General features: G+C 35.4%; 66 protein-coding genes, 2 pseudogenes and 1 other annotated feature (1 of these 69 only partly in view). Of the genes and pseudogenes, 10 read left to right on the forward strand and 58 right to left on the reverse strand.

The genetic code is table 11. The annotated features are described in order from the left end of the window. The 8 genes from PQ478_RS10445 to PQ478_RS10480 form a co-directional block, all read right to left on the reverse strand. Positions 1–48: the beginning of a hypothetical protein gene (locus tag PQ478_RS10445; protein ID WP_289236821.1), read on the reverse strand. Its footprint begins 159 nt before the window's first position; only the first 48 of its 207 coding nucleotides appear in the window; it begins with the start codon at positions 46–48; its stop codon lies off the left edge, out of view. A gap of 509 nt (positions 49–557) precedes the next feature. Then, positions 558–1,010 carry a hypothetical protein gene (locus PQ478_RS10450; RefSeq protein WP_289236822.1) on the reverse strand — a complete coding sequence of 151 codons (453 nt, stop codon included), beginning with the start codon at positions 1,008–1,010 and terminating at the stop codon, positions 558–560. Positions 1,011–1,151: 141 nt separating this feature from the next. Then, positions 1,152–1,550 carry a GyrI-like domain-containing protein gene (locus PQ478_RS10455; RefSeq protein ID WP_289236823.1) on the reverse strand — a complete coding sequence of 133 codons (399 nt, stop codon included), beginning with the start codon at positions 1,548–1,550 and terminating at the stop codon, positions 1,152–1,154. A 583-nt stretch (positions 1,551–2,133) separates the two neighbouring features. Next, a complete protein-coding gene (locus PQ478_RS10460) occupies positions 2,134–2,709 on the reverse strand; it encodes a VanZ family protein (protein WP_289236824.1) in 576 nt (191 codons plus the stop codon). A 65-nt stretch (positions 2,710–2,774) separates the two neighbouring features. Next, positions 2,775–3,146 (reverse strand): hypothetical protein, encoded by a 372-nt coding sequence (locus tag PQ478_RS10465; protein WP_289236825.1) that lies wholly within the window; start codon positions 3,144–3,146, stop codon positions 2,775–2,777. 593 nt (positions 3,147–3,739) lie between these two features. Then, a complete protein-coding gene (locus PQ478_RS10470) occupies positions 3,740–4,027 on the reverse strand; it encodes a hypothetical protein (RefSeq protein ID WP_289236826.1) in 288 nt (95 codons plus the stop codon). A gap of 5 nt (positions 4,028–4,032) precedes the next feature. Then, positions 4,033–4,299 (reverse strand): hypothetical protein, encoded by a 267-nt coding sequence (locus tag PQ478_RS10475; protein ID WP_289236827.1) that lies wholly within the window; start codon positions 4,297–4,299, stop codon positions 4,033–4,035. Between the two features lie 23 nt (positions 4,300–4,322). Continuing rightward, positions 4,323–5,165: an alpha/beta fold hydrolase gene (locus PQ478_RS10480; RefSeq protein WP_289236828.1), complete on the reverse strand. Its 843-nt coding sequence runs from the start codon at positions 5,163–5,165 to the stop codon at positions 4,323–4,325. A gap of 206 nt (positions 5,166–5,371) precedes the next feature. On the opposite strand from PQ478_RS10480, the gene PQ478_RS10485 reads away from it, so the two are divergent. Next, positions 5,372–5,926, forward strand: coding sequence for a PadR family transcriptional regulator (locus PQ478_RS10485; protein ID WP_289236829.1), 555 nt, complete (start codon positions 5,372–5,374; stop codon positions 5,924–5,926). A gap of 4 nt (positions 5,927–5,930) precedes the next feature. Beyond that, positions 5,931–6,497: a rhomboid family intramembrane serine protease gene (locus PQ478_RS10490; protein ID WP_289236830.1), complete on the forward strand. Its 567-nt coding sequence runs from the start codon at positions 5,931–5,933 to the stop codon at positions 6,495–6,497. Positions 6,498–6,596: 99 nt separating this feature from the next. On the opposite strand, the gene PQ478_RS10495 is transcribed toward PQ478_RS10490, so the two are convergent. Then, positions 6,597–7,106: a GNAT family N-acetyltransferase gene (locus PQ478_RS10495; RefSeq protein WP_289236831.1), complete on the reverse strand. Its 510-nt coding sequence runs from the start codon at positions 7,104–7,106 to the stop codon at positions 6,597–6,599. Positions 7,107–7,111: 5 nt separating this feature from the next. After that, a complete protein-coding gene (locus PQ478_RS10500) occupies positions 7,112–7,870 on the reverse strand; it encodes a MerR family transcriptional regulator (protein WP_289236832.1) in 759 nt (252 codons plus the stop codon). A gap of 144 nt (positions 7,871–8,014) precedes the next feature. Between PQ478_RS10500 and PQ478_RS10505 the strand changes: the two genes are divergently transcribed. Then, positions 8,015–9,235, forward strand: coding sequence for an MFS transporter (locus tag PQ478_RS10505; protein WP_289236833.1), 1,221 nt, complete (start codon positions 8,015–8,017; stop codon positions 9,233–9,235). Positions 9,236–9,414: 179 nt separating this feature from the next. Beyond that, positions 9,415–9,861 (forward strand): DUF2383 domain-containing protein, encoded by a 447-nt coding sequence (locus PQ478_RS10510; protein WP_289236834.1) that lies wholly within the window; start codon positions 9,415–9,417, stop codon positions 9,859–9,861. Positions 9,862–10,188: 327 nt separating this feature from the next. On the opposite strand, the gene PQ478_RS10515 is transcribed toward PQ478_RS10510, so the two are convergent. The 13 genes and pseudogenes from PQ478_RS10515 to PQ478_RS10575 form a co-directional block, all read right to left on the reverse strand. Further along, a complete protein-coding gene (locus tag PQ478_RS10515; protein WP_289236835.1) occupies positions 10,189–10,377 on the reverse strand; it encodes a hypothetical protein in 189 nt (62 codons plus the stop codon). Between the two features lie 496 nt (positions 10,378–10,873). Continuing rightward, positions 10,874–11,341: pseudogene (locus PQ478_RS21935) on the reverse strand (SMI1/KNR4 family protein); the annotation flags it as partial. Between the two features lie 227 nt (positions 11,342–11,568). After that, positions 11,569–11,925 carry an immunity protein CdiI family protein gene (locus tag PQ478_RS10525; protein WP_289236837.1) on the reverse strand — a complete coding sequence of 119 codons (357 nt, stop codon included), beginning with the start codon at positions 11,923–11,925 and terminating at the stop codon, positions 11,569–11,571. Between the two features lie 301 nt (positions 11,926–12,226). Continuing rightward, on the reverse strand, positions 12,227–12,574 hold the full coding sequence (locus tag PQ478_RS10530) for a DUF3147 family protein (protein WP_289236838.1): 348 nt from the start codon (positions 12,572–12,574) through the stop codon (positions 12,227–12,229). After that, complete coding sequence (locus PQ478_RS10535) at positions 12,550–12,939, reverse strand: MarR family winged helix-turn-helix transcriptional regulator (protein ID WP_289236968.1); 390 nt, start codon at positions 12,937–12,939, stop codon at positions 12,550–12,552. Before PQ478_RS10535 ends, PQ478_RS10530 begins: the two co-directional genes overlap by 25 nt. A gap of 188 nt (positions 12,940–13,127) precedes the next feature. Continuing rightward, on the reverse strand, positions 13,128–13,568 hold the full coding sequence (locus tag PQ478_RS10540) for an NUDIX domain-containing protein (RefSeq protein WP_289236839.1): 441 nt from the start codon (positions 13,566–13,568) through the stop codon (positions 13,128–13,130). Between the two features lie 359 nt (positions 13,569–13,927). Then, positions 13,928–14,800 carry a GNAT family N-acetyltransferase gene (locus PQ478_RS10545; RefSeq protein WP_289236840.1) on the reverse strand — a complete coding sequence of 291 codons (873 nt, stop codon included), beginning with the start codon at positions 14,798–14,800 and terminating at the stop codon, positions 13,928–13,930. 136 nt (positions 14,801–14,936) lie between these two features. Further along, positions 14,937–15,407 (reverse strand): GNAT family N-acetyltransferase, encoded by a 471-nt coding sequence (locus PQ478_RS10550; RefSeq protein ID WP_435521079.1) that lies wholly within the window; start codon positions 15,405–15,407, stop codon positions 14,937–14,939. Positions 15,408–15,505: 98 nt separating this feature from the next. After that, positions 15,506–15,742: an ATP-dependent Lon protease gene (locus PQ478_RS10555; RefSeq protein ID WP_289236842.1), complete on the reverse strand. Its 237-nt coding sequence runs from the start codon at positions 15,740–15,742 to the stop codon at positions 15,506–15,508. Between the two features lie 216 nt (positions 15,743–15,958). After that, a complete protein-coding gene (locus PQ478_RS10560; RefSeq protein WP_289236843.1) occupies positions 15,959–17,338 on the reverse strand; it encodes a YjiH family protein in 1,380 nt (459 codons plus the stop codon). A 465-nt stretch (positions 17,339–17,803) separates the two neighbouring features. Then, positions 17,804–18,055: a biotin/lipoyl attachment domain-containing protein gene (locus tag PQ478_RS10565; RefSeq protein ID WP_289236844.1), complete on the reverse strand. Its 252-nt coding sequence runs from the start codon at positions 18,053–18,055 to the stop codon at positions 17,804–17,806. Between the two features lie 561 nt (positions 18,056–18,616). Then, positions 18,617–19,705, reverse strand: coding sequence for an AI-2E family transporter (locus tag PQ478_RS10570; protein WP_289236845.1), 1,089 nt, complete (start codon positions 19,703–19,705; stop codon positions 18,617–18,619). Between the two features lie 136 nt (positions 19,706–19,841). Then, a complete protein-coding gene (locus tag PQ478_RS10575; RefSeq protein ID WP_289236846.1) occupies positions 19,842–20,963 on the reverse strand; it encodes an FAD-dependent monooxygenase in 1,122 nt (373 codons plus the stop codon). Positions 20,964–21,164: 201 nt separating this feature from the next. On the opposite strand from PQ478_RS10575, the gene PQ478_RS10580 reads away from it, so the two are divergent. Further along, positions 21,165–21,764: a TetR/AcrR family transcriptional regulator gene (locus PQ478_RS10580; protein ID WP_289236847.1), complete on the forward strand. Its 600-nt coding sequence runs from the start codon at positions 21,165–21,167 to the stop codon at positions 21,762–21,764. Positions 21,765–22,007: 243 nt separating this feature from the next. Here PQ478_RS10580 and PQ478_RS10585 read toward each other — a convergent pair whose 3' ends face one another. The 11 genes and pseudogenes from PQ478_RS10585 to PQ478_RS10635 form a co-directional block, all read right to left on the reverse strand. Beyond that, entirely contained in the window at positions 22,008–22,472 is a 465-nt protein-coding gene (locus PQ478_RS10585; protein ID WP_289236848.1) for an AAA family ATPase, read from the reverse strand. 44 nt (positions 22,473–22,516) lie between these two features. Continuing rightward, entirely contained in the window at positions 22,517–22,975 is a 459-nt protein-coding gene (locus PQ478_RS10590) for an SAM-dependent methyltransferase (RefSeq protein WP_289236849.1), read from the reverse strand. Positions 22,976–23,100: 125 nt separating this feature from the next. Beyond that, complete coding sequence (locus PQ478_RS10595) at positions 23,101–23,499, reverse strand: hypothetical protein (protein ID WP_289236850.1); 399 nt, start codon at positions 23,497–23,499, stop codon at positions 23,101–23,103. A gap of 88 nt (positions 23,500–23,587) precedes the next feature. Continuing rightward, positions 23,588–23,752 carry a hypothetical protein gene (locus PQ478_RS10600; RefSeq protein WP_289236851.1) on the reverse strand — a complete coding sequence of 55 codons (165 nt, stop codon included), beginning with the start codon at positions 23,750–23,752 and terminating at the stop codon, positions 23,588–23,590. Positions 23,753–23,783: 31 nt separating this feature from the next. Continuing rightward, entirely contained in the window at positions 23,784–24,077 is a 294-nt protein-coding gene (locus PQ478_RS10605; protein ID WP_289236852.1) for a hypothetical protein, read from the reverse strand. 24 nt (positions 24,078–24,101) lie between these two features. Next, positions 24,102–24,662, reverse strand: a complete 561-nt coding sequence (locus PQ478_RS10610) for a nucleotidyltransferase family protein (protein ID WP_289236853.1) — start codon at positions 24,660–24,662, stop codon at positions 24,102–24,104. 10 nt (positions 24,663–24,672) lie between these two features. Then, a pseudogene (locus tag PQ478_RS10615) lies at positions 24,673–25,488 on the reverse strand (lipid II flippase Amj family protein). Between the two features lie 84 nt (positions 25,489–25,572). Further along, positions 25,573–26,247, reverse strand: a complete 675-nt coding sequence (locus tag PQ478_RS10620) for a DUF3885 domain-containing protein (protein WP_289236854.1) — start codon at positions 26,245–26,247, stop codon at positions 25,573–25,575. Further along, complete coding sequence (locus tag PQ478_RS10625; protein WP_289236855.1) at positions 26,238–26,693, reverse strand: hypothetical protein; 456 nt, start codon at positions 26,691–26,693, stop codon at positions 26,238–26,240. The genes PQ478_RS10620 and PQ478_RS10625 overlap by 10 nt, the downstream gene beginning before the upstream one ends. A 93-nt stretch (positions 26,694–26,786) precedes the next feature. Further along, on the reverse strand, positions 26,787–27,059 hold the full coding sequence (locus tag PQ478_RS10630) for a CPCC family cysteine-rich protein (RefSeq protein ID WP_289236856.1): 273 nt from the start codon (positions 27,057–27,059) through the stop codon (positions 26,787–26,789). 78 nt (positions 27,060–27,137) lie between these two features. Further along, positions 27,138–27,335, reverse strand: a complete 198-nt coding sequence (locus tag PQ478_RS10635; RefSeq protein WP_289236857.1) for a hypothetical protein — start codon at positions 27,333–27,335, stop codon at positions 27,138–27,140. Between the two features lie 243 nt (positions 27,336–27,578). On the opposite strand from PQ478_RS10635, the gene PQ478_RS10640 reads away from it, so the two are divergent. Next, positions 27,579–27,824, forward strand: a complete 246-nt coding sequence (locus PQ478_RS10640) for a hypothetical protein (protein ID WP_289236858.1) — start codon at positions 27,579–27,581, stop codon at positions 27,822–27,824. 113 nt (positions 27,825–27,937) lie between these two features. On the opposite strand, the gene PQ478_RS10645 is transcribed toward PQ478_RS10640, so the two are convergent. Then, on the reverse strand, positions 27,938–29,191 hold the full coding sequence (locus tag PQ478_RS10645) for an MFS transporter (RefSeq protein WP_435521080.1): 1,254 nt from the start codon (positions 29,189–29,191) through the stop codon (positions 27,938–27,940). A 57-nt stretch (positions 29,192–29,248) separates the two neighbouring features. After that, positions 29,249–29,511: a binding site (T-box leader), on the reverse strand. 224 nt (positions 29,512–29,735) lie between these two features. Here PQ478_RS10645 and PQ478_RS10650 point away from each other — a divergent pair. Continuing rightward, positions 29,736–30,554, forward strand: coding sequence for an STAS domain-containing protein (locus PQ478_RS10650; RefSeq protein WP_289236860.1), 819 nt, complete (start codon positions 29,736–29,738; stop codon positions 30,552–30,554). A 529-nt stretch (positions 30,555–31,083) separates the two neighbouring features. Here the strand turns inward: PQ478_RS10650 and PQ478_RS10655 are convergent. After that, entirely contained in the window at positions 31,084–31,437 is a 354-nt protein-coding gene (locus PQ478_RS10655; protein WP_289236861.1) for a DUF2200 domain-containing protein, read from the reverse strand. A gap of 167 nt (positions 31,438–31,604) precedes the next feature. Between PQ478_RS10655 and PQ478_RS10660 the strand changes: the two genes are divergently transcribed. Together PQ478_RS10660 and cspC are read left to right on the forward strand one after the other, a co-directional pair. Continuing rightward, positions 31,605–31,802, forward strand: coding sequence for a hypothetical protein (locus tag PQ478_RS10660; RefSeq protein ID WP_075682459.1), 198 nt, complete (start codon positions 31,605–31,607; stop codon positions 31,800–31,802). A gap of 225 nt (positions 31,803–32,027) precedes the next feature. Then, on the forward strand, positions 32,028–32,231 hold the full coding sequence (cspC, locus tag PQ478_RS10665) for a cold shock protein CspC (protein WP_075682460.1): 204 nt from the start codon (positions 32,028–32,030) through the stop codon (positions 32,229–32,231). A gap of 571 nt (positions 32,232–32,802) precedes the next feature. On the opposite strand, the gene PQ478_RS10670 is transcribed toward cspC, so the two are convergent. From PQ478_RS10670 to PQ478_RS10760, 19 genes are all read right to left on the reverse strand, one after another. Next, entirely contained in the window at positions 32,803–33,279 is a 477-nt protein-coding gene (locus tag PQ478_RS10670; RefSeq protein WP_075682461.1) for a CarD family transcriptional regulator, read from the reverse strand. 374 nt (positions 33,280–33,653) lie between these two features. Then, complete coding sequence (locus tag PQ478_RS10675; protein WP_289236862.1) at positions 33,654–33,767, reverse strand: DUF3221 domain-containing protein; 114 nt, start codon at positions 33,765–33,767, stop codon at positions 33,654–33,656. A gap of 304 nt (positions 33,768–34,071) precedes the next feature. Continuing rightward, positions 34,072–34,731, reverse strand: coding sequence for an SOS response-associated peptidase (locus tag PQ478_RS10680; protein WP_289236863.1), 660 nt, complete (start codon positions 34,729–34,731; stop codon positions 34,072–34,074). A gap of 47 nt (positions 34,732–34,778) precedes the next feature. After that, on the reverse strand, positions 34,779–35,258 hold the full coding sequence (locus PQ478_RS10685) for a hypothetical protein (RefSeq protein WP_289236864.1): 480 nt from the start codon (positions 35,256–35,258) through the stop codon (positions 34,779–34,781). A 127-nt stretch (positions 35,259–35,385) separates the two neighbouring features. Then, complete coding sequence (locus PQ478_RS10690; RefSeq protein ID WP_289236865.1) at positions 35,386–35,757, reverse strand: DUF3221 domain-containing protein; 372 nt, start codon at positions 35,755–35,757, stop codon at positions 35,386–35,388. Between the two features lie 42 nt (positions 35,758–35,799). Beyond that, positions 35,800–36,036, reverse strand: coding sequence for a helix-hairpin-helix domain-containing protein (locus PQ478_RS10695; RefSeq protein WP_289236969.1), 237 nt, complete (start codon positions 36,034–36,036; stop codon positions 35,800–35,802). 59 nt (positions 36,037–36,095) lie between these two features. Beyond that, a complete protein-coding gene (locus PQ478_RS10700; protein WP_289236866.1) occupies positions 36,096–36,938 on the reverse strand; it encodes an esterase/lipase family protein in 843 nt (280 codons plus the stop codon). A 207-nt stretch (positions 36,939–37,145) separates the two neighbouring features. Further along, a complete protein-coding gene (locus PQ478_RS10705) occupies positions 37,146–37,316 on the reverse strand; it encodes a hypothetical protein (RefSeq protein ID WP_289236867.1) in 171 nt (56 codons plus the stop codon). A gap of 11 nt (positions 37,317–37,327) precedes the next feature. Further along, positions 37,328–37,747: a YhfM domain-containing protein gene (locus tag PQ478_RS10710; RefSeq protein WP_289236868.1), complete on the reverse strand. Its 420-nt coding sequence runs from the start codon at positions 37,745–37,747 to the stop codon at positions 37,328–37,330. A gap of 31 nt (positions 37,748–37,778) precedes the next feature. Next, a complete protein-coding gene (locus PQ478_RS10715; RefSeq protein ID WP_289236869.1) occupies positions 37,779–38,102 on the reverse strand; it encodes a nucleoside triphosphate pyrophosphohydrolase in 324 nt (107 codons plus the stop codon). Positions 38,103–38,144: 42 nt separating this feature from the next. Further along, on the reverse strand, positions 38,145–39,128 hold the full coding sequence (locus PQ478_RS10720) for an HNH endonuclease (RefSeq protein ID WP_289236870.1): 984 nt from the start codon (positions 39,126–39,128) through the stop codon (positions 38,145–38,147). 274 nt (positions 39,129–39,402) lie between these two features. Beyond that, the gene (locus tag PQ478_RS10725; RefSeq protein ID WP_289236871.1) at positions 39,403–40,593 is read right to left on the reverse strand and encodes a type II restriction endonuclease; all 1,191 of its coding nucleotides are present in this window, start codon (positions 40,591–40,593) and stop codon (positions 39,403–39,405) included. Continuing rightward, the gene (gene dcm, locus PQ478_RS10730) at positions 40,580–41,572 is read right to left on the reverse strand and encodes a DNA (cytosine-5-)-methyltransferase (protein ID WP_289236872.1); all 993 of its coding nucleotides are present in this window, start codon (positions 41,570–41,572) and stop codon (positions 40,580–40,582) included. The genes PQ478_RS10725 and dcm overlap by 14 nt, the downstream gene beginning before the upstream one ends. A 363-nt stretch (positions 41,573–41,935) precedes the next feature. Continuing rightward, complete coding sequence (drmB, locus tag PQ478_RS10735) at positions 41,936–43,855, reverse strand: DUF1998 domain-containing protein (protein ID WP_289236873.1); 1,920 nt, start codon at positions 43,853–43,855, stop codon at positions 41,936–41,938. After that, positions 43,852–47,406: a helicase-related protein gene (locus PQ478_RS10740; RefSeq protein ID WP_289236874.1), complete on the reverse strand. Its 3,555-nt coding sequence runs from the start codon at positions 47,404–47,406 to the stop codon at positions 43,852–43,854. The genes drmB and PQ478_RS10740 overlap by 4 nt, the downstream gene beginning before the upstream one ends. Positions 47,407–47,420: 14 nt before the next feature. Next, a complete protein-coding gene (locus PQ478_RS10745; RefSeq protein ID WP_289236875.1) occupies positions 47,421–48,980 on the reverse strand; it encodes a DISARM anti-phage system protein DrmE domain-containing protein in 1,560 nt (519 codons plus the stop codon). Continuing rightward, a complete protein-coding gene (locus PQ478_RS10750) occupies positions 48,973–49,929 on the reverse strand; it encodes a hypothetical protein (RefSeq protein WP_289236876.1) in 957 nt (318 codons plus the stop codon). Before PQ478_RS10750 ends, PQ478_RS10745 begins: the two co-directional genes overlap by 8 nt. A gap of 714 nt (positions 49,930–50,643) precedes the next feature. Then, positions 50,644–51,780 (reverse strand): HNH endonuclease, encoded by a 1,137-nt coding sequence (locus PQ478_RS10755; protein WP_289236877.1) that lies wholly within the window; start codon positions 51,778–51,780, stop codon positions 50,644–50,646. Between the two features lie 213 nt (positions 51,781–51,993). Then, on the reverse strand, positions 51,994–52,983 hold the full coding sequence (locus tag PQ478_RS10760) for a winged helix-turn-helix domain-containing protein (RefSeq protein ID WP_289236878.1): 990 nt from the start codon (positions 52,981–52,983) through the stop codon (positions 51,994–51,996). A 134-nt stretch (positions 52,984–53,117) separates the two neighbouring features. Here PQ478_RS10760 and PQ478_RS10765 point away from each other — a divergent pair, with 134 nt between their 5' ends. Then, entirely contained in the window at positions 53,118–54,431 is a 1,314-nt protein-coding gene (locus PQ478_RS10765) for a M20/M25/M40 family metallo-hydrolase (RefSeq protein WP_289236879.1), read from the forward strand. Between the two features lie 835 nt (positions 54,432–55,266). Here PQ478_RS10765 and PQ478_RS10770 read toward each other — a convergent pair. The 3 genes from PQ478_RS10770 to PQ478_RS10780 form a co-directional block, all read right to left on the reverse strand. After that, a complete protein-coding gene (locus PQ478_RS10770; protein ID WP_289236880.1) occupies positions 55,267–55,788 on the reverse strand; it encodes a competence protein ComK in 522 nt (173 codons plus the stop codon). A 121-nt stretch (positions 55,789–55,909) separates the two neighbouring features. After that, entirely contained in the window at positions 55,910–56,203 is a 294-nt protein-coding gene (locus PQ478_RS10775; RefSeq protein WP_289236881.1) for a helix-turn-helix domain-containing protein, read from the reverse strand. 264 nt (positions 56,204–56,467) lie between these two features. Then, positions 56,468–56,920, reverse strand: a complete 453-nt coding sequence (locus tag PQ478_RS10780) for a DUF5946 family protein (RefSeq protein WP_289236882.1) — start codon at positions 56,918–56,920, stop codon at positions 56,468–56,470. Positions 56,921–57,118: the final 198 nt, after the last annotated feature.

The raw sequence follows: 57,118 nt of genomic DNA on the forward strand, positions 1-57,118 counted from the left end.
AAAAATATGAAAGCCGATTTTTAGTCTTCTAACTGATTGTTCACTCATGAGTAATACCTCCAAGTCATTAAATTTTAACATAAATATCCAAATTGCTTATTAAAGAAACCTGTTCCTTTACTCAATAAGAGTTGCCATACCCCCTTTTGGAAGATGGCACTTCTTTAGGGAAGAAAAAATCTACTTATAGGAGTTACTTATTTTTTCTAAACTTGCTTATAAAAATGGTTGTGTAGAAAACACAAATCATTAAAACAAAAGTTATAGTAAAAATAAATTTGTAATCAAGTTCTCGATTTAATAACATATCATTTAAAACCACGAAAAAGGCATAAGCAAGGAAAACCGTATGGAAAGAATTGCGATACGCTTTTAGATTTATGTTGTTTGATTGGGTGCTATTGGCTTGCAATCTATCTCACCTCCATAAGTAAACTTCAACTACTTCTCTAATTTCTTCTTGTATTAACCTGCCCCTTTAGTTTAACATTAATTTCCTTTTCTTTGACATAGAAAAAGCATTCCTTGGTGAAGGAATGCACCCATTAGCTGAAGAATTAATTTGATACACTATAAAATTTGTAACCATCCACAATTTGAGGAAACTCTTGGTTTGTTACTTCTAACCAATTGGTTTCCACTATGGTATCGTTATTTGCATTTATTTCTGCAACCGTTTTATTTGATTCTCTCGTAACAAAGTAAATATTCACTTCTTTTACTACATCCAAATGTTCCTTAGAATAATCCTTTACAGCTTCCAGTGATGCTTTCGTTTCAACGCCCACATAGAATTCAGCATCTTCATTACTCCACGTTTCAGAATTTGGAAGCATTTTAACTTCAATGTTTAATTCTCCATCTGCAAAATCAACAACTGAAAAGTCATAAAAATTTTTACTATTTTCTTTTAAGTAAGCTTGTATTTTTTCTTCTTCGCTTTGGTAGCAAGCAGATAACATTAAAGTAACAGACAATAATAATAACTTGAACAAAATATACTTTTTCATAGCTTCCCTCTTCCCCATCTTTAATAAGACAAACGAAAATTTCCACTGCTTTTTCTGAACTAACCTGCCCGTTACTTCAATAATAAGGAAAGGCGATAACCCTTAATCAGCTATCGCACCCGAGTTAATAATTTTAGTAGGCTATTTAGTAGATATGTGAATCTCGATATGACCATTAGGATAATATTTTTCAAAATCAAATGAATAAGCTCTCTTTAAATCCCCGTTCTCCTCTTGTTCCCATATCTGCTTCCAAGTATTAAGTATTCCATTTTCATTCAATGAATCCACTTTAAAAATCTCGTATTTACTTATGCTTGGAATTTTAATTGTTTTTGCGTTATTACTACTTTCTACTGCTACACTTACTGTATAATCCCCTCTATAATCACTCTCGTATTCATGGTACAAACCATATGTAACCTCATCCTGATTTAATAAAGCACTTGATGCCTCTTTCCACATCTCTGTGATCTTTTGCATGATAGCTTTGTCTTCAAAATTATTAGTTCTCACACTTTTGATGATCGTTAGGTTCATTTGATTAGCCTCACAATATGATTATTTATTTTTCTTTCAACATAATAAATATATTACCTTCTTCTTTAACTCTTCTGTTCCATTAGTTTAAAATTAATTTCTTTTTAGTTGACAAAGAAAAAGCATCCCTTGTTAAGGAATGATACCCGTTAGTGGATTAAAAAATTTGATTAAACAACTCCCCAATAAAGAAAACTCATAGTAAAAAATAATCACAAATGTCGAAAGTACTTTTGGTAATTTACCATAAAAGTATATTAAAGCTGACCCTATTAGTATGTGAATACAAGCAAAAAGAATTAGACTCATTTACCTACCTCTTGCCTAAATTGTACCATTTTCATTTTGATAATTAACCTTTTTTCACTAACCTGCTTCGTTACTGCAATAAGATAAAGAGCAATCCCTGCTTCTTCAATGGTGGGGAGATAAGCTGTTTGCACTAAGGAGATTGTTCATCTATGTACACTTCATTTCAATATGATCATATTGATCTCCTATAAAAGGCGTTAAAACAAAAGGCCAAAAATATACAGACAAAAGGGATCTAGTTCATTAATCCTTGTGTCTGTACTTTTTAATTTTATTTAATCATTGTAGATTCATTTTTTTCATTGAGAATTATAGGTGTGATTAATGGTCTTATTATTAAATATACAAGATAACCAACAGCAACTCCTAATGTGTTTAAAATAAGGTCATCTATGTTAAAAGTTCTATATGTAACACCTAAAACTAGAGATAGTACCAATTGAGTTAATTCAATTCCTAAAGAAACACAAAGTCCATATAATAGTGTTCTATAAAATGAGTTTCTCTTTAAAATTAAAGGTAAATAAATACCTAAGGGTAAAAGTAAAATTAAATTCCCTAGAGTTGAAAAGGAGAGTAACCCTTGTTGTGTAAAAATAGATTGAAAGGGAATAAAGTTGTTTTTAAGCTCCATAATTTCTGCCATGAATTTTGAATCAGGACCAATTGGTATAGGGAAAATTGTATAATTAATTACGTAAAGTAGGTATATGCTAAAACTATAAATTAAGAGTCTAAAAGTCAATTTAGGCTTATTCTTACTTTTCCAATAAAATATATTTTCACCAATAATAAACAAAAAAAATAGTGGTAATCCAACAAATTTAAACATCAACAAATCAATCATTGTGATTCACTTCCCTACTAAAGCCAAGCTGAATTTAGCTTGGCTTTTACAAATTATTTAATGTATTAGTTAGTAATAGTAGCACGACCTATTAAAGTTGAATTATCATTTGCTTTTGTCCAACGGAAATAGGTCCCTGACGAAGGTACGGACCAACTTGAAGTGGCAGCAGAGAACCTATCTTGAGTTTTCATGCCATACGACTTACCATTCTTGTCCATAAGAGTGATATAGAATACAGTGGGACTTCCCTGCTTCCAACCCGGATTTGATTTGTTGAATGTTCGGACACTAACACTTCCAGATTTCAGGTTATAATCAGGTGAATTTAAAGCTACTTTAAACTCAAAAGAACGCTCCCACGTCGCAGCACCTACTACAAATGGTAGACATAAAACTGTTGCGAAGACTAAAACTGCAATTATTTTTTTATACATTTCTACTATTCCTTCTCAATCTTTTTCTGAGGATCCTCGAAATACATAATAAGTAAATTTTACAAATAATAGAATAGGTCTAAAGTTTCGTTTAGATAAATTTACCAAAAAACGAATGAAATGTTATTAATAATTATGTTTCTGAGAGTGGTATTCTGAAGGAAATATGCTGTGTATACGTGTATACCTTGTGTTACAACCAGATAGAATAACTAAAACAGTTAAACTGCCCCGTTAGTTTAAGAACAGCACTTCACAAACTACCTCTATAATATTAACATATAATTTCCATTTACCTTCAACAACAGCCCCGATTAGCAGAAGTTTTAGCACTGATTTTAACAACACCGCATAAATTTGTGAGGTGCTGTTAAAATGGATGCGAATTGATGTGCTAATTTGTATGCTAAATACGTTAAATCATTGATATAGCAACAAAAATAAGGACACCAATTTATATGCGAAGGATGTCCTCAATTAGGTTGTTATTTAATGTTTTCTCCCCAGTAACCGAACCCGTTAAAATAGCTCTGATGCTTTCTTATAATTTAATGTAATGGTATGTTCTCTTCGCTTGGTGTAAACGCACTTCTTTAATCCACTAAATCTAACGCGATATCAGATAGTCTATGCCTGATGACTAGTTGTACTTTTCTTGATTTTTCATTCATCCCTATAAGATCAACAGTCTGTTCACCCCAAGTTAATTTTGTTTCTTGTTCTAATTTCTTTACTTGTTTTTCTATCAATTCTGTATGTTCTTCATACAATTTAATGGCCGCTTTCTCATCCTTAAATACCTCTGGCAATTGATAATTTAAACCTGCAAACCATTCTCGAAACGCTGATTCTCCATATGTATTTAATCTGCTATTCAACACATTTCTTAGTTCCCAATAAAAGCAATGGTCAACCCCATTTCAACCATCTTTCTCTCAATATTTTCTAGTGTAATGTTTAACAGACTTGGTTTTCTAGTTAATTGAATGAACCAATAACCGAAGAAGAACCCTAAAATTAGATAAAGCCAATTAAAATGGATCTCTCCCATATCGCGCCATGCTTTAATTCCAGAATAGATAAAGCTGCTTACATAAAGAATGGATATCATCCCAAACAAACAAAGATAGAGTGTATTATATTTATTAAACATGATTACCTGTCTCTATTATCGTATTAATATGAATGACGAAAATCCCTTACCATCTCTCTAAACCTTTCCTTCTCTTCTAAATGTGGAAAATGATTGCTTGTTTCAAATATAAACAGCTTAGAATTTAGAAGACGGTTATGTATTTCTTCTGAATAAACAATAGGACATTGGGAGTCATGTCTGCCGCAAAAGACGGTAGTCGGAGTGCTACTATGTGTTATATGATCGCGAATATCATAGGTTGGCAGTTCGTTATTGATATAATAATCTAAACGTTTCTGAACAACCTTACCGCTGCTTGGTATTGAAAAGAATTCATCAAAACGACTTGGCTCGTATATCGACATTTCCGTCCATTCACGTACAGCTTGCATTCTCTCTTCTTTTGTAGAATCACTAGATTTAATGATTGATAACAATTCTCTTACTCTCTGATTTAGAGGATGTTTATAGCTGTAAATACTATCTTTATGCTCCATATAGGCTTTCGTAGCGGCTGCTCCACCGACCATTAACCGTTTTAAAGAACTGGAATGTTTTTCCGCATAGACCAAACCCAGCATTCCTCCTGTTGAATGCCCTGCGAAACTCCATGTCTTAAATCCTAATGCTAGCCTTATGGCTTCTAGATCTTCCGAGGTTTCCCTCATGCTTAGTTCAACCTCATTTTTAATACGAGGAGAATTTCCAGCTTCCTTTAAATTGATAAGAAAAACGGAAAAAGAGTCAACAAACATATCTGCAAAATAATTCCCACGTTCATTAAACTCACTGTAAAGATGAGTAATGAATAACGGTTCCCCGCTGCCCGCTACGAAAACTTCAAACACTCCTCTTTGGGTATTGATTAGCTTTTGCTCCCACATAGGCTCTCCTCCGTGATTCTTTATATTTCCTGAATACAACCCTCTCAATCTTTGTTTATTCTAACATAAATAACCATTTTCTGACTGCTTACATAGATGTTTTCATGATCAACCAAATGATTAAGAAAAATCTATTTACATAATCATCCATTCATAATATATTATATATAACAAGTTGAATGTAAAATGTTTTGGTGGTGTGATGAATGAGCTTAAGATTTGGGATATTAGGTTTGCTTAAATATGAGAGTATGACAGGTTATGACTTGCAAAAGACCTTCAATTCCTCACTGCAATTTATGTGGAATGCGAAGACGAGTCAAATTTATCGAGAGCTGAAAACGTTGGAGAGTCAACAGCTTGTGAGTTCTTCAGTAATAGAGCAAGAAAGCAAATTTGATCGGAAGGTATACACGATCACAACAAAGGGGAACGAATCATTCTTAAGCTGGATGCAAAAATTTCCTCAAGATTTGAATGCCCCTATACGCGATGAATTCATAATGAGGATCTTCTTTAGTGAATTTATGGATGATGACGAGGTTAGTTTTGAAATCAGAAGATACCAGAAGCAACAAGAAGACTTACTCCAAATATTAAATGTGATTAAAAAGCAAGCAGTATTAGATGCGAAGGAAAATAGCTATGAAAGGTCACTGTTCTACTGGCTGTTAACAATCAAAAGAGCAATGAAATCGATCGAAGCAGAAAAAGAGTGGGCAGAGGAAGCTTTAGCGTTGATTGAAAGTAGAAAGGGTTGAGAAGATGGAATGGAACGTACTAAAGAAATCTCCGATGACCATTGCTTTTTTCAGTATTTGTGCGATTATTTTTCTTTTTGGTAAAATCACTACTCCAGAGAATATTAGGTTTCTTGCACTATCCTATGAACAATTCCCACAAAATTGGTTTACTCTATTTACACATGGGTTTGTACATGTAGAATGGTATCACTTTTTAATTAATATGTTCCTATTACTCTATATTGGATCATGGGTAGAACAGCTTTTAGGTAAAATGAAGTACCTCGTTTTGGTAGTGGTATGTATTTTATCTGGCGGTCTCGCACTTATCTTATTAAATACTGCTGGGATCGGATTTAGTGTGGCTGGCATGGCTATTCTCTTCTATTATCATTTGACCTATCCATTTGAGAAAGAGCTATTCTTTAATCTACCTAATTTCGTATTGCCACTAGCCATAGTGGTCATCTCCATAGTAGCCTTAATCTTTGGCGTAATGAGTTCTGTAGGACATATCCCGCACCTTGTCGGGGCCATGATAGGAATAGTGTTTCTAATCTTTTTTAGAAAACAGCATTACCCTATATAGAGTTAAGTAAGAACTACCGACAGAGAGCAGATCTTCCACAGAAGGGCTGCTCTCTTTAAAATGAAGATTCATAAAGCTAAATAGTCACCGAATAAATCATTATAAATCTTTCCTATAATAAACAAACTTCAAACTCTTTCCATTCATTTCAACTTCTTCTTCACTTGTAGATATGTAAGTAAAGCCGTTTTTCTCTAATAGCTTTTGTGAAGCGGTATTGTTATTCGTTGTCTTAGCTAAGAGATGTTCTACTCCTGTATCAGCAAGTAGCTCTATCAATATCTTCAATGCTTTTTTCGCAATCTTTTTACCAGCGTATTCTTCTCCGACTCTATAACCGAGGTAACCTAACTTACTCTCTTTATCAATATCTACTACATTTATCCGGCCAAGAATTAATCCGCTATGATCCTTAATTAGATAGTAATAAGATTCCCCTTTCGCTTGTTCTTCCAGTAATAAGTGGTGCCTTAATTTAAACGTTTCAAAGGTATAATAATCTCCTCCCCTGCTTGGCACCATTCTCTCAAAATATTTTCTGTTCTTAACTTCAAATTCAAATAAAGTTTCATCATCCGCTGATCGTAATTTTTCTAAAGAAATGCCCATTATTGTTACCTCTCTTCTTGACTCGAGCGACTAGTAAAATAAGCTTTCAACCCTTCATATAGATAAATACCTAAATCTTCAGGGATATAACTATTAAAATCATGCTGATGGGATTCCAGGAATGTCTCGTCCTGAAGTAAGTTAAACAAGGTTCTTGTAGTAGGAGTAACCAGGTTATTGATTGCTTTTAACAGTTCTGGATTGTTAACCGTTTCATTATGTACTAATAACTTTCTTGTAATAGAAAGCAACTCTATTGTTGCTTTATCTCTCTCTAGGTTAAGTTTGGGATCTTTCAGTGACTCTATTTCAGCTAATATGCTTGGGTCATGTTGAAAATGTTGCTCTAATGCATGAATTTGTTTCTTTTCTCTCCTGAATACATCCAGCATGATAAAAGTGAATTCTTCTAATTCTATGTCAGAGATGGAATTTTTCCCGTACAGCTCCTTCATTCTTTGTATCGTTTGCAAAGACTCATTTAGTTCTTCCATTTTTTGTTTAATCATTTGTTCTTGTAAATCTAATAGCTCTTTAGTTTTCAATGTGTCTTTAGATAAATGAGTTTTAATTTCTTCTAGTGATAAACCTAATTGTTTAAAGATGCTAATTTTTTGATACAACTCCCACTCTTTACGCGTGTATACTTTCTGTCCTTTATCATTGCGATTTGTCGGTTTAAGAAGTTCAATTTTATCATAATACCTTAACGTTCTAATTGTTGTATTTACGAGCTTTGCAAAGTGTCCAATTGTGACTTCCATGTCATTTCACCCTCGCTTCAAATTATGTATTTGTATTATCTAAGTAACTTCACACCACATTTAACTTTTTTCATTTTAAGTATTGCCTAAGACGTCACGTCACACCTTATGCTGATTATATATTAGCAGAAAGGATTTTGATCTATGGACACAAAAAAATCATTATTTAAAAATCGTCAGTTCTTATTAATTTTTATAGGTGGTTTCTTAGCACTTATAGGGTTTAGTTCTTTTTTTACGACTACTACGTGGTTTGCCATTACAGAGCTAGGGTCGGCTAGTTCTCTTGGGATCGTACTTGTTTCTATTACTGTTCCTCGGATTCTAATGATGGCTTTCGGCGGGATCATCGCTGATAAATTTAAAAAAACGTCCATTATGTTTACCACTAGCTTTATTCAAGGATGCATTCTAGTATTAATATTTGTATTAACCTATACGTCTAGCTTATCAATCTCACATTTGGTTGTATTAGGTATGATTTTTGGGACATTGGATGCTTTTTCAGGACCAGCAGGAGCATCATTGATTCCAAAGATAGTGAATAAAAATCAAATTCAACAAGCAAATGCGATGGTTCAAGGAATGGGGCAAATTGGCTTTGTAGTAGGACCTATCATATCCGGAAGTGTCATGGAGTATTCTGGAGTTAGTGCAGGATATTTAGTTGCGGCAATGATTGTCCTTTTATCTGCATTTATGATGTTCCCCCCATTATTTAAAGAAGCTGCTGTTGTAAATACAGTAAAACAGACTCCATTCCATGACCTTAAAGAAGGTATTTCTTATGTAAAGGCGAGTAAATTTCTTTTAACGGGTATTCTCATTTTAGTGACTTTAAATTTCTTTGCTTTCGGTGCTATCACAATTGCGATACCCATATTAGTGGAGGCCTATGGTGGTACACCTATTAACTTAAGTTTCATTGAAGTTGGGATGGGACTTGGAATGCTTACGAGTACTGCTGTACTAGGTTTTGTTAACATTCGCCGCCGTGGGTTAACGTCAATTACCGGCTTACTTGCAACACTAGTTATATCCGTTGGTTTTAGTCAGGTTCCAAATCTATATGCGCTCACTATTCTGGCATTCATGATCGGCTTTACCATGACATTTGTAGCCATCCCATTTTTCACTTCAGCACAAGAAAATACAGATCCAAGAATTATGGGAAGAGTGATGAGTGTTATTTTCTTAGCAATGAATGGGTTTGATCCCCTTGCATATGCTGGTGTTACGTTACTTGTTACAAGAGGTTTAGATATACAAAATATTGTCTTATGCTTTTCATTGATTGGCTTAATGATCGCCCTATTCGTCTTATGGAAAGGTAAGTCATATAGAGAGGACAAATTAGACCTTTAATTGTTTCGCAAGGTTGTAAAGTAGTTTGTGGACAGGGTTAAGAGGGGAACTTCCCCTTTTTTACGTTCACTTCACTCTGCGTTTAATGGTTTTAATACTAAAAGAAATGCCTGGTGAAAATGTTGTATGAATTCACTAATTTCGCAAAAACTACACCTACAAAGTGCAAAGACAAAGGAATGAGTCCAATAGAAAATCAACAGCATGTTATAAAAACGTTAAATAAATTACTGCAAGGTCAATATATGGGAGTGCATTCTTATGAAGAATTCATTGGAAATCTTAATGACTCTTCCCCTCTCCGTAATCAGTTTATGACTATTCAACAGGACTTAAAACACCATGCGGCCTTGCTTTCAGAACGAATTCAGCAACTCCACGGGACGCCTGCTACGAGTGAGGGAGTTATTGGTAAGATTGAACTTAATATCGGCCAACTTTTTGATCATCCAAAAGATGAAAAGGATATATTGAAACATGCAATTAAAGGGGAAAATCTCTACGGAATAAGGATGACTGAGAAATTAGTCCGTGATGAACTTGATGAGGAAAGTCTGAACCTTGTTCATCAGATCTTAGAGAAGCAACGAGAGCATGTAGATTATTTGAAGTCTGAATTGCACTAAATGTGAGGGTTTTTAAAGCTGCCTTATTGAAAGGCAGCATATTACTCTTGCTATAATGATCATGGCCTCAAGCCATAAGCAATATTAAAAATAACATGTAGGATAAATAATATTACAGAACTAAATAATGCAGCCAGTATAAATTTCATCCAGCGCTTTGTTAAGGCTTTAAATGAGTAGGAATGAAGTAAAATAGTATTATAGAAATTATTAGAAATGGCGGCATGAGAATCCAATAACGTATGTTCTTAAAGTGTTTAATTATATGCCTCTCCTTTGGTCAACTGTACTAAGATAATGATACATAATCCTCGCTTTTACGTGTCGTTAATTCGTTCGTACCTTTCTTAATACCAACCCGTTAGCTACTGCCCCTATTAACCCTGCAACCACAAAAATATAGGCAACAAACAATGGTGTTGAAGAGAGTGATTCCGTAAGAATTCTAAACATACCGACGGCAAAAATGAGTAAACTACAAACAAGTGTAATTAATACTTTAGTTTTACCATTCAACTAAATTACCTCCCTTCGTTTTAAAAAATCAGTTCTTCCCTTTTGAATTAGCACCAACCAAGCCTCCAACTACACCGCCTATTAATGCAATAACAATTGCTGCCCAAGTCCAAAAGCTCATATCAAGCACCTCGCTTTATGTATGAAATCTGTTATGTAATTGTCCTAAGGAATATAGAGCTAACTCTTTAACATCCTTATTCTTACTAGTAGATAGTTCCTGTAAGACTGCATCTAAATAATCATCTTCAATCATTCCCTTATTTTCTCCTTCAGCACAACACATTAAAAAGAGAAGTAAATAAAAATGAACTTTTGGCTTCTCATGCTGCCTCATTTTTTCAACCATATAACGGATCAATTCATTCGTTGTGGAGAGCACTTTCGTTAATAGACGGTCAATATCTTTCGGTGTGCCATTCTTTATCACGTCGTCTATTTGAGTGTAATAGTCTTTTATTTCTTGATCAGAAAGTTCAGATTCAGGAAAATCAACCTCTTCTTCACTGTAATCAATTAATCCTTTAATAAAGCTCTCAAAATCATGTGCCAGCTGTAATTCTTGCTCTTGTTCCACATCAATATACATAACAGCAGGCTCCGACTTGGTATTTCGGTAATCAAGGGCAATCCAGGCATGTCCATCGCCAGAAATAAGCACTATGTTCTCAGGCATGTCCCATTCTTGAATAAGATAGCTGCTATCTAGTATTCCTTTCTCCGTACCGATTCCAATACCAAATAAGTGGTCAACTTGAACATGGTTAGAGGCCCAAGATGTTGGTACATCTGTTGGGTGTGCATTAAAGATGAGATACCCTCCATTTTGTTGTTTTAATAGCTGTAAGTATGAATCTGGTAATTTAATTCCTAAATCATCTTCTGCTTTTCTTACCATTTCATCTGTTAATGGTTTTAATTTGCCGTAATCATTGTCTTCATGCCAAATTTTTATATGTTTCATATTAATCCCCCAAGAAAGGTTGAGCTTTTGGTATTGGCTGCTGCATTAAGGTCTAATTCTTTTTAGACATATAGTCTTTAATCTCATTCACTTTCTCATCAATCTCATCTAATTTATTTTTAGTATATTTCATAAAATGAGCAACTCTTGATAGGAGAAATATAATTAGTATTAAGAATACAAGGTTTATCATAGCGTCAATGATATCCACGTTGACCGCCCCTTTCTTACTTGTATTTACTTATAGATTTATTTGCATAGCTCCGGGACATTGTGGAAGGAGAAAAACGAATTCTGTATTTTCCTATAAGCTCTTCTTTAACTTTTTCCGTCAACTGCTCTCCTTGTTTGTTATGTTCTTCTTCCATCTCAACACCATTAGGAATTAATCTATCTACATCCCAATCGATCCATTCGCCGTATTTTCCTGCCCATTCCATTAAATCGTTCTTTAATTCATTTGATAGGGGGAATTCTTCTAAGTCTAAATTATGACTACAGAGATCACACCAAATAGGATCTGCCCCGATATCACCTTCTACTTTTACTTCATATGTGTTCGCTTCCTCACAAAAACAATTCATGCATTAAATTACTCCTCTAAAAAATATTATTCTCCTGAGCTGTTAATATAAATAACAGATTCAAAAACTTAGTATATTTTAACATAAATAACCATATAATGATTTTTTTCTTAATGAAATACGGTTGTTTTTGTATGCAAGAAGCGATTGCTTTAATAGCAATCGCTTCTTCGTGCTTATCCCTTTTACCTGTATTTAAACTAGTAAAATGAAAGCAATTCTCTTTCTACCTAGTTGATCAACTTATAAAATTTATTCAGTTGACTAAAGTTTTATTAGGGAAACAATACGTGCGCTTACTCTAAAAGAATACCGCTGCCTTCTTTACGATGAAATCTTGAATGGTTAGAAATATGATCCACCCTACTACTCCAAATCCTATGGAGATAAATAATGAAAAAGAAGCTTTTAATGAAATTGCTACTATAATTAATAGGGCAGCTGTTGCTGGGAATCCCCATAGGACCCCCAAGGCAAATTTGCTTAGGGTGGTAGTTTGTTCTCCTTGCATGTAAAGCCAAAACAAACTCAGTAAACTAACTAAGGGCAAAGCAGCAATAATTCCTCCATACTTCGGAAAGAATCTCGCTACTTCTGTAACTAAACCAATAATGAGTGCAGAGACTAGAATCTTTGTAAATAGAAACATTTCTTAGCCTCTTGACTAAGGAGACTAAATGCTTTTTCTATCATTACAATATCTGAAGGATCAAGTTTTTCTAATACATTTTTGAGTTTTTCATTATCTAATTGAGTGTGTTTAAACAACACTTCCCTCCCATCTGCAGTTAATACGACGAATACTTTTCTTTCATCTTGGATGCATCTTTCTTTGGATACAAAGCCCTTTTTAATTAATCTTTTAATATGTTCGGAAGCAGTATTATGAGTTACACCTAAGTATGTAGCTAAATCACCTATCGTTACTTCGTTCTTTTTTTCAATGTGTTGCAATAATCTTATAGCTTGGTGCGAAATATTTTCTTGATGAGCGTAATGCAGTAGATGATAAATGTCAGTTCAATTTTGGTTAATGATACTAATTGATTTATTTAAAGTCATAATTAAACCCTCCCTTTTATATCTTATAATTCGATATAATCTTATGCAAAGATTAAAGGGATTTTCATCATTACAAGAGCTACTATTTTTATACTTAATTAAATATTTTGTGTTTAGAGTTCATCTCATGAAGAATTTAGTTAACGAACAAAAGCTGATTCTCTGTCAGCAAGGGCATCTTCTAACCATCTGGGATGCATCCTCAATAAGTCTTCAGGTAAGTTCTGTTGTTCAAAAAATTTAATTTCTAGTGACTCAGACGAATTACAACAAAGTTCTCCCCCGGTTATTTCAGCGAGAAAACATGTAGTTATAAAATGTACTGTTTTACCGTTGGGATAAGTAAATACCTGTGAATGAGGGTCAGAGTACACACCAATAAGCTTCTTTATTCTTATATCTAAATTCGTTTCCTCTTTGATTTCTCTAATAGCTGCTTCTGAAACAGTTTCCCCTATTTCGATATGTCCTGAAGGAATACCCCATAATCCAACATCTGCCCTTTTTTGTAACAAAACGTGGTTTTCCTTATCTAAAATAATTACTGCAACAGCAGCTTTTAAATCATCAACCTTCTCCATTCAATCATCCTCCTTTAAATAATAAAAAAAGGACCGATTGGAAAGATTTCAACGCATGCCAAATACGCTGAACCTTTCCCCTCGGACCTTCTATGTCAATAGGTGCCTTTTACATATGGTAAAAGATGTAGCCCTTGGTCACTGACCTATCTAAATAGCGGAACCCTAGCTACAATTTTCCAGTTCATATTTAGTTTACTATTATTTCTTAGAGAATGAAAGTTACTTTTATCACACCTGCCATACTAGTTGCTGACAGGGTACTTTTTTTACTGCATTATCGGAAAAGTTATGTAAGCAAGTAAGTTTATTTATCTATCTATCTATCTATCTATCTATCTATTTGAACTAAACGCAAACTACCCAAATACTTGAGCTGCAATGCTGAACAATGTATTGTTCCTGGTAGGTAGACTATCAGAATTAATGACCATGATTGGAGGACGGTTCATATTAACAAACCCTCTCCTATTCAAAAACATCATAAATTCATTATTTTCTAACGGAACATCAATTCTTATTTTTCCTTGATGATTAATAGCAAGTTTATCTATCAAACCAGAAGCAACTTGAAAATCCCTTGCTACAATCGGGCCTAATATAAGATGAACTGGCCCTGAAATGGAAAGACCATATCCCACAATAGCTCCCTGATCATCCTTGGCAACGAAGATTTGTTCAGCCTGTTTCATTCTAATTTTTAAAAAGCGAGTTCTCGTAGCACCGAAAGCTCTCTCATCAAGTTTATAAATTGCCTCCATATCAACTACACTATACTCTTCGATAGTGATGTTACTTCCAAGCAACGGGTCATGATCAAACATATAATTATCACAAATGTATTTATCAACATAACCTACCGAATTAAAACCCATTTTTTTATAAAGGGGTGTACCTTCTTCCGTGGCAATTAGCATAATTGGAGTGTCGGGCGTAACATCTTCAACACACCTTTTAGTGGCTTCTTCTCCTAATCCCATCCCTCTATAGTCTTCATGCACGATAACCATGCCAATAGAAGCTAAAGATCTGCCATACGGGATGATTGCTGCACTTGAAACGATTCTTTCCTCTAAATCCTTATGTCCAAAGATATTACCTGATGCAAGGACCGTTTTAAGTTCTCTTTCATCATAGTCCCATCCCACTGATGTAGATAGTTCAACTAATTGTGGAATATCACGTTCAACGAATTCTACTAGATCCAATATTGATTTATTGCAACTGGCCATAACATTTCTCCCTTTTTAGAACGCTTTTTTCTCTAATGCCTGCATGAAATATTTCAAAGTAATATACCGTAAAAAACAGTACCCCAATAAAAGAAACTCCTGCCTGTACTACAACCTTTTTAGTACTTAGGATAAATTAAAAAGATTTGTAGTAAAGAACAGTAGAATGTAGTTCTCCATTTGCCGATCTAGCATAATGAGGAATTTTACCAGCTTGAATATAACCAATTGAAGAATAAAGAAGATTAGAAGGATCTCCTTCTCTTGTATCGAGAACTAATAATGACCTCCCTTCCAGCTTGGCTCTCTCTTCTGCTTTATTCATAAGTGAACGCGCAATACCACTACGTCGATAATTAGGGTCTGTCATCAGCTTTGCAATTTCAGCTCTATGAGCACCATTCTGCTTAGTACATAGCTGTAGTTGTACGCTTCCAACAATCTGGTTGTTTATTTTAGCCACGAATAAAAGTACTTCGGAATTTAAGACATTCATCCAATATTTATTCGCATCAGATAATTGGAGTGGTGGTAAAAAGCCAAGCGATGCGTCATCTTCTACTACCTTTACCAGAAGTTTGGAAAGTTCATCAACGTGTCTATCCATAATTATCACTTGTTCAATCTGTATATTATTAATCAACCGAATCACCTCAATAAATATATTCCTTACTATCATTTTATCCTATGAATTCGATTACCGAACTAATTAGGGTTTCCGTTAGCCTGTTTCTCTTGTACATACTTATCATATGCTTCTTGAACTCGATCTCTATTACCCATTGGCACAACTTGTTTGTGAATATCATTTAATAAAACAAACGACCTGAAAATCACTCCTACTATAATGGCGCATAGAAGGTATATGCCCATAGGCCCCATAGTTACTAATATACCTAAAAGTCCTGCAATAATAATAGACAAAAATAATTTCATGAACATTCTCCTTATAGATCAATTTGTGCTGCATCTTAAAAAGTCACTTATCGAAAACTCCCTTATTAAGGTAAATATTAACATGAAAACCCATTTATTTGTTCGAAATATTCTTCTACATCTTTCTCAATGAATACTAATTTAAATGAAATGATATAGAACAAAGACCTCTTCTTATTAGGGGTGTCTAAATGATAAAAACCCCTAAGAAGGGGTTTTAGTTTAGAAAATAATATGTGCTATCAATACGATAATAGGTAAGGTAACGAAAGTTCGTTCCATAAAGATAACCACAAGATCTGTAAATTTAACTGGTAACTTAGAGGCAAGTAACAACCCACCAACCTCAGACATATAGATCAGCTGTGTTACGGACACGCAGGCAATAACAAACCGGGTAAATTCACTTTCAATTCCACTCCCGATCACAGCAGGTAAAAACATATCGGCGAATCCAATAACCATTGCTTGGGCTGCTTGATCAGCTTCTGGAACTTGCATGATTTCTAATAAAGGTATAAAAGGCATTCCTAATAAATCAAAAAATGGTGTTTGTTCTGCAGTGATTAATGCGATGGTCCCTAAAGCCATGACCACTGGGATGACCCCAAACCACATATCAAGAACATTTTTCATTCCATTTTTCGTTGTGGTAACCATCCCATTATTTTTCTCTGCGGCACGTTCTAACGCTTTTTCCATTCCAAGCTTAAAAATTGAGACACCTTCCATATCACTGTCTTTTACTAGTTGCTTATTTTCTACAACGTACTCATCTTTTTTTCGCGACAGTGGCGGAATTCTTGGAATAATGACGGCAGCAACGAACCCAGCTATTCCAATCGTCAAATAATACGGAAGAAATAGGTGTTCCAAATTCAAGTACGATAAAATTACGATGCTAAAAGTAATCGAGACTACGGAAAAGGTTGTACCAATAACTGCAGCCTCACGCTTTGTATAAAAGCCTTCCTCATACTGCTTATTTGTTAGTAACACACCAATTGTGCCATCTCCCATCCATGAGGCCAAGCAGTCTACAGATGAACGACCAGGGAGTGTAAATAATGGACGCATGATTTTATTTAAAAGAATGCCACTCAGCTCAAGAAGACCAAAATTCAATAATAATGGCAGCAGGAAACCAGCAAATAGAAAGACAGAAAAGAGAATAGGAAGTAAATCATACAGTAATAACCCACCCGTATCCTCTGACCACACCCACTCAGGGCCGATCTGATACAAAGTCATTACAGCAAACAGCATACCTATTATTCGGACATAGACCCAAACAGGCTTTACATGGAATAGGGTTCTCATTAAAGGTTGATTTATCAACGATTTAGGTTGGAATGCTGTAACAGCCATTGTCATAATAGCTACCATAAAAAGGATCAACGTCATTAAAGATGGGATTATTCCTTCTAACAGTCCTTCTACTTGCTTAGCCATAAAGGCGACTGGAATCGTAATCTCACCGTTATAAGTTAATGGAACCATAAATAAAAAAATGCCAAGCAAAGAGGGAATGATGAATTTCATATAATCTTTTATTTGATAGGAAGTTTCTATTTTTCTCTTTTCTTTTTGAATTGCAGACATATTATTACTATGCCCCCTCGTATTTTTATTAGATAAAACAAGTTAACGTAGCTTGCTTTAACATCTCTACGTACTTCACCAAATCCATTTTCAATCTTTCAACAGTGATTTATGGTAATTATGTACAAATAAAACTTTTGCGTTTGTAAGCGGATACATAAATCTTCATAATGACACCTTAACTGCAACTAACCATACGGCGTTCTCCCTTCCATCTTAAGATATTTGTAAAATCAGATAATTAAGCAAAACGTATTTTAACTATTGCAAGTTTTATACCAACGTTATCCCCCCTATTTATTAACGAATGATGAGTTTCAATAGAAGAAAACGAAAAAAATCTTTTCGTTTTGTAAAAAAATCTTTCTTTCTGCCAAGGTCAATAGGGAGGCATCGGTTCTGTTGAAAAAGCTTACTAGGCAACAGTGGAAATGGGTTATAAGTGAATTTGAATTCTAAGCTAGCTTAATCACTTCCGCATGGCAATGTATCCTCTACCAAATGACCAATTAAAGTATCTTTTTCTATATATTTATCAATATTGACTTTCAATGAATCAATGTATCCGCTGGAACTTAAATGAATAGGAATGGACTCTCCTGTTTCATTTTGTACCATCATTAACACTTGCCACTCATAAACAAAATCGTCTCGATTAACTAAAATATTCTTTATATAACCATTACAAGGTGAACTAATTTCTCTTACCATTCTCAATACTCTCTCCTCCTCGGTTTTCTCAAAATAGGTTTATAACAGAATCACGTAAAATTTTTCTTGAAAATTAAATAGGCCGTTAAAAAAATTTACATCGAATAAATGCTGAACCTCTCCCCTCATCTCATTTCCCTTCTTAAAACGAGTAGTAGTACGTTCTCTAGCCACAAAAATTGCAATTATCGTGCCAATAAAATTAGAATATTCAATCTCCCACTTCTGATTTCAACAATTACAGGTGAAAATCATAATAATGATCAGCGAAATTTATATGAATCCATTCTCAAAGAAACTTGTTCTCAATATTTCCCCTTTTTTTCCAACCAGCTATAATCAATTGTATTTTTTGCTTTCCTAGCATCTTTTCAATTGGATCGCCAATTAATTTGCGTTAGTCATTCTTTATTCAATCAACAATAATGGAATTAAATGGCCGAACATATTAAAAATATAAAAACAGCTGCGATCAGCAGCTGTTTATTAATTGCCCCTCATTCAATTAAAAGTGAACCGATGAGTTACTCAATAATGTATAAAGTAATCCGCCTGCAACAGCAAAGACTATACGGTGGATTTCCTCCCTTCTTCTTTCACCTTCCATAATTTGTACAGATGTGTCACTATGACTTTTCCAATCGCATAAATTGGGATGACTAATATCATTCCGCCAATACCAACAAAACGTCCTGCTACTAAAACTAATGCCATAACTGTTACTGGATGTATTGACATCTTCTTCCCAATAATTTGAGGCTGCACAAAAATACTTTCAATTTGTTGGATAACCACCACAATGAATAATACAAACACAGCCATCATCGGAGAATGAAGCAACGCCACGATGACAGATGGAATTGCCCCAATCCAAGGCCCAAGATAGGGGATTACATTTGTAATCATTCCAAAAATGGCTAGGACAAGTGCATACTCTAAGCCAATACTAGTAAAACCAATATAATACAGAATTCCGATAAACGAACAAACAATTAATACTCCTTGAATGTAACTGCTTAATGTCTTATCCATGTTCGTAAGGATAGGTTTAATTTCCTCCTGTTTATCCTTTGTGAGAAAATGCAGAAAAAATTTCGGAAGCCTTTCTCCTTCTTTTAACAAATAAAAAAGGATGAAAGGAACGATAAACAGCAATAGCAAAGCATTAAGCACTGTGCCAATGAAACCCACACTTCTTGTAAAGAGATCTCCCACTAGACCTCCAACCCAAAGGCCAATTTGTTCAATATAATCTTCAACATTAATTATTTCTGATAGATCAAACCATAGAAAATCAATTTGTTGTATGTTTGTAATTAGTAACTGCAGTTCAGCAACAATGGATGGCATACTAAATGTTAAAGCAGTAAATTGCTTTTGTATTTCCGGACCCATAAAAGAAATAATGCTTGTCCCTAAGGCAAGCACACCTAAATATAATAATAAGATGGCCAGAGCTCTCGGCATTTTCTTATTTAGCAAGGTTACCAGCGGTCTCAATAGATAATACAAAACGCCTGCTAGGAGTATAGGAATAAACAGCGTTTGAACAAACACAACAAGGGGGCTGAACACCCAGCTAATCAGACTGCCTAAGTAAATAATTACGAAAATTACAATGATCAATGACCCTATTTTCATTGCTTTCTTATACACTTAAATAATAACCTCCTAGTGCATTTGATATATAATTCCAATAAAGTATCACTCACATATTAGGTAGTTTACTGATTTAACAGAAAGAGTATGTATATGTATACATACTCTTTGTTTACATCATTACTGATACTTTTTACCAATCGATACGGTTATCATAAATGGTTTTTGCGAATTTTTTTAGTTCAACTATTTTGTCAAGCGCTTGAGAGGCTGCCTTTCTTACAGGATCAATAATTGGCTTACGGTCATTTTCAAAATAATAAAAGGCGTCTCTGTATCCATGCTCTCTTAACATTTTAGCTAAATACATCCCATCCTCTAAAGCCCATGATGCCCCAATTCCGAGCATTGGGTTGGTGGCGTGAAGCGCATCTCCAACAAAAGTGACACGTCCATGATACCAATGGGGTAATTCTTCCAATTCAAAGATATTTCTTGAGGTGATATTTTCTGTATTATTTAACAGTTCGCTAAATGGATTATCCCACCCACTAATTTTTTCGGATAACCAATTTTTGATAAATTCATTATCAGCTAACTCTAATTCAGTTGCAGGAATTTTCCTCTCTTCTTTACCAATGAATTGCCATAATATATCTGAATTTGAAGTAGGTGAACATTTACTTACAAATGTACCTAAATAATTATCAAAATCAATGTAGGCACTCGCCTTAGTATTAATAGATTGCTTCACATTGGCAGACGATACCAGCCCGTGAATTCCATAGTAACCAGTATAAACAGGTTTAACTTGAGGGAAAATTATCTCCCTTGTTCTTGAATGAATGCCATCTGCCCCGACTAAAATTTCTCCTTTCACTTTAGAATTATCAGAGAAGAAAGCTGTAATACTGTCAGAGTTCTCTTCTAAATTAACCAGCTTTTTATTGTAATGTACTGGTATGTTATATTCCTCAACTTTTTCTAAAAGTAGTTTCATTAAATTTTGTCTGCTGATCGTTATGAAAGTTTTACTAAAGAAAGCATTTCCCACAACAGTAGCACTGGTCAGTTCTTTATTGTCACTAGTATATGTGGTTTCATATTCCAAAGGAAAGCTATATTCTGCCATTTTCGTTATACCAAGTGTTTCAAGAACATTCAGACCATTTGGTGTAAGTACAAACCCCGCTCCGCTCTCTCTTTCAATTGAAGCTCCTTCAAATACGACGCTCTCTATTCCAGCCTTTTTTAAAAATATAGCCGTAGCAAGGCCACCTGCACCTGCACCAATAATAATGACTTTTTCCTTCACACCGAACACTCCTTTGTTATTAATTTCAGTAACAAACAATGAATGAGCTTACGTAAAGTAGATTATCATTATTCGGACGATCGGTCAATTAATTTTATATATGTGCTGCTTGATAAAAACGTAAAGTCGTATACAATTGTTTTTAAAGTTTATTGGACAACATTATGATGTATTATATTTATAAAATGAGCGGGAGGATTTATGAGTAGACCAGTTGGAGTTAATAGTGAAGATACAAAGAAGTTAATTGAGGATAAAGCAACTAAGATGTTTGAGCTAAAAGGCTATTCAGCTACATCTATATCAGATATAAAAACGGAAACACAATTAAGCAAAGGTACGGTTTATTACCATTTTAAAAACAAGGAAGAGCTTTATTTATATTGTTTAAAACAAGCATTAAATAAATTCATCAACGAGTGGAAAAAAGGGATGGTAAGAGAAAAGAGCGCTACTGACAAATTATATTTATGGGCACATTTATGCAGCTTAGAACTTCACAATCCTTTAATTAAAACCATTCCAGAATATATGGTTTCAACAAACAAAGACCAAATTTTTGTCGTAAAGCTGCTTAAACCTGAATTAGATGTTCTTACGGAGATTATTCAGGAGGGAATTGAAAAGAAAGAGTTTAATGCTGAATTGAACATCCAAGAGGTGAGCGTTATTTTATTATCATTAATTTCAGGGCTGCACGATACTAGTATTGCATTAATAGGGTTTAATACCCAGAAAGATAAAGCGGATCTTTATAGGAAAGCTACGGAAACTGTTATTAACGGAATTGGGATTAAATGAGTTTTTTATCCACGTGTTTTTTTTGCTAAGGTTTTGAATGAAACCTTAGCTTTATTATTTCTTCACCATAAAGGAAGAACCAAACTCCCTGAGGGCAGGCTTATGAAAAAAAGCCCCCACAAAAATGAGGACTTACCACGGTTTAGTATGTTTAAACATAGGGTGAATCTAAAAGAGATGTGTATCAGAGGAGGGGTTAATTATTAAGCTAATATAAAAATTCTTCCAGTTGAATAGGAAAAATTATAATAATTCCTTAAGTCTCCTACAAACCTCGTTAATTCCGTTTTGGGCAGTGTCTATTATAAGATCAGATCTTTTTTCTAACAAGGGTAGTACGTTTTCATAACTATCTAATACCTCTGTTCGTTCTTCAGGACTCTTGCCATAATCATGAGAAGTTCTTTTATTGATTCTATCAAGCATTACATTCAGATCCGCCTTTAGCAGCACCACATAATCAAAGTAGTGATAAAATTTCCCTTGATTAGAGTAGCATCCTGAGATAAAAAGGTGTGACTGTTTATATTGCTCTAACAAATAAGTTATTTTTTCCGCGTCCCAAACTCTTTCTTCCACTCCCCCATCTCTAATCGACTTAACGTAGCCATAATCCGTATCGACTACATTGTATCCTTCTTTTTCTAACTGTACCAATGCACTTGATTTACCGACTCCAGATAAGCCTGTAATAAAAATGATTGCCATAGTGCACCCTCCATTTAAATAGATATGAATGTTCATTACCAATATTACTTCCAATAATTCTTCATGATATCCCTTGTCCATCCTGGCTGAGAGATCGTCTCTCTAGGAAGAAACTCTTGCATTACTGGCTTGATATCTAATATTGGCGTTTCGTTAATACAATCAAGGCCTGAAACAGTTAGCTCTCTACCTTTTCTTCCAACTACCTTTACCGTTGTAAGCCCTAATTGATTGGGGCGGTTTTTTCCACGCTGCGAAAAGATCCCAACTTTAGGTAAGGACGTATCATTCCTAAGGTGTCTAGCACCTGTAATTATTTTATCCTTCGCCACCTTATGAAAATAAAAGATAATCTCTAAATGTGAAAAAGATTCAATTTCATTAAAAGCTTCCTCTGGGAAGGTAGAGTCCAATACGATCTTACTAACTACCTCACCCCAGTAATCATCTTCAATCTCATTTCTTAGATTATAAGCAATACCAATAGGAGTTAATGTGATCATTTGATTTCCTCTTTTCTTTCGATCCTTTTTTATATTGGATCAACCCTTTTTACTTCTAAATTTCCCTACACTTGCTGAGCCGGAAATGATATAAATACGTAGCACTTAAATAACCACCTACCTTATCATTCAACTAAACTATCGAGCACCACATACCCTAAAATAATTCCTGTGATGGCCCACGATTCAATATGCATAATTTCGAGGGTGAACGGCAGAAATTGTAAAGGGATAAAATGGGCAAGCAGCGGGATGAAAGTAACATAACACAACGGGAAGCCTACAATAAGCAGCTTTATCCAATTGACCTTCCACCCTTTCCCTCCTTTGCGTTCTTTAATGAACCTTGGTAGACGTAGAAGAACTCCTAGAAATATAGGAAACAAAGTTGAATATAGAAAAAACGGCCAAATCTCAAAGTTTCTTGAGGCTTCCAATCTTAAATGATGCTGAAAGGTTAAGCCGCCCCATAATACCACACCGATCAACAGCATCCAGCCTAGATACTTCCACGCATCTTTCATCGTACTCCTCCTTATATATGTGCTTTATGTAGTATATAAACCAGACGAGTTAACTATGTTTAATCTGACTATGCTCGATGTAGTGCCGTTAGTTTGCATTCTGTTTATCCAGCTCCTCGAGCATCCAAGCAATAAATGCAAATGATAAAATAATCATTAGGATCATTGTAAAAGTAACCGTCTCTTCTGTAGTAACTCTGTAAATGATGTATCCAATTAAAAGGAGCAGATAAGATTTATATTTCTTGAGCATAAGGCCCTCCTTATGTCTTGTTATGAGGTTACTAGACCTCTTCACAATCATACGTAATCAAAAATGGATACAACGGTATGAGCAGCAATGTGAAGATGACAGATCCTAACATAGACCAGAAAATAGATTCCAGACTATTAAAGAGCAAAAATCCAAAACCAGATATACTTAATGAAGTGAGTACACTCATGATGACTCTTGAATAAATGGAGATTTCATTGTTGAAGTTACACGTCTCACAATTAAATTTATTTAAAAACATCGATTTAAAGCGGTCACTAAAGCTTGCTTTTGAGTGGCATTTGCAGCATGCATAAAGGTTCATGATAAGCTTCACCTCCATTCAGATTTAATAATATACCGATATCTTTGGCCAAGCCTTCTTCCAATCTTTTTTTGTCACTCTATTTATATAGATCTCTTTGCGCTTGAGATCTTCTTGGAAGCATGGCGTCGGTTTTACTTGCAGCGTCACAGCATCATTAATGCCATGAGGCGCTGCAAGGATAAGCTCGCCGTGAGGAGTTAGAGTAACCCCGAGCGCTGTGGCTGTCTCCGGAAATTTCGACATTGCATCAACACTCGATTTGTAAGGAGGCGTTTGATTTCTTGTATGCATCCTTGCTTGATTTTTAACGGACCAGGGCAGATTAGGTTTTAATGTATGTAACTTGGCTTCCAATGCACGATCTGTACCTCCCTCAGCATGTTGCTGGTCGAAGTAAATAACATCTATATCAGGCAAGGGCGTCCTCTCTTCAAACTGATGAACAACATCCCAAATCTTAGAACGAACAAACCCCGCACAAATCCACCAATCTTCAAGTTTCAGCTGACGGACCGTTTGGAGAGTATCCATCATCCATTCATCCTCTTGTATCATAAATAGGATCTCTTCTTCTGACAGCATAACTGCCTCCTTACACAATAAATTTTGTGAACCAAGCGACATAATAAGCACCTGGAATAAAGAGCACCTGGGCAAGCAGCGTGCCTAATAATCGAGAAGTGACCATCATGATGGAGATTGTTTTAAGAGATAAGTAGCTCCCTTTTTTATTCACCACCTGATCGGCCAGCACTGAAATCTTTGGATCAATGAAAATGACGAGTAAAATCGTAGCGATGCCATTGATAAGACCAGAAGCCATAATAGCTGTTGATGCTCGCTCTGGTGCAAGTAAAGACGCATATAACGCTGACAGCACACCAATTGTATAAACCGAGGTCACAATCATGTTTATAAGAAATAATTTTATTGGGAAGTCTCTCAATCTAATTCCCTTAAGATATGTAAGCCGCGGCATCCGGATATGTCGAATGCCTCTTTTCATCACTCGCCACTTGATTCCTTGTTGAACCAGGGCTGGAACGGAACCATTTAGTCTTGATAAATGAATGATAGAGCGTGAGAAGATAGCTATAAAAGTAGGCAGAAGCAGTACGCCAACGATCGTTCCAACGGTTGAGGCGCCAATAATAACTCGATACTGGCTTTCAACAAGCGTCAGAGCTTGATCTGGTGGCGCTGTATCAATTAAGCTTCCGGTAAACGGCTACTGCATCATGTTTGCTAAACGTGAAACGATGACCATCACATTAAATAAGGCGAGGCCTGATGCAATCAACCGAACTCTTGCGCCAGATATACGAACCGAATAGGCTAAGGTCTCGATACAATGAATGATTAAGATAAATAGTGCAATTAATATAACTTTGTCTGTAATGATGTCCATAAAGGGTTCCTTTCAAGCTAAGATAGTACTTGCCTATAATTAGTACGAATATGGTCCTGCCTCTAAGCTATGTAAAACGAGCAGCTATAATGAGATCTGAAGCATCCTTTCAATCTCATCTCGGTTAGTTTCGGCAACCAACATCGTATAATCGTTATATAGAGGCACAATTGTTTCTTTGCTGTTTGCGATCACTTCGCATCCTCTATCATCATAAATATAGTAGATAATATTCTTAGAGATATTTACAAAAAACACATCAGGATCATATGCCCCTTTGCGTTTACCCAGTTTAGGTTTCAAATGAAAGTCCTTATGACAGATTGCTTTGATAAGTAAAGGGTAATTCAAGTCTCCTTTTTTGCACTTTAGGTGAAACTGGGAAATATAGTACTCACTAGTATCTCCTTCGTCATCAATCATAACTGGCAAAGTCTTCTGCCTTATCTTATGTTTTAATTCCTTATTCTTGAGATATCGTTTATAAACGTTAGGAGCCTTAACAGATTTTTTATTCCCACTGTTAAGATAAGCATTGGTCACCAACATCATTTCATCCTTCTCGGAGAAGAGATCATTAAAAATAGACGTAGCCTGCATGTACACAAATTCAAATAAATCAAGATTAAGCTTATTTCCAACTAATTGATACATATTTTTACCTAATTCAAAGTGAATGCCGATATGCCATTGGTTATAGATGCTCGGCTTCAAGTGTAATCCAGGGAAAGAATAAGCTAGGTATTCATTTAATTCCATAATGTAATCTCCCATAATTCGCGGTCCTCTAAAACCAAGTCATAAGGTTTCTTTAAGTCCATCCAACTAATGGTTCTCTTTTTTGAAAGGGGCAATTCTTCTCCCCCGTTTAAAGACGTGAAATACTCTACTACTCCACTTTGTTGAACCGCTGCTTCGAGGTAGGAATAGAGGATCTTCAAACATTTATCTTGCTCAGCTGTTCCCTTTATTTGATAGGGTAATGGGATATGGTTAGAAAATGCGGTCACTTGATGTTTGAATGAAAAATGCGTACTATATGAAAATCTTTGTTTTGAACGGCTGTCATAATTATTCTCGAAATAGATATGAGTGAAATCCAATTCATTTCTATACACATTCGGCTGCTCTAATGATACCGGATTTGTACCATATGAACCGCTTGGAAGTCTCATGGGTGAAGCAATATAAATATACTGAGTCATGTCTTGTTCCCTTTCATATATCTTTGGTTTAAATAAATAGAAGTCGTTAATGACTCCCATTGTTAAGTACATCATTCCCTTTAACATTTCAACTTAAGGATTGGACAGCACCTTCCAATCAGGGTCTTTGACATCATTTATACTTGGTTTTCTAACAAATTCGATACAACCTTTCTCACAGGCCCCAAATGAGAGATAGTTTATCTGCGCTTGTCTTAAAGAGGGCGTATTTGCACCACCCTCATAATCAGGATCGTCAAATTGGACTCCATCATCTTCCCAAAAGCAGATACTGCAAATCTCATAACTTCCAGGAGGCTCTTCATCTAATACTTTATAGCCGCAACAAGGACAAGTGTATTTCATTGACTGTTCACTCCTGATCAAAAAATAACGATTGCTAGTTGTTGTGAAATCAGAGTCGAATCATTACCGCCTCTGTAATTAACAACTGCTGATGCGTTTATAATTAATTAAAAATAAAATGACTACACCAACTATAAGTGCTGTTAAACCAATAATGAAAAAGGTATCAATATACTTAGTTACAGCAAGCTCATAAATAGAAGTATCTATCGGACTATAGGGATTTAACACGACAAGATCCGCTAATCTTATTCCGTAATACACGCTTGATATCATAAGGATTACGCCTATAATGGACGAAAATAGGCCAATGAAAGTAAAGAATGTATAATCATTTTTGAACATAGCTGTCTCCTCTTTTTTGTATGTATTTATTTTGGAGTTAAATTAATTCTTCATAACAGCTCCTAGTTATCTACTATATTTTAACACTTATTGTCAATAAATGTCCTTTATATCAGTTAAGATGGTTTTGCTATGATATAATTTGTAAAAAGATTCTGAAGGTGGGAACATCAGGTGTCTCTTATAAAAGTTGAAGGGATTCGTTATATTTTATTTTGTATAGGCTTAATGCTTCTTATCTATCTTGAATGGCTGACTCCTTCGATCTTTTTTATTGGGTCTGCTTTATTTGTATTTCTAAATTACTTGCTCAGTAAAAGGGACTATAATATATCAGTAAAAAATGTATACTTTAATCTCGTTTTTATTGGCGTTGTTCTATTTACCGTTATATTGGCTAACGTATACTTTCTTTCTTAAACACATTATCAGCTTGTCGTGATTATTAAGTGAGGTAAGGTCCTTTCTTCTAATAGAAAGGACCATTTATTGTTTACCTTAAATGAATAAATTGATAATAACCCCTTCCACCGCTACACTGAATGACAAATCACCTCTTCCTCCTCCCCGCCATCACTCCTAAAGTAAATCTCACTCTTCCGTTTCATAACCGTACGTAAAGTAACGATACCTAGTATGAAAAATCCCAAGGACGCAATCAACCCTACAGGTCGTATGGAGGTAAACTCTGCCGCAATCCCAATCGTAAGAGTCAAGATAACAATAAAAACAGCTTCTATGATCCCTAGAATACTACCGAACCTCCCCATCACTTCTACTGGAACATGGTTTTGATAAAAGGTTAAAAAGCCGGTATTAGAAAACGTAATTGCAGCCCCTATTAAAAAGCAGCCAGCTGCAGCATGGTAAAAATGAGTTGAACTATATAAAGCGAAGTAGCCAATAGCTGCAGCGGGAGTACCGAAACCAATTAAAAACTTCACACGTAACTGTTTCGCAAAAACTGAATTAATGATGGAGCCTACAATGATTCCTGCGCCAAACACAGCTAAGAAAAATCCATACGCTGCATCCGTCATCAGCAAGACCCCTTTTGCAAAAGCCGCTTCTAATGAGTCGATCGCTGTCATAAAAATCGTCACCCCGCAACCCAACAAATAGATTTTAGCTACATAGGAAGATGATCTACAGAAGGTAACGACTGTTTTCATATCATTTTTAATCATTGACCATGTGACCTTTGGTGAACTGCCTTGACCTAACAAAGGATCAACATTTGGTAACAAACGAATGATAAAGGCAGATCCAACTAATGCAGCTGCATTGACATAGATTGCCGTATAAGGTGTACCGGCTATAAATAGAACGCCTGCCACAGATGGGCCGATGATTGTTCCGCTTGATTGAATAAAGCTTCGCAGTGCATTAAAACGCTGACGGTCTTCTTTTGGAATCAGCTTTGTCATGTAAACCATGGATGCAGGCTCAAAAATCGCGCTGGCCATATGGATAATAAAAGCCAGAACGTACACATAGAGTAAGGAGGGTAAAAATGGAATGAGGAAAATTCCAATCGCTCTAAATACATCGAGATAGATCATTAACGTGCGAGTATTCATCCGGTCAATATAGCTTCCTGCCCACGCATTCGAGCAAACAGCTGCGATTGGGCCAAGAATATAGAGGAGCGCCATCGCAAGGGGCGACCCTGTTTCATGTAATACAATGAGGTTGATCGCAATGAGATACACCCAGCCTCCAATGGTTGAAATACCTATACCGCCTAATAGTAATAGTGGATCTTTCCATTTCAGCACCGACACCATTCCCTTCAATAAATGTTGAAAAAGAACAAAAAAATCCCACCCCCAAAACCTAATCGTTTTGGGGGCGAGATTATGTCGCGGTGCCACCCCATTCACTTCTTCATCACTAAAGAAGCCTTATCAAGTACGGCTTGGCTAGATTTCGCCTGCGATACCCTATCTCTGTAACGGGAGAACCCGATGCCGCATCATTATGGGTTACATAAATCCGAAGCACAGCTCAAAGCCTTGGTTCAACTCACACTCTTATCCCTCATTCTCAGCTACAGAGGTCTCTGTTGATAATGTAATGAGCCTACTCTTCTTTTCATCGCTTTTGATATGGAATTAGATCTTATCATATGGGATTATCTTACTTTTGTAAATGCTTTATTTTTACTTTAGTTATACAACATACTTATATAGAAAGTTACTGAAATGATATTGTGTTTAAAGAATATTCAGTATACACTTTTGATAGGCCCTCTAATTAAGTTCACTCCTTGAAATTTCTCACTCTATCTATCGATTACATAACTAAAAGAATTTTAGGAGAGGATCCACTATGGAAATATCTAGCATGGGTAAGGAAGCAAATATTTATATTCAAGAGAACGTTGAAGAATTTAAAGAAATGCTGCTCTCAGAAGCGGTGAATGTATCAAGTAAGATCAGTGATATTTTAAAGACAGGCAACATTGATTTATTAAAAAATGCTCAACGACTAACTCGTTATGTCTTAGAGCAAGAAGATGATGAATTAATTTCTTTTGCTAATCAAGAAGGAGAAGCATGGGCCTCGCACTCTTTAACATTGTCATTAAAATTAGAATGGGTACAGGCTATTAGAAGAACGATCTGGAAGTTTGTTAATGATTTGGATTCGACGAAAAGATTTACAGACTCGCGTAATGATTTCTTTGAATTAGAGAAGATGATCAATGACCGGATAGATCAGTTTCTTAACAACTTTTTCATCCGATATTCATGTTATAAAGATGAGATGCTGAATAAACAAAGGCAAATAGTAGAGCATTTGTCGGTACCGATTATTCCTGTGCAAGAACATGTATCCGTCTTACCTCTTATAGGAAGCGTCGATTCATATCGAATTCAAATCATTGAGGAAAAAGTGTTACACGAAATCGCTGAAGCGCGGATTCAAACACTTATTCTAGACCTTTCCGGAATAGCAGTAATGGAGAAAAATGTGATCGATCAATTAGATCAGATTTTAGCAGGTGCTTCTATGATGGGATGTAAGGCCGTTCTTACAGGATTACGACCAGACCTTGTAAAGAATATGGTGAAAGCAGGAATTCGTTTTGAAAATGATACAGACATTAGAGGAACGCTGCAAGAAACGTTAAAAGAATATCTATGAAATCAGCATGAACATAATAAATTCGCTCTGCTCCTAAATAACGCTGAGTAAATGAAAACACCGGACCATTGAGATGTGGATTCGGTGTTTTTTTATGGTGCTTGTGTCCATTATGCAAGGAAAGTACCTTAAACATGGGGTATAGCAGACTCGCCGCTGCTGAACTATGCTTCGCTTTCCGTGTGGAGCTGGTGAGCTTCCTCGGGCTTGGGCCCTGTGAGATCTCACCCCTGCTCTAGTCCACACGTGAGTCTAAGCATATTTCATCCGCTAAGTTATTTGATTCGTTAAGATCACTGAACTGCATCTTATAATGCGGGAGCACTTTACAACATCTTCGCTACGTTGATTGGAGCGGAAGGTACGAGACTCCAGCGGGATTAGCGTTGACCATGGGAGACCCCACAGGAGCTAAAGCGACGAGGAGGCTCCCGGTCAGCCCGCGGAAAGCGAGTACCTGCAGCACAAATCAACAACTAAAGTTAGGAGACTCATACCCCGCCCTTTTTAATCTTTTAGAGAATCTGCATCAACCGCGCAATATTTTCTCCATCGCCTTCCCTCTTGCTAATTCATCAATCAGTTTATCCATATAACGGATCTCCTGCATCGTTGGCTCTTCAATGTTTTCTACTCGAATGCCGCAGACTACTCCTTTGATCAGTTTCCGAGATGGGTTCATCTCAGGGGCTTCTGCTAAGAATGTTTCAAAGTCGGTCTCTTTCTCGATATGGGCATCTAACTCTTCTTGGCCGTACCCTGTTAACCAGCGGATGATTTCATCGACTTCTTCTTTTGTGCGTCCTTTTTTCTCGGCTTTTGCCACATAGCACGGGTAAACTTTTGCGAAGCTCATCGTATAGATCTTATGTTTAGTCGTCATAGAACTCTCCCTTACTCTTTTCTTTATTATAAATTGGATGGCAGGATGGTTCAATTAAAGATCTCCTATGGTGGAAAGAGATATTTCCTTTAATCTATTCCTTCATTTTCCTATAGATGTTATTATTTGTAAGTGAATAGTGTAATATTTATCAAGGAGGAAATGTTGTGAAATCTCGGCATGATCGAATACTGCTTTATATTGTATGTCTCCTTTTCCCTTTTATCGGATTGCTTTTAGCTCTCATTTGGCTAGGAGAGAAGGACTCAGAGAAGAAAAAGATGGGGAAAATTTGCTTGCTTATGGCGGTTGCATCCTTCCCTTTTTATATCGTATTTACCACTATCATAAGCATTTCTACATAAGCACGACTTTTATTTGTATTGCATGAATGTTCTTCTTTTTCTTTGCAGATTTAATATATTAGCTAAATTGCAATAACTTGCTATTTTTTCCGTTTCCTGATATGATAAAGAAGAATTATTTTTGTTCGGTGTAAAAGATAGTGTGAATATCATCTTTTCATCTTGATGATACTTTGAGCAAGGATAGTAATACAATGTGTGGTAACGCACTAGGAGGCAACAAAAATGGAACAAGGTACAGTTAAATGGTTTAATGCAGAAAAAGGTTTTGGCTTTATCGAACGTGAAAGTGGAGACGATGTATTCGTACACTTCTCTGCAATCCAAAGTGAAGGCTTCAAATCTTTAGACGAAGGCCAAAAAGTAACGTTTGACGTTGAGCAAGGTGCTCGTGGAGCTCAAGCCGCTAACGTTCAAAAAGCTGCTTAATCTTAAATCGTATATATAAACAGGCTCTTTATATAGGGCCTGTTTTTTTATGTTCTCTGTATAATACTCAATAAAAATGGTTTCCTGATTTGGAAGCCATTTTTATAGGTGACCATATACTGTTACCAATTCGTTTTTCTCTTTTACGTAAAGAAGATAAACAATTTCTATTCACTGTCTCAGTAGATGTAAATATCTCTTAAAGGTAGATGTGAGAATGATTGTTTTTCTTCTAGAAATAATGACTTAAATAATAAATTGTATACCTAAAACAATGAAAGCCCTACCTCTCTTTCATCCTTACGGCTCCTTGTCCGTGCCAGTGTGAATCAGGATTGCAAAAATCAAGTGACTATTTTATCGAGTTATTTGATGAAGCTTCAAACGATCGTTAGAGAAATTTAAATATTAAAAATGGATTAGATTGTAGAAACAACAAAAGAGGTTAATGCTCTAAAGGTGAGTTGGAGAAGTTGAAGGTCTTTGAAAAGATATACTTCTAATAATAAACATATTCCCCCGAAAAATTAGGATGTTTTCGGGTGATGTAATACGTTATTTTAAATTAACCTTAACAGAAAGTTTTTATTTGATTTTCAGTAATCCCTTTAATGAATCCCAGTTCACTAATCAAAAATTCATGTGCGTTATCTAACATTTTTTTTTCGCTTGTATTAAGTGCTTTTTCTTTCTTCATTTGCCTTAAATCACGAACAACTTCAGCACATTCTTGTAATTTACCTGTTTTTATTTTGTCCGTGTTCACTTTATACCTTTGTTTCCACGACAGTAAGCTATCTGATTCTCCATGTTGAAAAATGTGGATGATGTTTTTTATTGCAATTATGTCAGTAACAGGGCGTATATTTGAACTTAATATTTTTCCCGTAGGAATCATAACTTGCATATTACCGATTAACATTTTTATAACATAATACTGTTGCTTTTCCCCTGAGATTTCCTTTTCTTCTATGGCTTTAATTATACCTGCTCCGTGCATTGGATAAACTATATTGTCGCCAATTTGAAACAAATAATCCACCTCCATATATGGTAACCTTCTTAACCTTATCATATATGTTGTTTTTTATCAAATTTTTAATAATATCATAAATTCACTTTCAACGTCAACTACTTTTTCTTTGGAAAATAGAAAAAGAAAAAACAATAGAATCTTGTCGGATTACCACTAAAGGAAAGGTTAATTTTCCGGAGTATAAGAATGAAGGAATTGTTGCGCAGTATTTAGTTTACTATGTAATAAAAGAGTTAATGGCACCCTATAATTAGTAGGTGTGCAGCGGTAAACAACCTGCCATTCTTTGGTACACCTCTTTGGATTTAAGGAGTTGATCCAAGGCTAGAATACTAGCCGGAATACATACAATGACCAACAAGCTTAGATCCTCTCTGTCCGTAATTTTAATCACTCACAAGTTCAACGGAAATCGTATGAACTTGCAAAGGGTAAGATTCCAACACAGCACCGTCATACTCAACAACCACCCGGTCACCAACCTGAAACGTTACAGCCAAGTTCACGTCCACCATATCACCATAACATAAGATCCCTTCTCCTCAATCGCAATAATCGCATTGTCATTATGGATGCTTTCGATCGTCCCTTTAAAAGCAGCATTTTGCATCTGACCCTCATTACTGCACGCTGCGAGCAGACAGCTGGTGAGCACAATGAATACCTATCATTAAATGTTTATACATAAAGCCACCCCTTCCCTTTTTATATTTTATTTTCGAGTATTATAAGCATTTCTACATTATTGTAACGGTATATTCAACTTGAAAAAGCGGTGGTCTCTTAAAGACCACCGCTCAATCTTTATTCTGATAAAGACTTAATACATTCCTCAGATTCATTTCTCGGATTATTTACAAACGTTGAAACCTCGTGAGCATTCATATATTGAGTTGGATATGATTTAATAAGATCTTTTACTATTTCTTTATCTTCTATGGAAGGATCTAACCACACTTTTCTATCCTCATCCCCTAGAATGACTGGCATTCTATCATGTATATCTTTCATAAATTCATTCGGTGCAGTTGTTAAAATTGTGCAGGAAACGATCTCCTCATCCCCTGAATTCCATCGATCCCATAGACCGGCAAAGGTGAAGATACTGTCGTTTACAGTGATGCGATAGGGCTGCTTCGTTTCTTCTGTTCTCTTCCATTCATAAAAGCCATCTGCCACAATTAAACAACGCCTACTTTTCAGCAAACGTTTAAAAGCAGGCTTCTCATCCACCGTTTCACCGCGAGCATTAATCATTTTATACCCTATCTTAGGATCTTTCGCCCACGCGGGAACAAGGCCCCACCTCAAGTATCCAGCCTTCCTCTTCTCTCCATCTGAAATCACGCTTAAGACAGGCTGGCTTGGAGCGATATTGAACCTTGGCTCGTAGTCATCTAATTGAACATCAAGCTGCTCTTCAATTTGTTCTTTCGTTGCGGTTAACGTAAACCTGCCACACATGAAATCACCTCTTTGGACTATTATACCTGGGGTTCTATTTAGTGAATTCAGTAAGCATTTCGTTTATCCCTGTTCCTTTCAATCAAATGCTGCACACCATATAAGAGATAGGCTTTGTAATGAATATAGAAAAAGAATTGCACATAGTTTAGTCTTTTTAACTTGATGATTTTAATTTTCTTTAAAAAAGGCATGAATAAAAAGCTGAAAGCGGTGTTAGCCAGAGCATTAAGTAAAACAAACTTCTTAAAATTCCCGTATGAAAATTTATGGAGCCAGACAGCAATTGGGATATAGGGGCCGATATCAAAGGGGAGTTCGTCTTTTATAAATGATCTCGGTTTATCATAAAACTCCCACCATCCTCGCATGTGTCCATAGATATGGCTGATCGTTTCTAAAGTGGCTATGATAAAGCTGGAAGCAAAAAACCTTTTGAAATGCCGTTTGCCAATAAACAGTAATGAAACCCATGGAACTAAGATGATGATTAGATTAAAAATCATATGTCGTCTTGAAGTCTTCATATATGGATACACCTCGCTTAAAAACAGTTGTCTTAGAGTACCCAAATGCGACATATATAATCCTATTCATAAACAATATAGAAGTTCTAATTCTTCTGTGAATGTTATGAATGCTTGGTATTTAATTTTAATTAATCAATTTGATTGAAATCGTGTGCACTTGCAGCGGGTAAGATTCCATCACAGCCCCGTCATACTCAACAACCACCTGGTCACCAACCTGAAACGTCTCTTCTTCATTTACAGCCAAGTTCACGCTCACCTTATCACCAGAGCTTAAGATCTCTCCTTTTTCAATCGCAATAATCGCGCTGTCATTATGGATGCTTTCAATCGTGCCTGTAAAAGCAGCATTTTGCATTTGATCTCCATTACTGCACGCTGCGAGCAGACAAACTGTGAGCAGCATGAATACTCTCATTAAGTGTCTATACATAAAGCCACCCCTTAATTCTTTACTATATAACGTATTACGGCGGATAGATGTTTCAATTAGCATCAAAAAAAGCTCATGACTAGATGAGCTTTTTCCTCAATCCTCTTATTTTTCTTTAAAAGCCAGGCCCTCTTCTTCAAGTGAAGCTCTCATCGTTGGCAGGGATGCTGGGCCAACGCCGTGGAGTTTTAGGATTTCTTTTTCTATGTAGGTTGAAAGCTTCTCCAATGTATCAATTCCTTCGTGAACTAAGGCGCTTCTTGCTGGTGAACTTAGCTTCGTTAGGAAGACGTTGTCTGATGCCACTATAGATCCCCCCTCGTCTACTATTTGTTCTTCAATTCTCTGGGATGTATGTACGTTGCTCCCTCATTATACAAAGAAACATGAACATACTCTACTTATCTTTTTACTGCGCGCTCAGGGTTTGCAGGACCTTCATGTTCAAGTGCATCAAAAACAAAAGAAAACGATAATCGATCGTACACAATTCCTTGATGGCCAATTAAATTGAATCGGTAATAGTCTTGGATGGTGATATTTGATACCTGTTTTTCAGGACCATCTAGGAATGCAGATGTATAAGGAATCACAACTTGATCTGTTTTTGTAGAGATGACAGTATATGAGACATTTCCAGGTGTCTCGTTCCCTTTATTCAATTCCTCTAAGAACTCAGATCCAACGAGCTGCTGCTGGCAAGCTTTACACGAGGTAAGATCTGCTGCTCCTGAATTAATCTGTTCTAATCCAAAAAATCCCGTTGTTCCATGGTTAGAAGGGACAAAAGCAATCAGATTCTCCACAAATTTATCTCCGCCCAAAAACTTTAAATAGTATCTCGGCATCATCCCGCCTTGGCTATGACCTATAATATCGACTTTGTCTGCCCCCGTTAATTGCAAAACATTATCTACAAATTCATTCAACTCTATAGCTGACTCTTTAATATCACCTGTTGATGGTCCAGCGTGAGTTAACCCGTAATTCATTGCATAGACACAGTATCCTTTTTTAGCAAGCTCGGGTGATAGAGTCAGCCAATTTTGAGCACTTCGTTCAAATGTCCCAGGCACCAAAATAACCGGGTTAGGCTTGTCTTCTGTCGGTTTGCACGAGGCAAGGTTTGCTCCCGGAGGCGGTGTTCCTTGTTCAAGCAAGAATGCCTCTCCAGCATTAAAATGATCAGGCAGAACAAAAAAGAAAGCGATTGCAATAAAGAGTTGAAACGAATATTTAACCATCTAAAATTCCCCTTTTACATCATTTAAGCTGATCGTTCACACAAAAAAGCTCACAAAAATAACTGCCAGGCAGTATTTCAATGAGCTTCTCAACATCTCCGCGCAAACGATTAACTTACGTTTAAATATACAGAATATTTAGAATGGTGTCAAAGTGATTTATTCCCATGTACTATTTACTAGAAATGTGAGCCGAAATTTAAAACCCTACTTCCCCTTATTCATAAAAAATCCAATTAAAACCGTAATAAACCCAGCAGCAATAAGAAGCTGCACCGCATTCGTCGGACCAGCATCCCAGCTTGAAGTATTCTGGATAAATAAACCTAAAAGCATAATCGAAATCCCTAGCAGCATAATCTTAATTGGGTCTTTCATAAAATAGCCCCCTATTCTCTTTCTACTAGCTCACGAAGCTGCTTCGTTGTATTTGCATTAGTAACGTACGTCTCTTCAAAGTCAGCTAGATAGGAAAACACACTCTCCTCGCCTTCCTCACCAAGCCACACGTGTATTCCATGCAAAGGCCAATGCTCACCGTATGAAACGACGATGTCATAATCAGGAGCTGTTGTGATCTCTACTGGCCGCTTCCTTGCACTTGTAATGATCTGTTGAAAGGACTGAATGGCTGCTTCGTCTGAGTAGGTGTAGAGAATGTCATCATTGATCATTCCACCTCCTCGTGAATAGGAGACATCAACTTGCTCGATGTTCTCGTCAAGCAACACCATCGGGTCACCGCGGTTAAGGCAGCCGGTTAATAGTAGGGCTATTAGTAAAGTGATGATTGCAGCTGATCTTTTCATGTATGGTCCCTCATTTGCTTTGTCTTAACGTTCAATCTTCAACATCAACTAAATAAATCCTCTTCTCAAATCCGCCTCTTTCCTCAAACTTCAGCCTTCTTTGTGCTTCAATTTCTTCTGGACTTAGTTGATAAAGGTCACCTAACGCATGGATGACCTCTACCAGATCGGCTAACTCCCCCAATATCTCCTCACGTGAATTGGCGTTTAAGACTTCATTCATTTCCTCCTTCAACTTCAAGCGAAGTTCTTGCTCAAACCTCTCTGCATCAAGTGTTTCCGTACGATAGTTTTTGCCAGATTTCTCGATGATCTGAGGGATGCGGTCTCTGATGAGTTTGTTGTATGTAGGCATCGGAAGTTCCTCCTTGTTCGGTTAAAATGCGAGTTCACATTGCTAAGGCGTCCAAATTTGGTCAAACCCGTTTTTCATAGAGTACTCATACAGCATTAAAACTTTATTATCATGATAATTCTCCATTAGACGTTTGATGTGTGTATCGTTAGACTGTTGTAAGGTTTCATTTCGTTCCATAATGTCATCAAGAAAACGTCTTACTGGTAACTTATCACTTTTTCTTGTATTACACGTATTGCAAGAAAGCACAAGGTTCCACACCTGGTCTGATTGAACGAAGGACCAAGGAATGAAGTGGTCTACGTGGGTCGTCCTCTTCTGCCCTGAAAGAGGCTTATGACAATAAAAACATTGAGCATTAAAATGCGAGAGTAGTAGTTTTTCGAACGGACGAAGTGATGAACGCTGTGCGATGTATTCAACTTTTTCAAGTAAATAATTAATACTAGGCACTTCATTTAAACTCTCAATCATAGCCGCCATATGATAGTTTGTTAGATGAATAATAAGTCGTTGATACTTCAACATAAACGTATGTACTGTCGGGTGTAGACGTAGTGTTTCAGTCCGGTGGTCAAAAGCATAAAACATGCCTTGTGTGTCTCCATAAAGTGCGCCAAATACGTTCTGTTTCATCGTAGTTTTAATTTTGCCTGTCAGTTTAACTTGAAGTGTATCATCTAATTTGTCGAACACCATCTCTGGAGGGATACTATTTCTTTCTTGTTCTTCTTTAATAATCGAAACAACCTTAGCTGATTTCCCTCGATTTTGATGTAGTAAGTTATGATGTACAATTAGGTTCCAGTACACCTTGGCAAATGTATAAGCAAGTTGGTTATATGATAACTCATAATTTTCGTTTACATTGTAAAGATTTTCTATAATTGCTTTAATTAAGGCGTACTTATATGTAGATGACTTTACAGATTTACTTGATAGAACAATTGTAAAGGTACGCCATATATCCTCATCTGTATGGTAAGTCCCTTTTAACTCACCAACTTTTAGTAAATGACTCATAGTTTATTATCCCTTCTATCTAGAGCCTCTTTTTCATAGAAACTATCTTTTACAATATCTAATATTCTTCATCCATCACCTCATTTGAACATGAACATACAGATTTAAATGCCAAAAAGTATAGTTTCAAATATTGATAAGAAACCATACCTCTTTTCATTTTTATATTAATGGATATAATTTAACTTTGACTAGGGAAAACTTAACTACTTTTCAGTTTGAATTTTAGGGATACAATATTAGTTGTAATTAATTAATTTTAAAATAATTTTATTTAATCGATATATTTTTCTCTTGCGTACTTTATAAATTTACTAACTGTCCAAAGCCGTTCTCTATGAGTTTGAGGATATGCTTTATGGTAAGGTTTAGGCACAACTAAAATTACCTGCTCATCTTGCATTTCTTCTAACTGATTTATAGTAATCCCTTGCTGTAATGTCAATAAATGTTTTATGGGTATTCTATTAGCCTCATTTAGAATTTGTCTCCATCTATCCTTACATGTAGTTTTAGCACCTAGAAAAACAAGTTTGTTAGAATCATATAGTTTATCTGCATACTTACTATTAGAAGGCAGTAAAAAATCCGGTTTCTTTTTGCCTTCTGTTTTACCTGGGTGGCTAAAAGGGATGTTAGTGTTGCTTAATATAAACTCAATATGATGTTCTAATGATCTACCCGCTCTACTCTTTCTCCGGTTTAATGCGCTACTAGCAAACTCTAATAGTGAATCTAACTCATAGAAGGGTTCATTTAAATATGATTTATATATATTTTTTTCTATTGCCCTAAATAAACTGTATTCGGTTTCGATCCATTTTAACAGCATTTTGTCAGGATCATTACCAAGTTGATAACCCTTCCTTTCAAATAAGTCCTTATTTAATTGCCGTGCTAATTCTGCAAGTTCGATTGTTTTGGGGAAGTCTTCAAAAATTGTAGCAGATTTATTTATTCTTAACTCCAATTTTTTTGATAAATCCACATCCAACTTTTCGCCAGTGAAGTATACAGCATTATTATTTAAGAGTGAAAGAGAAAACGTCTCTTTAAAGTTCTCTATTTCTACTTCAGTATCAAATATGTAAACTTTGATATTCTCCATATCTACAGGGATAAAAATAATTAAGTTTCCAACTTGATTTTCTTTTTCGTATGGTGAATTTGACCAAAACCTTGTAATGCGATATTCATTTCTTGTCCCTTTTCCATAATATATTACTCTGCTTTCAAAGGGATAAAATCCTTCAATGTGAATTTTAATATGTTTGTCTTTATTCTCCCCTCTCACACCTTCTTCTTCAAAGAATATTTTCCATGCTCCCTTTGCAATATGTAACCCTTCTTGATGGGCATTAGTAAGTCCAACATCATTTGCGGTTATGAACTTACAATAAAAGCGACCATATTGCTTGGCCGCTTGAATCGCTTTTGTTAATAGTTCAGAACTATGTGGTTGCATACTCTAATCTACCCTCTTCCACAGTGTCTTCAATTATTTTATTACGTTCTATGGCTTGTATCATTTTTTCTGCCATTAATTGCACTACAGGAACAGCAACACTATTTCCAAATTGTTTATAAGCAGAAGTATTACTTACTACAATTTTAAACGTTTCTGGAAAACCCTGCAAGCGGGCGCATTCACGAGGAGTTAGCCTTCTTGGATTCTCCCCTTCACCTTGTGGAATAAGGATTTCACTTCCATCTTTATAATATCTTGCGCTTAATGTTCTACTATAAGAGTCTAAATCTGCAAGGCCATAACCGAAACCATTACCCTTCTTACTGTGTTTTTCTTTGTAAGCCTGTAAGTAATCCCACAGCTTATTTGATAAAGTGTATTTATCTTCTACCTCTTTTTCTAAAATTGATTTTAGAGCGGGACCTTTATTCGGCAGTTGTGGAAATTCAAATTTAAGAGGCTTTTTAAAGCCTACTATATAAATTCTTTCCCGATTCTGTGGCACAAGTCCTTTAGCATTTAAAACATCAGCATATACAGTATATCCTAGTTCTTCTTCCAGAACTTTCTTAATGATTTTGAAAGTCTTCCCTTTATCATGGCTTCTTAAATTTTTAACATTTTCAAGAAGAAATGCCTTTGGTTGCTTTTCTTTAATAATACGAGCTATATCGAAAAATAAAGTTCCTTGTGTCTCATCAAGGAATCCGTGTTCTTGACCTAAAGACTTCTTTTTACTTACACCTGCAATTGAAAAGGGCTGACAAGGAAAACCAGCCAACAAAATATCATGGTCTGGAATTTCTTTTTCATTTAAACTTCTTATATCCCCAACAGGTTTCTCACCGAAATTAGCCTCATAAGTTTCTTGAGCTTTTAAATCCCATTCGCAAGAGAATACACATTCACCATAAGGTTCAAAAGCGAGACGAATTCCACCGATTCCTGCGAACAAGTCAATGAATTTATATAACATACTTTTAATCTCCCTTCAACTTGTTCTAGTAAGCCTATTATAACAAATTTAAAATTCTTTTAGGCCTATATAACATAAAATAGTAGAGTCGTTTACTAACAATACCTTAGGCGACCGGGATAAACAAGGGGAATTTATAGCAATTTTGTGATTAAATATTCCTTTTTTATTATGTTTAGAAAGAAACTTTCTATTAAATTTGCTAATTACCACCAAACGTATAATCTGGATTTTTCCTTTAAATTTATTGTGGACCTCCTTCTGCAATATCCGAAGCAGAAAAATACCTACATCCATAGAAAAAATTTGGAATGTAGGTAAGAATTATTTATAATTTATCTTCCTCTATAAATAGCCTAATAATTATTTACTAAAATAGTCCTCGAAAAAACCAATACCTTCTGTATCAGGTAAACCTACAATTAATGATCTATCTAAGAATCTATTAAATTCTTCACATGATGTTTCTGGAAGATAAGTACAGTTATGACAAGCGGCTATATTTAATGAATGGATTCCTTGACCCGATGTTACTCCAATTTCAGTGCAGACTGGGTCTGATGAACACCATTTAGCTTTATCAATAGATCTTTCTAGTATCTGTAGTAATGTATCCTTTTCTCCTAACCTAACTAGACCACCCATTGTCCCTTCAGAGTCACCAGAAGCAGTATATATCAGAAAGCCGTTCATCTCTTTTCCATGTTCTTTTGATATAAATAAACGTTCCCGTAAAGCTGAAGTACTATATCCACATTCAAAGATCATCTCAGAAATTAACAAATGAGCTAACGTGTGCAACATGACATACCTAGGATTCAGCTCTTTATCCATGACTATACCCGCTGCTTCTATCTCTTTATACCTAGACTGTAGTAAATTAAAATGTTCTTTTACCAGTCTACTATTTTCCCAATTAGTTAAAACTTCATCATTGAATTCAATAAATATACCTTCCCCGTAAACTGTATAACCCGGCAACCAATTATTTTCTGGAATACTAGGATTCCTAAAAAGTAATTCTCTTCCTTTATTTATTTTATCCCTATTTATAGATTGGTCACTATTAAGCCTTTCAAAACCAAACAATATCCTAGTATCACGTAATTTAGGTACCAGATGAATTTTAGATATCCCTAATTTTTTAAACTCCACTAGTGAATTAGATTTTTCATTAAACTCTGAAACAACTTTTAGATGATTATTATCCATTGGTTCATTTAGAGAACAGAATTCCTGATACCTAAGTTTCTTTTCAATATCTTCTAATTCATTATCTTCTACTACCAGACTCTCCCCTTCAATTATAGTAAGTGCTTTAATAATAGTTTGATTGTTTGCTGTTTGGAGATCGACACTAAACTTATTTAATAGATAAGTTGCAATCTTTTCTTTTTCATCAATAACAATTTTTAATGTCTCAATTTCATGAGCAATTGGTTCCTGCTTTAGAAATTCAATTACTTCTTTGAGTTCACTTGAGTAATCTCCTGGTAAATAAAGAGCGCTAATAACGTCAGGATAATAAACGTTATTCGAGTTTCTTAACAACACAAAAGGTTGTTCAAGACATTCTTCATGTGCAGTTTCATTAGTACCAAACCAATGTTTTCTACCGGTACATAGAAAAGTTTTTCCTTCTTGTACTTGTGTTACAAGAGGTGAAATATTTCCATTGTTTAATTTAGAGGTAATCCCTTTTAATGACCTTTTATAGTCCTCTCCACAAACAGTACATTCAACACGCATACTTGTAAGTGTTGCTCCTCCTGTTGAGACAAGTTTTAAAGGTCCTTTACATTTATTAGATATATCTCTATGAACCCACTCGTTCCAAGGAAAGTCATCAATATGCCCATGCTTACAAACTGTAACAAACGGTACTTGAACTAAGTAACCATTATTACAATGTTTGCACTTTTTCTTACTAATATCAGCGAGATGTAGCTTCTCCATTTTCCTACAACGGTTACAATAAAACCATGTAGGAAATAGTATCATAGGAATTTTAAGATCTACATTTTTAAGGCTGCCTCCACTTTTGCCAAATATTGATCTATAATCGGGAGGAAGACGAAACTCCTTAACTCCTAAGATATTCTCAAGTCTCGACTCATTAAACCTATAATCAGCTAAATCAACATTGTTTCCTTTAAACCACTGATCAAGTACACCTGTCATCATATTAATACCTTCATTGTTTGTTGATATTGCACCTACACCAAAAGGTGATATCAACTCAGCCCTTCTTAAAGGGATTCTGGTTTCATTTTTATTTTTCATACAAGCATTTCCTCCAACTCTTTCACAAGATAAGAGTTTGTGACTTCACCTTGACATGAAGCATCTACATTTCTCATTGACATAGGAACAGGTAGTGCGGTACTTTTGTATCTTTCTTGGACATAACTTCCTGACTGATACATTAGAAAATATCCTCCATCACTTTTCTCTTCCCAACTTGTTGCACCTAAATTCAGAATATGGTTTACGTATAAATCAAAGTTTTTCTCTACCACTGGGGTTTGCTTAGGATCAATCAACTTTACACGGTTTAATAGTAAAGCTTTAAAATTATTTAATGAGTTTATATGCTCCCGTACATACTCAGGTGAATCTGCTACTTTTTCATCATGTAACTGTCTCAGATATCCAATAATTAACCCATATAAAGATCTATTAATACATGGATCTGAATAAGGAGTTACACTTGTTGGCTCAACTTTTGAATACAGTCGTTCATGATACTCTCTAAAATGTTCATAGTGGGATTTATCTCTAGAGATTCCCGTTTTATATAAAGTAACTACAAGACCTGGACGCTCTTTCCAATTTCGGCCAACCCTACCTGTAACTTGAATATACTGCGCTGTATTCTTTGGTTGACCCACTACAGTCATCAATGAAAGCCGATCAATATCTACCCCTACCTCTATTATGTTAGAAGCTAGACATACATCAATAGAATTCTTGTTATCTTTTAATTTATGAATTACATCTGAAACTTCTCCACTATCTAATCGTGAAGTAAGTTCAAGAAAATTATTAAGCCATCGTGTCTGGTTTCTATCTGTTATATTGTGTTTTTTACGTACCTGGTTAAGATAACTAGGTATATCTGTTTGTAATAATGTGAGCGCGCCACCTAATTCTCTTAAACTATTAAAGAAACTTAATAACGTCCAAAAAGGGTCTCTATTGTCTTCTTGGAAATTCATTACAGATTGCAATAATATAGAATATATTTTCACCTGTAACATCTGCATACCTATTACTGGAGAATAAACCCCCACATACTTTCTTCCTTTAGCTGGAAGGTTATTTTCCTCAACAGCTACTTTCGCAAAAAAGGAATCATCATGGGAAAGCCCAGGACTTGGGAAAAGTTTAGCTTTATTTTTATCTCTTCCATATAGAGCCATTATCTGTTCTTCATAACGACGTATTGTTGCGGTTGAACATATTATTTTTGGTTTAATTGGATTTTCAGTTCTTCGATCCGTTGATAATTCTTCTATTAATATTTCATACATACCCGTCATTGACCCTAACGGACCTGATATAAGATGAAGTTCATCCTGAATGATCAAATTTGGAGGTGAGTAATGCCTTTTCCCATTCCTATCAATCCCAAATAATGCGCGTGCTTCTGGTTTCCACGATAACATAGCAAATTTATCTATTGTCCCAATAATAAACGTAGGCTGATGTTCATAAATAGATTCGTCTACAATATATACATCTATTTTGTTATGAAATGGGCATTTCTTATCTGGGCAATTAATTATTAATTCTTTATTTTTCCGGCTATAGTCATAGCCAAGAACTCGTTCTTCCTTTTTCATTGTTTTTTTACGTCTAGAAGCTAATCCTGTTGACACATTCTCATCTTCAACTGTATATTTCCCCAATTTTGCCCCGCACCACGGACAAGACTTTACTATAAAAGACTTACGGTCATTTCCTTCTTTCCACTGCTTTAGTTGCTCTTTAGCACCATAAGAACCTTCATTTTGATTTGGTGTTACTTTCGAACCTAACCAGATTCCTATTGAGAAAGGAGTTCCCCCAAGGTCCTCAGAGAATTTTTTGCGCAACATTTCCATTGCACAAATTAATCTAGAAGAACGTTGAAATTGGTCAGTTGTTAACAAGCGAAGAGTGTATCTCATGATTATATCTGTGCCAGTGTCATTGTTATCTTTAAGTCTTTTTAAGAACATTGAGAAAGCTGCTACACCTAAATAAGCCTCCGTTTTCCCACCACCTGTAGGAAACCAAATTAAGTCAACAACCTCTCTATCAATCGAGTTTCCTTCAGCAACCGAAGGAATAGACATTAGGAAGAAAGCAATCTGAAAAGCTCTCCAGTTCCCCCTGTTTCTCTCCAAAATATCATTATATTTAGGTATTTCCCTGAATTCTATGTCTTGCTCAAAAAAGATGTTATTATCCTTCACTTCACCATCTCTAATATTGGTTCCGACCACTTGTTGTATCGCCATTGCATAGTTGGCTAATTTAAAGGCCTTCCTTACATTCTCGTCCTTTTTTAGAAGTTCAATTCCACTTTTCATTCTTTGCGCAGATTCCCTACACTTGTCTAAATGATTTTTTGGAGTATTACCATATTCAGCTTGTAAAGATGCTACTTCTTTTTCTTTTATATCAATCCATTTTTCATATGTTTCTACAAGATTACTTAATATTTCTTCAATCGCATCAGAGTTTGGAACTAGTTCAGCTAACTCTAACATTGAGATCGAATAAGTATTCCCATTTTGATCAGTAATATCAGGAGTCATACTTATAGCTTCATATTCCGGTAAAAATGTAGATGAAATCCTTTCAATGTATCTACGATCCTTATCTTTAAACCAATTTGCCGAACAACCATGTCCTAACGCAAAAGTTTGTGCTTCTCGATATAGTAACCTATTAGAATTTTCTTCTTCATCCAATTGTGTACTAGCTTTTGTTGATGGGTAAGGACAAAACTGATTCTGAATATAATCAGATAAGGTTAATGATATTTCACTCTGAAATAAACAACATTCTTCTAGAGTAGTGTCAGATGTGACAGGAGTTCGGTTAGTTAGACTAATAGTTATTAAAAACTTATTATCCCCATAGTTTCGTGAAAAAAGCAATAATTGTAAAGTTAATCCATTCACACTAATGTTTTTAGTATGAGTAGATTTCTCTATTAAATCTTTTTTAGAAAATTGGATTAGATCTAAATTAACTGTTTCACGAGTCCACCATTTATTTAACTTCTTCTCATCTGCTAAACTTATAGAAAAGTTCTTATAACTTCCTCCATTTATCTCAATATTCATTTTAGAGTTTTCATTTTCAAGTCGCACATAATAACTCAGGGCTAAACTAGCGGGTGAAAAGTCATTTTTTTGTGGCATTAAGTCGACATTTTCTACTTCATCTACCTCTTTGTTATTAAAATTAAGTGAACTACTTCTTTCTATTAGTGTTTCAATATTTTTTATGCCATCTTTCGTAATAAATTTTTCTTCACCTTCATCATTACTTTCTGTTAGATCTTTCTCTTGAGTTAATACTTCATCACTTTCAGTCTCAAATGGGAATAAAACCCCAGCTGAATATTGTAACAAAGGAGGGTTCACCTGAAGAATCTCTTCTAATGTCTGAGAATTGTAATATTTTCTATAAGTCTCTTCCCTGTTTTGAAACACGACATTTTGGGTTACTTTTAATGGGAACATTTTGTCCTTATCCACTTTAACTGGGCCAATCAATTCTTGTTTTATTTTATCAATAAGTTCATCTCTATTCTCAATATTAATTTCAAGTCCCATATAGTCATCCCTTTTCATAAAAAATTTATAACTTTCTTCTCTTGACTTAAAGGAACAGAGAAAATCTCACTCTTAAAATCAAGTATCCTTTCAATAGTAAAAGAAGCCCCTTTATACTCTGGTAATTCAACAATTTGAGAACCTGTTTCATAAAGTTGTGATAAATCTAATTCTTTTATTTTTCTTCTTAATTCATTACTAATCATTCTTCCAGCTTGAATATGGAATGCTGAAAGCTTTCGTGAAGCCTCATAATACTTAGTGGCAGTTTCTTCATTTTCCTTTGCAAGGATTAATAAAAACTTCGCATACTCTTTATTATTCTTTAGTTTAAATGACTCATCTTTTAATAAATGATTAATTTTCAATTCGTTGATGGATTCTAATCCCTTTTTATTTAATATACGGCATAGTTTTTCAGTTCCGTGCTTTTCATCTAGTTTTTTTAAATACTTCTTCAACTTTTTCTGTAAGTGTCGATATTCAGAAATGTTTTCATCAGCAAAAAGTTCATCTGCTACTGTTTTAATTAAAGTGGTTTCACTTTGATTTCGAATCAATAAGTAATCTTCTGTTGTTATAGAGTCTAGTTTTCTCTTTTCAATTCTTCTGGCTTTAGTAAGTATTTCATATTTCCTTTCGTTGTTTGCTAAGAGAATAATACGCCCCTCTGTTAATTCTACTGGTACAATTTCAATAAGCACTGTTTGTTCTTGCGTGTCTATTTCTGAGATTATATCTTGTAAAAACCATGAACTTACTTTTGGTTCTTCTATATTAGGGGAAGGAATTGTATCATTTGGTTCTTCAGAATTCCCCTTGAAATCTAAATCCTCTTCGCCATTAATATTTTTTATTTCGTTATTAGTAATTGTTAACCCTTTATACATGGTAGAATAATAACTTGCTTGATGTAGGTGTGAAAACATACTATTATTTTCAAATTTATTATCGTAAATACTATATGACAAATAGTAACTCACCTTAGCTCGTGGAACACTGTTAAATGAGTAATCAAAATATTTTTCATTCCCAATAAAAATAACAAAATCAAAGAATTTGTTTGTTCCTTTAAAAGTTTTCTCTGAATAAAACTCAATAGTCTGAACACCAATTTGTCTCTTAAAAAAACTTTTTTTACTTTCTTCTATTTCTCGTTTTGTTACTACTGCATGTGTTTGTGAACTATGGTTAATTACATTTGTTTTCAGATAATCCAATATAGGATTATTGTTACTAGAAACAATCTTCAAAAGCAAATCAAATAATAGGCTATATTCTTTGCGATCTTTATATATTACATTAATTAATTCTACAACATTTTTTAATTCTCTTAACTTGTCTTCTTCTATTATTTCACAGTAAGGTTTTAATGATGTAGACATTTCATATAAAGCAAATCGCAGTGGCATTAAGAATCTACCAAACAATTCATTGTCATATTCCTCACCAGAAAATTTCGGCCTAGATATTTTATAGATTTTATTTAATAAAGGATTGTCTATTCTTATATAATTTATTCTATAAGAGTTTGATAGTTGATAATATCTATTTGGACCTCTATCATTACTCATTTTTTTCCCTCCAACACAGAATTTCTATATTTGAAGGTACATTTATTAAACTTACTTTTTGTAGAAATTCTTCATCATTATTTATTTCACCGGTTAAAAGTGAATGTTCTATTTTTTCTAGAGCATCTAAAGTTGTATCTAACGGTGAACTTCTTGTTAAAACAATAACTTTAGGATTTTCTTTAATATCTTGGTAATACCTTAAAAAAGAATTAGTCCCATCAACTACAACTGGAATTCCGTTCCTTAGAGTATGTGTGTTTTTTTCATCATCGTTACTAGAGTAACATTCAGAAATAAAAGAGTACTGTCTGCCACCAAATTTCTTGATTCTCAGAAAATCTTGAATTGTAAAATCGTCTTCTATTATTTTTTGGGTATCTTTACGAATGTTATGTTCATTTCCAATTAATAAGAAGTAAGGGCTCCCAAGATTAAATAACTGCTTAACTGAATCTGCATCATATTTCTCAACAATCTTATTTATTCCACTATCACTAGTAAGAGTTCTCTGACGTTTATATTTATTTTGTTCTGGAGCAATTCGAATATTTTTCCAAGTTTCTTTTTTAGATAATGTAGTTATCATATCTTTATTAATACCCAGCCCTTTTAAAGTTGGGTAACCTAACTCAGATAGTCCATCAAATATATAACTTCTCTCTGGAGTAGTCTCGCTAGGTGAGTAAAAGACTAAAGTTCCAGGTTTAATATTACTAATCCAATTAGAGATATCGGCCTTATTTATTGCTTTAGTTGAATAGATTGCATGTGCTATTCCCATTGATAATGCTATTGTTATATTGGTATTAGAGGGGACGTTTAGCACTAGATTTAGCTTACCTTCCTCACTTGAATAACTATGATAAAAAAGAAAACCAAGTTCACAGAAGAACTCAAACCAATCTTCTTTTATAACCTTTAAAAAATCAGGTATATTTTTATTCATATTAAACCAATCCTTTAAATCTTCTAATTAATAAATAAAATATAAAATAATACTAGTGATAATTTGGTACATACTTACTATTTTACACTATTAAAACTACAAAACAATTAATTTTCATGGTTATTAAGTTACTTTATTTTAGTTGTGAAGTCCCGCAAAATATAATAGAAATAACTAAATCCTCATAATTGAATACCGCCTTTTTTAAAAAGCTTTCTTAATCCAACTTCACATCTACCTCTAATTTTCAATAAACTCAGAATTTATATTAAACACTGATTTTCTAGGAAGCCTCGATATTTTTTATAAAATGTTTCTAGTTTTCTGGAGTGTTTAGAGGGTCTCGACATTATGCCTTATCCAGTTACTCAATTCATATTTTTGATAAGGTACTCTAGAATAGCTATGCGCTTAGTGGTATTGATATATTTCTTCCCTTTAATATTATTCATGTTGATTTGGTTAGATATAAACAATGGTTGGTAATTGGCTTTGTCCATTGATAAAAGTATAGGAAGCCAAGTTTGTAATGAGCACGTGCATTATTTATTTTCTGATAATAGGCCCATGGAATTTTTATACAATACACAAGAAAATATTAGCAAGTATCTAAAGCTTTATCAGTGTCGTCAGACGCTCAAAAAAGTGAACAATTCTTGATATATCCACTTTTTGGAAATTGATAAACCACGTGCGGTTCACTAGGTTATGTAGTTATTTAGTTCGATCTATTGGAGGTATCTGCTGGCCTTTAAAATGATTATTAGGTTTGTATAGATTGTTTCTATGCCATATCATGTAATCTAGCTGACTCTTATTTATTCTAATTTTCATGTTCTCATTTATATTAAGAAATATCCTTGTTGAATCATCCAAACTATCTGAGATTAAAATATCTCCAGTTTGATCAAAACTTATATCTCCTCTATCAAACAACGCATCATGATTTGGGCATAGTAGCAACCCATTATTGACATCTAACCTCTCTTGATGACTTGAATGCCTCCAGGGTTTAATATGGCTAGCTATTAGAAAACGCTCATCTGACATCCCACATAGCTTGCATTTTTTTTCGGTTAATAAAAGAGCTTTTTTAAATGTTGATTGACCGATTCTCGACTTAATAAGCTGTTCTTTTTCTGTAACTTCAATTTGTAATTGTTCATCTAAGACAATTGATTCTAATTTTAAAAGCTCATCTGTTACTTCTCTAACGATTGTATTTAAGTAACCGTTATCTTGTTGGTGGTATCTTTGAAGAGAATGAATAAGTAAAGTAAAATCTGAATCTTGCTGTTCTAGTAGTTTAATTGCATCATCTATATCGAAGTTCTCAAAAATCCCTTTATGTTTATCTCTTAGTCCAATATAGTGTAGTATTCCCATCGCTTGGTAACCACGACTTTCTTCAGGGTTCAAGCCTATAGCATGTTCATCAAGCCAGCGGTGGGTTCTTGAGTGAAAAAGGTATTCATAAACTACTCTGTCCCTAGTGGGAAATTCATATAAGTTATACTCCCTTATACGTTTTACAGGTTGAAGAATAGGGAGCTGAAATGAATGGGTGTCAGTTGAATTGTCAGGTATATTTTCAGAAGTGCTAACTATTAAAAAACCTATCTTTTCAAGGAAGACATTAGTCTCATTACCACCATTAAAGTCGTAAGATGAATATTCCTCACCATTTGCAAAAAAATTAGCAATTGATAATACATATTTAGGTGGATATAAATTGTTTTCATAAAGAAGGTTGTATTTTGTTGATTGTCTTCGCCATGGTATTCCTTCTCTTTTGATTCTTTTAATAGCCTTTAGAATATGTTCTCTATTAATGTTTTTTGGAATTGTCATTTTTCCTACACCTCTTACTTAAAATATATATATTAAATAGAATTTATTGTTAGGGAGGCACATCATTTAAGAAGATTAACTTCCGGTGGCTGAGTAACCATAAATGGATAGCCGAGTTATAAAGAAATTAGATTATTTTTATGATTAATTCCCTAGTAAACAGAATAGAGCATCCTCCATTAAATAGTAGGCCGGTTTATTCTGTAATTATACTCAATCCAATTGCAATTCCGTTCCCACACACCTAAAATGCTTAAACATCCGATACTGCCCTGCTACACTCCAAAGGTATCCTCCATCTATTGTTTTAATAAACTCAATCTCAGGTTTTAATTCTGCTAATCTCCTACGAAGCCTTGATATAATCTGTCTTAATGCTGCTTCTGGATCTTTGGATTGTTGTGAAAGTCTGGAAATAATATCTTGTTTCGATACTCCAGAGGGATTTTTCATTAAATACTCTAGGATCGCTGCGTTTCTTAGTGGTATTGATACACTTCTTCCGTTGTATGAAATTTCGGTATCGTTCAGGCTGATCTGGTTGAATATAAACATGGGTTGGTCGATGTCTGAGTACATTTCGTACTCTTCTTCTGAAATGTTGCTGTACTCTACTCCATTTAAAATCATTTGGTACGGCTTTAATTCTTCATTTGGTTCAATACCATTTCTTATTTCATCTAGAAGCAGCTTTAGTTCCTCGTTCTGTTCTAGTTGTTTATAAGGCATATCATCAATTTGAACGAGCGATGCTTGCGTAATGATTTTACTGTTTTTAAGTATGTAGTAATGAGCTTTTACCTTTTGTTCTGAAGTTAACTTCTTTCTTGTTAGGTTAGGATTTGAATGGGCTGCCTGGTAGAAGGCATCTAACGACTTAGTCCATTCTTCTTCATAAAAGTATAGGAAGCCAAGTCTGTAGTTCGCGCGTGCATTATCAGGTTCTATTCTTATCACTTGCTGAAATGCTTTGATCGCCCTGTCAAATGAACGATCTTTTATTTTCAAGGATTCACCTTGCAAAATTAAAAGGTACGCTTTTACTTCTTTGTACCTGATGTTATCTCTTTCCTTAGACGATAAGTAAGTAAAAAGCTGGACACCTTCATTAACCCATCTTCTGTCTGATGCATCTTCCCTATCCATCCATTTATCTTCTAATTCTTTCAACTCTTCCAAGGTATATTCCGAATATCTTTTCATCCGTTGATCCCCACTCTTCTTTTATATAGGTACTAATTCTATTTTACTACAACCATCCCCTCCTTTCGTTGTGACAGTGTTGTCACAAGGTTCTTGCTACACTTATCTCAACAAAGCAGAAGGAGCTGGTAAATATGAAAAAAGAAACATTGTTCGCACGTCATGGATTTATGGAGTCAGATTTAAAGGCTAACGTTATGGGTAGGCATAGCAAGGTCGGTACATTCCTGAAACAGGCGCTAAATTATGTGGGGCAAACTGGGGACCCAATCCCTGAGGCTAAATGGATGGAAGCACTTCTCCATGCATCAACACAGGTAGAAAGGGTTGGCCGTGAAATGTCGGTTGATCCAAGGGAACAAGAGCTGCCTCTAGCCGAGCTGGATCCTTATATTCGCGGGATTGTTCGTTGGCTGAATGAACTAGGGTTGCACACAAGTTTTTGCTGTGACGGTCATAACAAAAGGCCTGCTCATGTCTCTTTCATTCGTTTGCTAAAGAAAGAAGAAATTAGATTATTGAAAGCTTGTGCCACTAAAGATGTACGAATTAAAATTGAAGGCAAGAAAGCGACCTTCTTGTATCGAGCTGGAGAAGTTCAAAAGCTGCTTGATGTTTCAGAACATTTCTTTGCTTTAGTTAAAGACCCTGCAAATATCATTCACTTAGAGGCGGATGGCTTCAAGTCTAAAGTAATGGACCTCCTCTCTATTTCAGGGGCAAGCGGTAATGAAAGAAAGATTAGAAATCACCTGCGCCAGCAATTAAATAAAATCACCGACTACACGTATATGGACCGTGCCGGCAATCTTCTTGCTTACCTTAATTGCGGTGAGGGTCCAACCGTTTTACTCTCAGCTCATATGGATACAGTTGAAGAGTTTAGTGAAGATCGGTATATCATTGAAGAAGGAACAGTGCTCTCCAGTTCAGATGGAATCCTAGGAGCAGATGACCGGGCTGGGATTGCCGTTGTTTTAGAGGTCTTATCCCGCATTTCTAAAACAAACTTTAATGGTACGTTAAAAGTCGCATTCACCGTTAAAGAAGAAATTGGCTGCGTTGGTGCTAGAGAGATTGACCAAGAGTTTATCTCTGATATCGATGCTGCGATTGTCGTTGACCGTAGAGGAACAAGAGATATTGTCACATCAAACTATTCCACCTCTTTTTGCCCGGATGAGTACGGGGAGCTTTTTGAGAAAGCAGGTCAGTCATTAGGTATGGAAGATTGGAAAGTAACTGTTGGAGGCTCAAGTGATGCTCGAGTATTTGCTGAGTATAGCATTCCCTCTGTGAACTTATCTGCAGGCTACTTGCATGAGCACACTGACTTTGAAACTCTTGATTACAAAGCAGCGTATGAAACGATGTTATTAGTTGAGGGTGTGCTGCACCAGCAATTGATAGGGGTTAGGGGAGACGTGCGGGCTGGTGAGGAAGTATAAAGAGTAGTTTTCTGAATTAAATAGAAAAGGCTAACTTCATTATTGAAGTTAGCCCTTTTCGTCTTTTAGCACATAAGGTTTTTACGGATCTACCTTCCCTCCCCCTACGACCCAAACCTCATCGTATTATCTACCTTTCTTCGATACACTCGCTGTCTTCTCTCACTCTGTATTTCTTGTTTGTGTTCGAGTCTCATGAGGGCTTTTTCGGCTAGGCCGTATACTCTTCTGAGGTTGTTGAGGTCTTGGATCATGATCGGGTGCATATGGCAGACATTGTTTCGGGTGACTTTGGTGTGAGTGAGGTGTTGGAGCTGGTCTTGGGTTAATGGGATGAGGTTGTTTAGGATGATGATATTGACTAAGTTGGAGTACGATGGGTCTTGTTTTATTTTAAGTGGCAGAGTGATGATGATGATTTTCTTTAGGATATGTTCTAGATCATAAAGCAGCTGATAGGCGCGGACGGAATGTTCTTTTTGTGGTTTCATAGGTTATTTATCCTTTCTTAATGCTTGCTTATTCAATTCTTATTGGCTGCAAGTAAATGTTGTTGGATTTGGTGGATGAGAATTTCATGTTGTTGAGGCTGTTTTTGAGTTTTTTGAGCAGGTGGTTGAATGGTTTATATAAAGTTTTTAGTAATGGAGTATGTGATGGTTGAGTCTTTAAATTTCTTTGCTTTTAAGGGGTCTTGGGTGAAGAGTCGAGTCGTTGATTGTGTGAGTGTTCACTTTTATTCTTGGAGAGTTTTGTGAAGGAATCTGTTTGTCATTCATTTCCTATCTTCATCATACATTAAATCTCTACAAATAACAGCAATTTTTTTAGGTCATTAGTAATGGGCTGGTGAATAATTGATCTGCCTCATCACCTGCTCTGTTTTATATGGTCTATATGTGAGTCTTAAAATGCAATAAGAAGTGCGCTGGATTTGGCGTTCGATTGTTGCATAGGTGGCATCAATTGTTAACTGGATGGAGTTGCGGAAGGTAATGATCGTTTTCGCAGCGTGGTCAGGGTCTGGCATAAAGGTGCGAATGTGGTGATAGAAAAACCAGGAGCATTCGAGCTTTGTGGGTGAATGGGTTGGGAAGGTGTAGATCTGATCAATCGTATCAATCGGGATCGGCACTTTACTTTGTGCTCTTGTGATTTCGCTTACTGCTGTTCTGCGGCCGTCATAGGTGGCGCCGCCTTCAATGCAAGCTCGCTTGATCATCGACAGGCTTGATTCGGCTACATAATAGATTTGATGATTCTCATAGACAATCGTTTCATAGTCGGTGTGATAGGCTGGCATAATCGCAAGAGTGTGGCGGTTAATATCATAATGCGGCTGGATAGATGGTTTCATGGGGGAACGCTCCTTTTAGGTTTAGTGGTAGGATTGTGACGGCTTACTTGTCACGTAGTAGGATGGTTGGTAGGATAAGGCGTTTGACTAAGGAGAAAATAGATGTGGGCACCTATTTTCTCTACTTCTTGCTTTCGTCGATTCGCTGTTGGATTGGTGTTCTTATGGCTTCATATACTTCATGTGGAGTTTCATTTAAGAGATTTCCGGGTTCATCGTGCTCAAACGATGCAGCGAGCTTCATGATAATGTCTAGGGACATATTTCGTTTTCCATTTTCAATTTCACTTATGTATGTCTCTGTTAAACCAGATATCCAAGCTAACTCTGCGATCGTTAGGCCGGCTCGATTTCTTTTTGTCCGGATGATCACTCCAAACGATTCACTTAACGCATCTTTTCCTTGTTTTCCCACAGATATGCTCCTTTTTTGAACATTATCTGTTTGCAGGAAATAACACACCATTAACGATCGTTGAAGTTTTACCTAATATATGGAATTTGATAAAAATTTTTTTTGGTTTCTCGATTATAAATTGTATAAAAAGTTAAAATAGACCCCTTAGTGATAAATTGAGATAATAATTAACCACAGTAAAGAAGCTTGGATAACCAAGCTCCTTTCTATTGATTGTTATTAACACTTTATCAATTAATCGGCAGTTAATTTAATTTGAGTCTAACATACATTTAAATTGATTCTAATTTTCTCTTTCCAGTTATTAATTGAGTCTATTGCGTTTACTTCTCCCCCTTTATATATATCCTCAATTGTTATTGACCATTTTCTATAAGTACGTTCTCTCTTCTCATTCGCAGTTGGATTAGTTATGTTGGTTATGTTTCCTACCATCTCCCGATTCTTTATAAGAATATAATCTGTATCCCACTCACCGTCGTACGCTTCGATGAACAAGTTAACGAGTTGATGATAACCATCCTTTGTAAAGTTAGATGGGTGTTGAATCATATAGCAGGAAACAAGCCAAAAATGTAGAGCATATAACTTGGGATCGTTATGCTCCCACACCAAGGGAAATTGGAACATCTCATAGCATGAAAGCCAATCTATTTGACTTGCTCCACATTCAATACATTTTCCATTTTCCATTACTGTATTGTTATTAACCACTTTTAAAGCTCCCGTATAAAACCCTTTTTGTTTAGTTTACACCTTATTAGCTACACTTATTAAGATAGGGGTTACTAATGAGAAATTAATGGCCTAATACCTGTTTTTTATCGATTAAATCCGCTCGACAAAGTTCTATTGGGTTCGGGTGGTGGCAGGCACTAGGAACCAAAAAATCCTAAGCCCTGCAAGAAGGCT

The sequence above is a fragment of the Alkalihalophilus pseudofirmus genome (genome assembly GCF_029094545.1).
GTDB classification, from domain to species: domain Bacteria; phylum Bacillota; class Bacilli; order Bacillales; family Bacillaceae_D; genus Alkalihalophilus; species Alkalihalophilus pseudofirmus.

What these genes read in the sequence shown, in the direction of transcription:
- PQ478_RS10645 (WP_435521080.1), bottom strand. Translation starts at nt 29,191, where the DNA reads ATGGTGTCGGTGCTGAAATGGAAAGATCCACTATTACTATTAGGCGGT.
- PQ478_RS10725 (WP_289236871.1), bottom strand. Translation starts at nt 40,593, where the DNA reads ATGCAACCACATAGTTCTGAACTATTAACAAAAGCGATTCAAGCGGCC.
- PQ478_RS10505 (WP_289236833.1), top strand. Translation starts at nt 8,015, where the DNA reads ATGGACACAAAAAAATCATTATTTAAAAATCGTCAGTTCTTATTAATT.
- PQ478_RS10715 (WP_289236869.1), bottom strand. Translation starts at nt 38,102, where the DNA reads ATGCCTACATACAACAAACTCATCAGAGACCGCATCCCTCAGATCATC.
- PQ478_RS10605 (WP_289236852.1), bottom strand. Translation starts at nt 24,077, where the DNA reads ATGAACCTTTATGCATGCTGCAAATGCCACTCAAAAGCAAGCTTTAGT.
- PQ478_RS10490 (WP_289236830.1), top strand. Translation starts at nt 5,931, where the DNA reads ATGGAATGGAACGTACTAAAGAAATCTCCGATGACCATTGCTTTTTTC.
- PQ478_RS10630 (WP_289236856.1), bottom strand. Translation starts at nt 27,059, where the DNA reads ATGAAATACACTTGTCCTTGTTGCGGCTATAAAGTATTAGATGAAGAG.
- PQ478_RS10585 (WP_289236848.1), bottom strand. Translation starts at nt 22,472, where the DNA reads ATGGCAATCATTTTTATTACAGGCTTATCTGGAGTCGGTAAATCAAGT.
- PQ478_RS10705 (WP_289236867.1), bottom strand. Translation starts at nt 37,316, where the DNA reads ATGAAAGACCCAATTAAGATTATGCTGCTAGGGATTTCGATTATGCTT.
- PQ478_RS10525 (WP_289236837.1), bottom strand. Translation starts at nt 11,925, where the DNA reads ATGAATTGTTTTTGTGAGGAAGCGAACACATATGAAGTAAAAGTAGAA.
- PQ478_RS10495 (WP_289236831.1), bottom strand. Translation starts at nt 7,106, where the DNA reads ATGGGCATTTCTTTAGAAAAATTACGATCAGCGGATGATGAAACTTTA.
- PQ478_RS10670 (WP_075682461.1), bottom strand. Translation starts at nt 33,279, where the DNA reads ATGGAGGTGGATTATTTGTTTCAAATTGGCGACAATATAGTTTATCCA.
- PQ478_RS10625 (WP_289236855.1), bottom strand. Translation starts at nt 26,693, where the DNA reads ATGACTCAGTATATTTATATTGCTTCACCCATGAGACTTCCAAGCGGT.
- PQ478_RS10760 (WP_289236878.1), bottom strand. Translation starts at nt 52,983, where the DNA reads ATGAAAAGATATTCGGAATATACCTTGGAAGAGTTGAAAGAATTAGAA.
- PQ478_RS10610 (WP_289236853.1), bottom strand. Translation starts at nt 24,662, where the DNA reads ATGCTGTCAGAAGAAGAGATCCTATTTATGATACAAGAGGATGAATGG.
- PQ478_RS10750 (WP_289236876.1), bottom strand. Translation starts at nt 49,929, where the DNA reads ATGAATAAAAATATACCTGATTTTTTAAAGGTTATAAAAGAAGATTGG.
- PQ478_RS10480 (WP_289236828.1), bottom strand. Translation starts at nt 5,165, where the DNA reads ATGTGGGAGCAAAAGCTAATCAATACCCAAAGAGGAGTGTTTGAAGTT.
- PQ478_RS10555 (WP_289236842.1), bottom strand. Translation starts at nt 15,742, where the DNA reads ATGTTCATGAAATTATTTTTGTCTATTATTATTGCAGGACTTTTAGGT.
- PQ478_RS10620 (WP_289236854.1), bottom strand. Translation starts at nt 26,247, where the DNA reads ATGGAATTAAATGAATACCTAGCTTATTCTTTCCCTGGATTACACTTG.
- PQ478_RS10650 (WP_289236860.1), top strand. Translation starts at nt 29,736, where the DNA reads ATGGAAATATCTAGCATGGGTAAGGAAGCAAATATTTATATTCAAGAG.
- PQ478_RS10510 (WP_289236834.1), top strand. Translation starts at nt 9,415, where the DNA reads ATGAGTCCAATAGAAAATCAACAGCATGTTATAAAAACGTTAAATAAA.
- PQ478_RS10745 (WP_289236875.1), bottom strand. Translation starts at nt 48,980, where the DNA reads ATGAGTAATGATAGAGGTCCAAATAGATATTATCAACTATCAAACTCT.
- PQ478_RS10465 (WP_289236825.1), bottom strand. Translation starts at nt 3,146, where the DNA reads ATGTATAAAAAAATAATTGCAGTTTTAGTCTTCGCAACAGTTTTATGT.
- PQ478_RS10595 (WP_289236850.1), bottom strand. Translation starts at nt 23,499, where the DNA reads ATGAAAGATGCGTGGAAGTATCTAGGCTGGATGCTGTTGATCGGTGTG.
- PQ478_RS10740 (WP_289236874.1), bottom strand. Translation starts at nt 47,406, where the DNA reads ATGGGACTTGAAATTAATATTGAGAATAGAGATGAACTTATTGATAAA.
- dcm (WP_289236872.1), bottom strand. Translation starts at nt 41,572, where the DNA reads ATGTTATATAAATTCATTGACTTGTTCGCAGGAATCGGTGGAATTCGT.
- PQ478_RS10455 (WP_289236823.1), bottom strand. Translation starts at nt 1,550, where the DNA reads ATGAACCTAACGATCATCAAAAGTGTGAGAACTAATAATTTTGAAGAC.
- PQ478_RS10600 (WP_289236851.1), bottom strand. Translation starts at nt 23,752, where the DNA reads ATGCTCAAGAAATATAAATCTTATCTGCTCCTTTTAATTGGATACATC.
- PQ478_RS10460 (WP_289236824.1), bottom strand. Translation starts at nt 2,709, where the DNA reads ATGATTGATTTGTTGATGTTTAAATTTGTTGGATTACCACTATTTTTT.
- PQ478_RS10685 (WP_289236864.1), bottom strand. Translation starts at nt 35,258, where the DNA reads ATGAAGACTTCAAGACGACATATGATTTTTAATCTAATCATCATCTTA.
- PQ478_RS10690 (WP_289236865.1), bottom strand. Translation starts at nt 35,757, where the DNA reads ATGCTAATTGAAACATCTATCCGCCGTAATACGTTATATAGTAAAGAA.
- PQ478_RS10475 (WP_289236827.1), bottom strand. Translation starts at nt 4,299, where the DNA reads ATGTTTAATAAATATAATACACTCTATCTTTGTTTGTTTGGGATGATA.
- PQ478_RS10530 (WP_289236838.1), bottom strand. Translation starts at nt 12,574, where the DNA reads ATGTTTCTATTTACAAAGATTCTAGTCTCTGCACTCATTATTGGTTTA.
- PQ478_RS10710 (WP_289236868.1), bottom strand. Translation starts at nt 37,747, where the DNA reads ATGAAAAGATCAGCTGCAATCATCACTTTACTAATAGCCCTACTATTA.
- PQ478_RS10590 (WP_289236849.1), bottom strand. Translation starts at nt 22,975, where the DNA reads ATGATCACATTAACTCCTATTGGTATTGCTTATAATCTAAGAAATGAG.
- PQ478_RS10655 (WP_289236861.1), bottom strand. Translation starts at nt 31,437, where the DNA reads ATGACGACTAAACATAAGATCTATACGATGAGCTTCGCAAAAGTTTAC.
- PQ478_RS10680 (WP_289236863.1), bottom strand. Translation starts at nt 34,731, where the DNA reads ATGTGTGGCAGGTTTACGTTAACCGCAACGAAAGAACAAATTGAAGAG.
- PQ478_RS10560 (WP_289236843.1), bottom strand. Translation starts at nt 17,338, where the DNA reads ATGTCTGCAATTCAAAAAGAAAAGAGAAAAATAGAAACTTCCTATCAA.
- PQ478_RS10580 (WP_289236847.1), top strand. Translation starts at nt 21,165, where the DNA reads ATGAGTAGACCAGTTGGAGTTAATAGTGAAGATACAAAGAAGTTAATT.
- PQ478_RS10770 (WP_289236880.1), bottom strand. Translation starts at nt 55,788, where the DNA reads ATGAAACCATCTATCCAGCCGCATTATGATATTAACCGCCACACTCTT.
- PQ478_RS10540 (WP_289236839.1), bottom strand. Translation starts at nt 13,568, where the DNA reads ATGGAGAAGGTTGATGATTTAAAAGCTGCTGTTGCAGTAATTATTTTA.
- PQ478_RS10755 (WP_289236877.1), bottom strand. Translation starts at nt 51,780, where the DNA reads ATGACAATTCCAAAAAACATTAATAGAGAACATATTCTAAAGGCTATT.
- PQ478_RS10765 (WP_289236879.1), top strand. Translation starts at nt 53,118, where the DNA reads ATGAAAAAAGAAACATTGTTCGCACGTCATGGATTTATGGAGTCAGAT.
- PQ478_RS10545 (WP_289236840.1), bottom strand. Translation starts at nt 14,800, where the DNA reads ATGGCCAGTTGCAATAAATCAATATTGGATCTAGTAGAATTCGTTGAA.
- PQ478_RS10450 (WP_289236822.1), bottom strand. Translation starts at nt 1,010, where the DNA reads ATGAAAAAGTATATTTTGTTCAAGTTATTATTATTGTCTGTTACTTTA.
- PQ478_RS10550 (WP_435521079.1), bottom strand. Translation starts at nt 15,407, where the DNA reads ATGGATAGACACGTTGATGAACTTTCCAAACTTCTGGTAAAGGTAGTA.
- PQ478_RS10635 (WP_289236857.1), bottom strand. Translation starts at nt 27,335, where the DNA reads ATGATATCAAGCGTGTATTACGGAATAAGATTAGCGGATCTTGTCGTG.
- PQ478_RS10720 (WP_289236870.1), bottom strand. Translation starts at nt 39,128, where the DNA reads ATGAGTCATTTACTAAAAGTTGGTGAGTTAAAAGGGACTTACCATACA.
- PQ478_RS10485 (WP_289236829.1), top strand. Translation starts at nt 5,372, where the DNA reads ATGAGCTTAAGATTTGGGATATTAGGTTTGCTTAAATATGAGAGTATG.
- PQ478_RS10700 (WP_289236866.1), bottom strand. Translation starts at nt 36,938, where the DNA reads ATGGTTAAATATTCGTTTCAACTCTTTATTGCAATCGCTTTCTTTTTT.
- cspC (WP_075682460.1), top strand. Translation starts at nt 32,028, where the DNA reads ATGGAACAAGGTACAGTTAAATGGTTTAATGCAGAAAAAGGTTTTGGC.
- drmB (WP_289236873.1), bottom strand. Translation starts at nt 43,855, where the DNA reads ATGAAAAATAAAAATGAAACCAGAATCCCTTTAAGAAGGGCTGAGTTG.
- PQ478_RS10500 (WP_289236832.1), bottom strand. Translation starts at nt 7,870, where the DNA reads ATGGAAGTCACAATTGGACACTTTGCAAAGCTCGTAAATACAACAATT.